This is a genomic window from Dyadobacter sp. (assembly GCF_039919315.1).
Taxonomy (GTDB): Bacteria; Bacteroidota; Bacteroidia; order Cytophagales; family Spirosomataceae; genus Dyadobacter.
On the sequence record NZ_JBDSFX010000035.1, the window covers coordinates 57,672 to 115,342 of the forward strand.

Here is a 57,671-nt window from a genome sequence, read left to right on the forward strand (position 1 = left end):
TAAGAACACCGGCCATTGCGGGCAAGATATTGGATTGACAATACAATTTTAAAACAAAATAGTGCTAAAAACTTTACGTCTTTTGATTAGTACTGACTGTATTTTGATGTATTTTTAGGCCATAAGGAGTTTTTAAGCAAAAAATGGATAGAAAAATACCTTTATTTAAACAAAAAAGTGATTCCATGATCAGAAAAGCTACTTCCGCAGATGGTAATGCAGTGGCACCATTACTTGTTCAGGCTTTGGGACACATTGCCGGGATCTTTGCCGGCTCGGAACATTACGAGGATGCTATTCCGCTGGTCAAGACATTTTTTGAAAGAAATGATAATCAGTACAGTTACGTCAACACATTGGTTTTTGAAGATGAAACCGGTGTTGTAGGTTCGGTTACGGGTTACGACGGAGCCCGGCTTCATGAATTACGGCAGCCAGTTGTAGACCGTTTGCGCGAAGTCCAGCCTGATTTCACGCCCGGAGACGAAACGGAAGCCGGAGAATATTATATAGATTGTGTGAGTGTCGATCCGGCGCATCAGGGCAAGGGTATTGGCAAAAAACTGATCGCTGCCTTTTGCGAGCACGCAGCCTCGCTAGGTTTCGAAAAAGTGGGACTGATCGTGGATAAAGTCAATCCCGATGCTAAAAGATTATACGAAGACCTGAGATTTAATGTTGCCGGTGAAAAGGATTTTCTGGGACACAGCTATTTTCATATGGTCAGGAAAGTATTGCATTAGTAGAAAAACTAAACTCTTAAATATAGTATGAAGCAACGGTTACTCTCGCTGGATGTCCTTCGCGGGCTCACCATTATCATGATGACCATCGTTAACAATCCCGGCGACTGGGGGCACGTGTATGCGCCGCTCCTGCACGCCGAGTGGCACGGCTGCACACCTACCGACCTGGTATTTCCCACTTTTCTTTTCATTGTCGGTATTTCAATTGTCCTCGCTACCCCTCAGAAATCCTGGAATGCAGCTGTTGTCCAAAAGATCGTGACGCGTACGCTGCGGATATTTTGTCTCGGCGTGTTTTACGGGTTTTTCAGCAGAATTCATATGTTTGGTCTGGAAGGATTACCATTGCTAGGTATCCGACTTGTTTTTACAGCCGTGGTAGTGGTAGTATTATTCGCCGACTACGACCGCAAATGGCAGTTTATCACCGCATTGTCAATATTTCTGATCATGATGATTCTGGCATTTGGCGGTTTCGAGCAATTCAAAAGCGTGCGGATTCCAGGTGTGTTGCAGCGGATAGCTGTTGTGTATCTGATCGCTTCATTACTATATCTGAGATCTGGCTGGGTGACGCAGACGGTAGTCGGGGTGGTTTTATTACTTGCTTACTGGGCGATTATGACATTGATTCCGGTTCCGGGAGTAGGCGAGGCTAATCTTGAAAAAGGCACAAACCTGGCTGCCTGGCTGGATAATTTTCTGCTGCCAGGGCATTTATGGGCAACTTCCAAAACCTGGGACCCGGAAGGAATTTTGAGTACCATACCGGCGATCGGTACCGGCATTGCAGGTTTGCTGGCAGGTACCTTATTAAAGTTAGACATTGATAAAAATAGAAAGGCCGGGTACCTTGTAACTGCCGCATTGGCCGGCATTGCGATCGGCTGGCTATGGAGTTTGGCTTTTCCGCTGAACAAAGCACTCTGGACCAGCTCGTTTGTATTGTACGCAGCAGGCTGGGCGTTGTTATGTCTGGCTCTGCTTTTTTATATTATTGATGTAAAAGGTTATGCAGGCTGGACGACATTCTTTGTGATTTTTGGGGTAAATCCAATGGTTGTTTTCTTCTTTTCTGGTTTGATCGTGAGGATTTTGAATGCGATCAAAGTGACCAATCCAACTGATCCGGCGGGTGGTGAAATGGATTTTGTACCTTATTTGTACAAGTATCAGATCTCGCCGCTTTTCTCAGATCCAATGAATGCGTCACTGGCTTATGCGTTGCTGTATCTCACGCTATGGTTTGTGATTTTGGTTATTCTTTACCGTAATAAGCTGGTATTTAAGGTTTGATTTCTTTTCAAGCGAAGCAGAAAAATTTACCTAAATTGCTTCTTTAAAATTTTTTAAGAATTCAAATTTTTCCTGAATCCAATGTTTCAACGCAGAACATTCATAAAGACCAGTGCCCTGGCCGTTGCAGGACTAGGCATTTCAAAATGGTCATTTGCCAAAAACGCAGCCGCAGATTTCCCGGTGGTACGCATTCCAGCCGATAAACGCAGCTTTACTAGCCCGGCGGTAGAGGCGACCATCGTCAGAATGAAAAAAGTCATTAAGGATCCTGAGCTCGCCTGGTTGTTTGAAAACTGTTTCCCCAATACCATCGATACCACCGTTCATTACAAGCCCATCGACGGCAAGCCGGATACATTCGTGATCACTGGCGACATTGATGCGATGTGGCTCCGCGACAGTACCGCACAGGTTTGGCCGTATCTGCCTTTATTGAAGGAAGATAATCAATTGAAAGAAATGGTGGCCGGTCTGATCAACCGTCAAACCAAATGCATTATCATTGATCCTTATGCCAATGCGTTTTACGACCGGCCGAAGGAAAGCGAATGGACCAAGGATGCAACTGCGATGAAGCCGATGCTCCACGAAAGGAAGTGGGAACTGGATTCGCTCTGCTACACGATTCGGTTGGCATATAATTACTGGAAAACTACGGGTGACGCTAAACCTTTCGATGCCGACTGGCGGGAAGCGATGCGGCTGATCCTGAAAACCTGCAAGGAACAGCAGCGCAAGACGGGACCGGGACCTTATAAGTTTGGGCGTGTTACGTCATGGTCTACTGATACCGTTCCAGGAAATGGCTTTGGTAATCCTGTTAAGCCGAATGGATTGATCGCGAGTACTTTCCGTCCTTCGGATGATGCGACGGTGTATCCATTCTTTATTCCGAGCAACTTCTTTGCAGTTGTTTCTTTCCGCGAAGTGGCTGAGCTTCTGGAAAAAACAGCAGGCTTAGAAGAAACCAAGTTGGCAGGTGAATTTAAGGCGCTGGCATTGGAAGTTGAAAATGCATTGAAGAAATACGCGGTTTATCCACACCCACAATTTGGCAAAATCTATGCTTTCGAAGTCGATGGTTTTGGAAACCACCTTTTAATGGACGACGCCGGCATCCCAGGTCTGATCAGTATGCCGTATCTGGGCGCAATGTCGGTGAAGGATCCGATTTATATCAACACCAGGAAATTTGTGTTGAGCGATTCGAATCCATATTTTTTCAAAGGAAAAGTAGGAGAGGGGCTAGGAAGTCCGCATACGTTGGTGGATCAGGTATGGCCGATGGGGATCATTGCCCGGGCGATTACCTCTACGGATGATAAAGAAATTGAGGCGCAATTGAAGCAGCTGAAATACACGCATAACCACACCGGTTTTATGCACGAATCATTCGACAAAGACGACGACTCGAAGTTTACACGTAAATGGTTTGCCTGGGTGAATACGCTTTTCGGGGAGCTGATATTGAAATTGGAAAAAGAACGCCCGCATTTGCTGGCGAAGGTGTATTAAGGTGTTTGTTTGTTGTCCATAAAAATGCCGTAGGTATGTAACAACCACCTACGGCATTTTTGATGATATACAATTCAATTTCAAATATGTTCCAAAATAAAATCGGCCGAAACATTCAATTTTTGATGCAGCGCCTTGATAAATGGAATGTCGGGCTTTTGTTTTCCGCTGAGAATCATCGATAATTTGACGGGAGAAACGCCTAACGTCTCGGCTAGGTCTTTTTGTTTAAGACGCATTTCGTACATGCGTAACTCGATCATACCTTCCAAAGTTTTCGGAGCTGAAATCGGATAGATTTCAAGCTCATATGCCTGCAAAGCAAGCCCCATCTGGCGAATTTCTTCTGACTCATCAGATGTCACATTTTCTTCGCCTTTTCGCATCAAGACATCGACCCGCGCCAGTAATTCCACGTGTTCCTGCTCGTTTGCTACCTTGTATTTAGAAGTTTCGTTTTTCATAAAGCTTTGACGTCGAGTTTGTCATATTCACTATGGCTCCCTATAAACTTGATATATACAGTTCTTACATTAAAGTGTATCCGGGCAATCAGACGATAATGGTTTCCTCTGATATTAAATACATACAGATCGTTGCCAACAGCATCCACAGAATTAAATAAATTTCTAATTTCTGAAAAGTTTGAAAAGCTTGCTTTTGTAACAACCGCTCTCCAGTTGTTGAGCGCATCTTCAATATCGGGATGCAATTCAATAAAAGCCCGAAGCGTACTCGTACTAAAAATGATCATAGTGTGTATTTTGCACGCAAGATATCAGAAAGTTAATAATTTCTTAAATTAATTAAGAAATTATTAATTAATTCAATATTTGAATATTTTCTGTTAACGCTAAATCTCTCTAACGCTCTACAACAATCTTGGACTTTGAGATCCGGCGTCTCGCACCAACCGCTCTAACCGGCACTTTCTTACTTTTCGTCTTCCTCCCAAGCCAAATTATAACCCCCGTCACAGGTAATGTGGCCGCGATCAGTGCTGACAAAAATGCGATGATTTTGGTGGGCCAGCCTAGCAAGCTTCCTGTGTGGATCGGATACACCAGTCGCCTGACCTTCATTCCCGTCGTTTCAGACGAATAAAGTCGCTTGCTGATCAGCTGACCTTCGTTTTTATCAAAATATAAAAAATTGACAATGTTGCTGATCGCGGCGTGATCATCGACTTTGGAAACGGTGATGGAAAGGCTGTCGGGTTCAGGAATGGTCATCAGAATTCTGCCGGGATTGGGGAGCTGGCGGTTGGTTTCTGTAAATATTTTTTCCAAAGTGCCTGCATTCGCCGGTACTAATGAAATGTTCGCGGGCGCTTCCCGCTTTTGCTGAGGCTTGCCGTCGAATGTGATGTAAATCATATTATTGACCCATTTGTAACTCCAAACCAGACCAGTTGCGGCGATAATAAACACAAAAGGCAGTGTATAAAAACCCAATATGGCATGCAGGTCCCAGTTCAACCTCTTGAATTTAGCATCCCATTTTACCGTGAAACGCTGCTTGCGGTTTTTTCTATTGGGCCACCAAAGTATTAGGCCGGTGACCATAATGACCAGGAACATGACACAGGAAATGCCCGTAATCACCTTCCCGGTCTCTTCCAGGCAGAGGTAACGGTGTAATTGCAGCACCACATGAAAAAAAGCATCATTCTCCTGTCTTGTTCCTGCGATCTGTCCATTGTAGGGATTGACTGCAACCGAAAAGACGTCCTTTTCTTTTTTGCCTGATTTTAAACCAAAAATAACTGTACGATCAGCATCCGGTTCCAATGAAACCCGGGTTATTTTTTTGCGGGGAAACTGCTGCGCGACATTGCGCTGCAGGATATCCAGCGGAAGTCTTCGCTGACCTTCGACGACATTGACGACGTGGAATTGTTTATTAATGACAGGTTCCAGCTCGTCTTCGAACACAAGTATGCAGCCGGTTAGGGCCACTACAAAAACCACAAGACCGGAGGAAATCCCCAGCCATAAATGCAGTTGCGATGCAATTTTCTTTAATGTTTTTTTCACAGTTGCTGGCTTATGAATGGATCACATTTTAAAAAGTGTAGGAAATGGTCGACATAAAGTTGCGTGGGGCACCTGGAAACAGTCTCAGATAATCATAACCGCCAACCCAATGTGTTTTATTGGTCAGATTGTTGAGATTGACCTGAAACTGAAATTTGTCGATCTTGTAATAAATGGCTCCATTTAGCAATGCATAGCTTGGCAAGGTTTGGGTGTTATTAATGGACACATTGCGCTCAGCTACAAAATTTCCTCCCAACGCCAGGCCGAAGCCGCTCAGTGCGTTGTTCACGAAGGTGTATTTGGTCCAGATGCTTCCCTGGTTTTTCGGTGAATTAGGTTTTTGCCTGTTAACCAGTACCTGATCAGTAGTTTTAGAACCTGCGTCGGTGATTTTTGCATCGTTGTAACTGTAAGTAAGGATCATGTTCCAGTTGGGCAGAATGTTCCCAGTCATGTCAAACTCAGCACCTTTTGCGGTTTCCTCGCCAATTTGTTGCATCAAATTAGGGTTGTCCGCTGCATTAGCCGAGTATAAAGTGTTGGTTTGCGTGATCTTGTACACCGACACGTTGGCTGTTAACCGGCCGTCGATCCATTCCGTTTTCAAACCTGCTTCCGACAAGCTGCTTCTGATCGGGTCAAATGGTCCGCCGGAGAGCGGGTCGCTTTGCACTGCAGCATCCTGAGGGTTGTAGCCCTTGGTATAGGTACCGTACACATTGATATTGTTGGTCAGCGTATACACAGCCCCAATACGCGGCAGCAAAGCGTGCTGGGTCACGTCGGTTTCGTTATTCGTTGTGTAGTTCTTTTTATCAATGTAAGTATCATAACGCAGGCCGAGCAAAATCTGCAAACGATTGATTTTAAGCTGTTCCTGCAAGTACAAACCGTGTAATTTGTAAAAAACGGGCATTGTGGCCGAATTGGTAATCACATTGAATGTGTACTTGGAAGGATCTTCCATGTTGTTGTTCTGCAATGTGAGATCGTAATGGGAAATATTGGGTTTAGGAATACTTCTCACGATACCATTTTCAGTGTAATTGTAGAACAGGTATTTCTCGGGCGTCTTCGCATTATAGGCCGCAGCGCCTCCCGCTTTCAACAAGTAGCCGTTCGCAGTTTGCTGACCCGAACCTTTTGGAGTCATCGATTGAATGTAGTCGTATCCCGCCACCAACTTATGCTCAACAATTCCTGTGTTGAAATTATGATTGAAAAACAGGGAGACATTGTCCATAAAAGACTTCGTTTTGCGGATAAAAACTTGTCTGGCTACCAGGTTTTCAATCGTTTTTCCTGCCGAATCCACACCATTCACATTGCTGCTGCGGTGTTCGAGCAGGTCTTCCGAGTAGCCGGTGCGCAGGTAGGCCACGTTGAAAGATGTATTTCGGGTAAACTGATGGTTCAGGGAAGTAGTGATCAGGTAAGTTTCCTCGTTCAGGTAATCATTCACCGCATTCAGTGATGTTTTGATAGAGCTCGAATAAAGGTCATTTCCTTTCACCGACTGCCCGCGATCGAGGCGGCTGTTGGATCTGTTGTAAACCAGGTCAAAGTTGATCCGGGTTTTTTCGGTAGGTAAGAATGATACCGATGGGGCAACAATGATGTTTTTATCAAATTGGAGGTTACGGAAACCTTGCGCATTCACGTACCCGAGGTTCAGCCGGTAGAGCAATGTTTTCTTTTCATTCATTGGCCCGGTGAAATCAGCCAGTGTGCGCAGGGTATTGAAACTACCGGTGGTAAACGTCAGCGATTTTTGGGGAGTTGTCAATGGTTTTTTGGTAACCCGGTTAATGGTCCCGCCAGGAGACGTATTGCCATACAATGCAGAGGCCGCACCTTTGATCACTTCCACTCTTTCCAGGTAGTTGACCGGCGGTTGTTTCCAGAAACCCGAGAATGTTCTCAGGCCATTCACAAGCTGGGTAGTACTGCCGCCATTCATGCGGAAGCCACGGATGGTGAGGTCATCATAAAAAGTAAACTGATTGACCCCGCTCATATTTTTCACTGCGTCGCCCATCAGAAAAGTGCCCTGGTCGCGCATTACTTCCTTCGTAATGTAGCTGATCGACTGAGGAACTTCCTTAATCGGAGTGGCTGTTTTGCTGGCTATGAATGACAGGTCATTTTTGTAAGTAGTTTCTCTGCGGCCGGTCACTTCCACTGTTTGCAGCTCGTGAGCATCTTCTGTCGCTGTCAATTGCAATGTTGCTGTTTCGTCTGCTTTCAGGGAAACATGCTTGTCAATGCGCTTGAAACCTACTCCGGTACCAATAACGACGTAATTTCCGGCAGGTAATGCAATGAATTCAAAATTACCGGAGGCAGTTGTGACGGTACCTTTGCCAGTGCCTTTCAATATCAGGTTAATGGACTCCACAGGCTGCCCTGAGCCATTGGTAACCTGACCCCTAATGACGCCCGTTTGAGCAAATGCAGTGAGGTTGAGGAATGTAAAAAGTAGTAGAATATATCTCTTCATGTTTTAGTATTAATAAGCTTTCTAAATAATGAAGCAAAAGTAATCTTATTTAGACTAATGCAAAATAAATAGAATGCGTATTCGAACTAAAACAGAGGTAGATCTGAAATTCGTTTTATTTGTTCAATTTTTTCTGGTAATATTTTAATTGTTAACCATTTCTGTTGAATGGTTACATCGGTACCGATATTACATCGCTAATGCGATTTTTTAGATTCGATGAAATGTCGCGACAATGCCATAGGCATGCCACCTCGGTCGGGAAAAAATGAATCCCCAAAACATTTAAATGCCGTAGGCATGCAACCTCGGTAGCTTAAGAAAGATTAGATTTGATAAATGCCAGTCCGTCCCGCATCAGTTGCTCTTCGGATTCAAACATTTTGCGCCAGATGTTAGCGACCGGAAGTTTGGGGCTGAATGCTTCGATACTGATCCAGCCGTCGTATTTAATGTCTTTAATGGCTTTGAAAACCCCTTCCCAATCTACATTGCCTTTTCCAGGCGTAGAGCGGTCATTTTCTGAAAGCTGGATAAATGAGATACGGTCACCGGCTTTACGGATCGTATCGCCAATGTTCTTTTCCTCAATGTTGGCATGAAAAGTATCGAACATGATCTTGCAATTCGGGTGATTAACCTCGTCCACAAACCGGATCAGCTCATCACCGCAGCTGGTGAGGTACAGTTCGAACCGGTTCAGATATTCAAGGCCGAGCGTAATGTCAAGCGATTCAGCGTAATCGGCTACTTCCCGGATGCCTTCTATTCCCCAGTTCCATTCTTCCTCAGTGGCCGGCTTGCCGGTGAAAACACCCAATGCTGAATGGTACGGGCCCATTAATTTGGTTGCGCCGAGAACGAGCGAACAGTCGAGCACGCTTTTGAGATGTTCAATGGTATGCCTTCTCATGGCGGGATCTGCACTGATCAGGTGCTCGGCCGGGCCGCAAATCGTGTCTGTTTCACATTCCAGACCAATGTCGTTCAATTTTTTGCGAAAATTAAACCAATGTTCGGGGTTAGTATTAAATATGGGTACCTCAACTCCGTCAAAACCGATTTTCTTGATAAGTTCAAGGGTAGGAAAAAGACTGTCATCAATTTGGTTTCCCCAAAGCAGGAGATTCATACTGTACTTCATCAAAATCGGATTGTAAGCGGCCCTTCTGTGGGGAAGTGGCGGAGTTGTTAAATAGGATACGTTATCAGTGTAAATGTCCTGATAATATTCGTACAATTTTAAAGAAAAATCATACGCATATATCCACATCATTTGACGACTATTGACTCTATATTGATTTGAGGGAAACGCTATGAACTCTTAATAGGGTAAAATAAAGCTATTACAGCCAAATGGCAATGAAAAAGCAGTCCTGATATTTAGTCAGAACTGCTTTTGAAATAAAAATAATGAGATCCTGCAATTATTGTATTCTGCTGAAAATTAGCTGATTGTTGTTTTCGTAGAATAAAATCAGGCGATTGGATTTGAGATCATATACATTCACGTTCGGCAGGGCATTCACGAAAAGATTGCCCCAGGAAGTTTCAGCGCGCTCCGTTCCTCCGCCACCCAATTGAATGGTATTTTGCTGCGCGGTTTCGTAAAATCCGGTGATATAGTTGGTTGACGAAGTTCCTTCCAGCTCTCCTTTATCTTTAAAATTAAGGCTCACGTCCAGCTGTCCTTTGGCCGGCCCGGGCTTTGGTATCGTGTCTTCTTCCTGTACTATACTTTCCAGCTGCCATTTGCCGGTAAGCTCCATGTTACTACTGATTGTGGTGGTTTTTCCACAGCTTGCAACCAGCAGGGAAAATAGTACCATGACTAAAGGAAGTACAAGGGTTTTCATAATGCTTTCATTTTTTCGGAACGTGATAAAGAGGACGGGATAACGGCCGAAAAGGTTGTAAAAAATCGGATAGTTCTTTAAATAAAAATAACTATGCCATTCTATAACAATCAGGAAGGGGCTCTGCAACCGCGTATACAAGATAACGCTACGAACGGGTTATTCGTTTGCCACTTAATAAGTGAATTTTACTTTTCTCATGGTGCGGGGTTTGGAAGATATATGTTGCAACTAATCATATTTTGATGTTAATATTGTAAAATAATGAGGTTTGTGGTAAAATTAAGATAGGTTACATGAAGGCACCCATTCATAAAAATATAGAGAGTCAGGTCCATACAGTGACTGTTCAGGAGCTGAAAGCGCCTCATTTTGATCCTAACTGGCATTTTCATCCGCATTACCAATTGTTCACCGTGATGGAGGGCACGGGCAAGCGGTTGATCGGGGATTCGGTGCAAACTTTCGAACCGGGCGACACTGTTTTCCTGGGGCCGGATGTACCCCATTTATGGAGAAGCGACCCGGGATATTTCGAACCCGGCTCCTCACTTTCCACCCATGGGATCGTATTATATTTTCAGGAAGATTTTTTAGGGAAAGACTTTCTGGAGAAACCTGAAATGCTGGCGTTGCGTCAACTTTTTCTCGATTCAAAAAGAGGCATCGAATACAAAGGAGCATTGCGGGAGCATATCCGTCAAGAACTGGTTTCGCTGAATCATGCGGAGGGTTTCAAAAGCATTATCCAGTTACTGACGCTGCTCGATAAATTGGCACACGAGCCGGGCGGCGCACCGATTTCGAGCTACGGATATGTGAATACCTACAAAATTTCAGAGACGGAACGCATGCAAAAAGTGCATAACTATGTTTTGCAGCATTTCTTTCAGGAGATCAGGCTGGGGGATGTAGCGTCGCTGGCCGGAATGACGGAAGCGGCTTTTTGCAGGTATTTCAAAGCAAGGTCTAATAAAACCTTCATTGATTTTGTCAACGAAATCAGGATTGGGCATGCGTGCAAGCTTCTCTTGGAAGACAAATGGACTATTGCCCAGATCGCCTATGACAGCGGTTTCGATTCACTATCCAATTTTAACCGGAATTTCAAACGGTACATTGGGCATACCCCGCGCGAGTACAAGGGGAATTATTAACAAGACTTGGCAAGCCTTCAAGGCTTACCAAGTCTCTTTTCCTTTCAACCTTTCACACGGGTTGTTCCGTACGGGCCGCGCTGAGGTCGCGAAAGTGTAGCACTGGCTTCTTTGTCACCAATGAAATCTTCTTTTTTCGGGTCCCATTTCAATTTACGTCCCAGTTTCATGGCAGTATGTGCCAGGAGGCAGGCTGTGCAGGAGCGCTGTGCAATTTCAGCATGACTGATCGTTTGCTTACCATTTTGAATGCTCTCGATCCAGTTTTGATGCTGTTCAGGGCTTTCGTACAAATGGATTTCATTTGCTCCGATCACAGATCCAAGAATTTTGGAATCACTCGCGTAAAATGCTTCGTTTTTCGCAGCCGAAGAAGCGGCAACCGGGTCAGAAGCGGTTACGCCTACATTCCCCCGTGAAACAAATATCCAGCCTTCGGTACCTTCAAATTTGATCCCGTTCGGGTTAGTACCACCAATTTCCATTTCAACACCATTGGCATATTTCGCATTCACCAGAAAATCACCATGAACGTCCCATAATCCTGATCCTTTGGCCGGAAATGTGGCTTTGCCTTCGATCTCAACTGGTCCGGTAAGCTCTGTATCCATTCCCCAATGTGCAATATCGATATGGTGCGAGCCCCAGCCGGTGATCATTCCCGCGCCGAATTGTTCCAAACGCAGCCAGCCCGGACGGTCATTAATATTGCTTTGGGAATGCACCCGATCCAGCGTGTAGAAAATTTCTGGTGTTGAACCCAGCCACATGTCGTAGTTCAGGTTGGAGGGAACAGGCATTTGCTCAGTACTTCCTCCTGCGGGATCACCGGGCAATCCTACATATACCTTTTTCAGTTTGCCAATTCTTCCATTGCGCACCAGCTCACAAGTCCTTTTAAACTGCGGCCAGGGATTGACTGAACGCTGCTGGCTACCCAATTGAAATATCACGCCTTTCTTTTTGATCATATCCGCCATCATCCGACCTTCCTTGATCGTCAGCGAAGTCGGTTTTTGCATGTAAATGTGCTTTCCAGCCACGGCAGCTTCCATAGCAGGCTGCGCATGCCAGTGATCCGGCGTACTGATGATCACCGCGTCAATGTCTTTTCTTGCTAATATCTCGTGGTAATCGTCGTAGGTTTTCACTTCCAGGTAATTTTCTTTACCTGTCCGGTCCGCATATTTTTTCTCAATCCATACTTTTCCTTTGGCCAGTCTGTTTTTATCCAAATCCGCAACAGCGATCACGTGGGCCGCTTCGTTTTTAATCACTTCCGGCAAGTCGTGCGACGAGCCGATGCGACCGAAACCGATCTGTCCAATATTGATCCGGTTACTGGGTGCGGTTTTTCCAAAAACAGTAGAAGGAACGATGGTCGGAAACATGGAAGCCGCAATGATGCCCGCAGTCCCGGTGGCGGCGGTTTTAAGAAATGCTCGCCTGTTGCCATTATTTGCCTGATTTATTTCATTCATGATATTTCAGATTAAGGATTAATAACTAATGTCTGACGATTACTTTTTACGCACCTCATCCTGCGGGCTGACGGCGTAGGCTTTGCTGTAATTTCTCGGTTTCTGCGGACCAATCGCCCACTCAATGGCACCAAGAATGTGTTTTCTTAAATCCTCTTTTTCATAATCGGTTTTTTCATGACCTAATGAAGTGTAGAAAGCCCGGCCCCCGTCGTATTCGTGCCACCATACGGACGGGAATACGGTACCAAAGGTATCCAATGCCTTTCCGGCAGGCTTTTCAATGGTAGTATGATCGTTTACCGCCAGTACATTCAGATTTACCGCCATTTCTTTCACAAAATAAAATTCATCCTTTTCACGCTTCCACTCTGTTGGCAGGTGGGCGAGTGAAGGATTTTTTGGGTCCAATATTTTGACAGAAAAGGCCTGTCCGGGTTCGTGCCAGAAGAAAGTGCCGCCCAGCATATCCTTAAACCATTTCCATTTCCGCTCGGTACCGGAAGCTGAATGCATGCCCACAAAATTTCCGCCTGCCTGTATGTAGCGCATCAACGCAACACGCTGCGCGTCTGTATCGAACACATCATTATTGGTATTGGAAAAAAACAAGGCATCGTATTGTTTCAGATTATCGTCGGTGAACTTGGTAGGATCCGAGGTAGTATCGACCGCGAAACCATGCTGTTTTCCCAGTGCCTGAATGGCTACGAGAGAAGCAGCGATATTGTCATGCACATAGCCTTTCCCGTTTTTGGTATAGACCATGATTTTGACTTTGTTCCATTTGATTTTTTGAGCGTAGCTACCTGTCGTCGCGGACATAGCAAGCATCAAGAGCATTAAAAAGACTGATTTCAGGAAATTGATTTTTCTCATTGGATTTAGGTATTGGTAAGAAAATGCATTAGTAAAATATCAGAAACCGATGGAATTTCCACCATCTACTGGCAGTGAAACTCCTGTGATAAATTTGGCAGCTTCCGAGGCAAGGAACACGGCCGCCCAGCCAATATCGTCAGGCTTACCCCAGGTTCCCATGGGAGTCCGATCCATTGCTTTGTCTCTTCGGGCAGGATCGCCATTCATGGCAGTAAGCATCATTGGTGTTTCAATAAATCCAGGCGCGATGGCATTGATCCGTACATTATACGGTGAGAATTCGGTGGCCAGCGCCTTCACCATCCCTCCGATCGCTGATTTGGAAGCTGTGTAAGCCACTACCCGGTCAATTCCATAGAGGGCGGCCATAGAAGTGATCATGATGATGGAGCCTTTTTTGCGCTCAATCATTCTTTTGCCACATTCTCTGGTAATCGAAAAAACCGCGTGCAGATTGGTTTGGATTATCCGGTCGAAATCGTCGTCAGTGACTTCCACGGCATATTTTTTCATGTTAATGCCCGCATTGTTGATCAGTATATCAATGTCACCGGCTTTGGATTCAATGTCAGCAATGAGTGCAGGGATCGATTTTAAATCCGTGATATCATTTACAAAATAGCTTGAATTGATCCCAAGCGCAGCCACTGCTTCCTGTAAAACGACTTCCCGTCTGCCGGTAATAACCACTTTTGCGCCAGATTTGATCATGCATTGTGCAATGTAAAAACCAATTCCGCTACCTCCGCCGGTAATTAACGCTACTTTACCTTCAAGCGAGAAAATGTTTTGAATAGACATATTTAAAAAACACTGATAGAATGTTACTACTATAATTCATTGAACGAACGGGAAATACTCATTTCCAGTCCTCTTATTTCTGCAAGTGCTTTGAGACGCCCGATGGCAGAGTAGCCCGGGTAAGTCTTCTTATGCAAATCGTCCAGCATTTGAAAACCGTGATCCGGGCGCATTGGAAGCGCACTGTCAGGGTAATGCGCCGCTTCACGCCGACGCTCTTCCTTTACCAATGCTTTCACCACTTCATACATATCAACATCGCCATGAAGATGCGGGGCTTCGTGGAAATTACGGGGATCGTCCGATTCTCTCTTGGTGGTTCGCAAATGCACGAAATGAATGCGGTCGCCCAGGCGATCAATAATTCCGGGCAAGTCGTTGTCAGCCCGCACACCCAATGACCCGGTGCAAAATGTAATTCCATTGGCCCGGATGTCACATGCATTCATCAATTGCTGTAAATCGCTTTCGGTACTCACTACTCGCGGCAGCCCCAGCAATGATTTCGGTGGATCGTCGGGGTGGATACAAAGGTTAATACCTGCCTCCTCGGCTACCGGTGCAATCTGATTAATGAAATAATATAGGTTCTCTCTCAGCTCTTTATCACCTATTTCGGCGTAAGCATTCAGGAGATTCTGAAAGTTGGTCAGTTGAAATGCCTCTTCCGAACCAGGTAGTCCCAGCAATACTGTGTTGGTGAGCACGCCAATTTCTTCCGGCGACATACCCTGCCATTTTTCCAATGCTGAACGCTGAATGTCAGTTTCGTAATCCGCATTGGATCCGGCTCTTTTCAAAATGTACATATCGAAAAGCGCAAAATCTTCCCAAACGAAACGGAGGGTTTTGTGTCCTTCGGGAAAAGTATAGTCGAGCGCAGTACGCGACCAGTCGAGCACAGGCATGAAGTTGTAGCAAACGGTTTTGATGCCGCAGGCAGCCAGATTTTTGAGCGACTCTTTGTAATTCTCAATATAAATATCGCGTGAAGGCAAACCTTTTTTAATGTCTTCATGTACCGGCAGGCTTTCTACTACCTGCCATTTTAATGTTATAAATCGGTCATTACCAGCTTCAATTAGCCTTTTTCTCTCTACAATTTCCTCAACCGTCCATATTTCACCAACTGCTATCTGGTGCAGCGCACTGACTACCCCGCTGCATCCCGCCTGGCGAATATCCATTAATGAAACCGGATCGTTAGGTCCGAACCAGCGCATTGTTTGTATCATTGTAAACTTTATTTTTTGATATAAATATCCTGATATTAATTTGCATTGCAACCGATTGCATTAAAAAACGAAATTTTTGCTGATCTGGCTGTTCAAAGAAATCTGGAAAATGATTGTGTACATAAGAGACGTAATTGCTTGATTTTTTCCCCTACAAGAACTGATAATTGATATGACCGAAAAAGAAATCACTATTTATGACATTGCCAAAATATTGGGGATTTCTCCGGCCACCGTCAGCAGGGCTTTGAATGATCATCCGGCGATCAATAGTCAAACAAAACTGGCAATTCTCAACAAAGCGCAGGAGTTGGGCTATCGTTCCAACACTTTCGCCAGTAATTTGAGAAGAAAGAAAACCAATACGCTGGGTGTCATTGTGCCACGTCTCAACAGTAATTTCATGTCGGCGGTACTGGCAGGCATGGAGGAAGTGGCGAATAGCGCAGGTTATAATTTGCTGATCAGTCAGTCGCTCGAATTGGAAAAAAAAGAAATAGCCAATGCCCGGACTATGTTCAACAGCCGGGTAGATGGTTTGCTGGCGTCCATTGCCTATGATACAGATTCGTTTGCCCATTTTGAAATGTTTCTTGGCAAAAAGGTACCTGTTCTCTTTTTTGACAGGGTAATGGAGCATCCCAAATGCACGAGCGTGATTATCGATAATGTAAATGCGGGATACCAGGCTACCTCGCATCTGATCAGCGAAGGTTGTCGTCGCATTATGCATGTGACGGGGGATCTCAGGCGGAACGTGTACGCGGGGAGACTGGAAGGGTACAAGCAGGCATTGCAGGAGAAAGGGCTGGCTATTGATGAATCATTAATGATGGTCACCGATCTCAGCCAGGAAGCAGGGCGGCTGGCGGCGGACAAGCTTGTAAGTATGGAGGTGCGACCGGACGGTATTTTCATCGCCAATGACCTTTGCGCCGTCACCTGCATGAAGGCATTAAAAGAAAAAGGCTATGAGATTCCAAACGATATAGCAGTCGTAGGCTTCAATAATGACCCGGTTTCACAAGTGATAGAACCCAACCTGACTACCGTTTTTTATCCGGGCTATCAAATGGGGAAAGTTGCCGTCAAAACGATGATCAACCAGCTGAACGGAACCCAGCAAAGGGAAATCAACGAACCGATTATCCTACGGTCAGAGCTGTTGATCAGAGGGTCGTCACTGAGAAATAAGGATCGATTAATTTAGCGAACTACAACGTACGAGTTCACATTTCAACCTTGCATACAAACACCTGCTGAGCCGCCGCGTCGCTATCATTCACTTTCACGAGTCGATTGAATGCTAATATATTTCCGTCAGGTGACCATACCATGTTGGTGGGTGCAGGATTGGTGGGTTTTGTCAGCGTTTTGATTCTTTCTGTAAAGGACTCGGTCCCGGTTTTGCATAATGTAATGCTCCCTTTCCACACATAGGTCACGTGTTGTCCATCCGGATGCCACCGTACATTCCCTGTTACATCAGAATCATGCTCTGTCAACTGCGTTGGCTTGCCACCAGTCGGTGAGATGACGAAAATCTGGCTGATACCCTTTTCATCTTTCGCGAAATAAGCAAGAGACTTTCCGTCCGGTGACGACCTTACGATGCCCGTGCATCCCGCGTGATGTGTATTGGCCGTGTAGGTAAGCCTTCTCTGATTAGTACCATTGGGCGGCATTGGGAAATCATCTTTTGTCCCTTCCAATGGTCCCAGTGATCCAGGCTGCGTAATGTCTTCGGGAATGTCGACAATAAAAACTTCCGATACCTCTTTGCCACTTTTGTCTTTAACAGTGCCCAAAAATGCTCTGGCGATCTGTTTTTGTCCATTTGCGGCTAGGTAACCATTCGTCCCCACCCAGCTGTCACCAGCTGCATGGCTGATTTCGTCGGTGCCCGGCATAGGTTCTGGTACTACCCTTACTACCAGCGCGCTAAACCATTCTCCCGAAACATTTTCTTCGTTTTTGTCGACATTAACAGACCTTATTTTTCTCGAAACCCCGATCGTGCGAAGGTTTCTTTTTTGTCCGGTCGCATCTTCGAGTGCTTTTAGTATCGCATCATTGTAAGTGTAGCCGATCCATGCCCCGTCGCCGCTCCATTCATGTCTGTGCGTTCCGCCCCGCAATGCACCCGGTGTAAAAGGGAAAGTGACATCTCTGGCGTCCATGTAAATGGGCTGATTCGGAAGGGAATCATGAATGATAACGCCCGTCCGACGCCATTGCTGATAGGGATTTTCCTCAGTACTATTCGTTAACCCGTGAATAAAAACGACTGCGTTTTCCTTTGGACTGTAACTCACAGCCCCCGCGCCGGGGCCCCACGCCTGATTATTTTTTATTTCGAAAAGAACCTGTTTTTCGCCTGTTTCAATGTTTACCCTTTCAATTCTGGCGGATGCTGCAATGCCGCCGTCGTCCGTTCTTGTGTCATAAACCAGCCATTTACCATCCGGCGAAAAATTATCATTGTTATCCAGGTCGTGATGATAAGTCAGATCATTTGTAATCTGTTTTTCTTCTGAAATAGAATCTGTTTGGCAGGACAACATGCAAAGTAAGGTTAATGACAAAAAAAGGTTAATTGCAGCTCGCATACTATTATTTTTGAGGTGCGCTGATAACGCCCAGGTACCGCCCCATCCAGTAAGGCAAAAGCCAGATATCGCCCGCGCTGTGTTCGGAAGCCCCATTTTTTCCATTTCTATCCAAATTGAACATGTTTCCATTATGGCGTTGAATAGGACGTTCATCGGGAGGCAGCACCTCTTTGGTAGTTTGCTTGCGAAAGTTAGGTTCCACCATTTCAATATCCTTGCGATGACTGTTTTTAATCACCCAGTCCACAAGGTCCACGGGATGTTCCTGAAGGTACCATACCGCTTCATTCAGATCAAACTCTTTCGTTCCGGTCAAAGCTGTGAAAATATTCCATGCACCTTCCTTTTCAGGTCTTTCCGCCTGCCAGTGATCGAGGATAGATTGTTTATATTTAGCTTTCAGCGTATCATTAAGGGCATATCTGTAAAGTCCCCAGTATCCTACAAAGTACATTTCATCGTCAGAATGGTTCCAGCCGTCGGACATATGCTTGCTATGTTCGTCCGCATCTTCCGGTGCCATCCCGATCACGCTCATTGGGCGCATCATGTTATCCAGGTAGCCGTGTTTGGTCATCAGCTCCATCGCTTTTTTCTTGTACTTTTCTTTTTTGGTAAAATGATACGCAGTTTGAAGCATCCCCACAATATTGGACGAGTTTAACTTGCGGTCTCCCACATTTTTAGGAAACGAATTGACATAATCCGGGTGCCATTTTCCCCACAACGTAGGTTTGCCGTCGAAATCAATCAGATACATGTTATTCTTGACAATGTGCGACATTACCGTGTCGATCAGCGCAATAGCCCTGCTTTTCATAGACGCATCATCGACCAGCTCAGCCATTGCGCTAAATGCGAAAATGTGACCAATCACTTCGTCGCTACTGGTAGTTGATTTCCAGTCCCATTCTTTTTCGGGTGAATGTTGCCAACGGTCAAGGTCATGAAGTTCTTTCATATGCCCCGATCTTTCAAACGACCTTGCAGGAAAGCCCGGGACCGGGTTTACGGTATATAATCTCTCCATCGCATCCAGTGACTCGCGGCAGTTTTGCAATGCTTCCGGATCTTTGGTAACCGCATATCTGAAAATTTCTCCACCGAGGTACATGGAGGTCCAAAGGCCGTCATTGTCCGAATCTTCCATGTGGCCCGTTGCCAGATTACCGTGATCGATCCCTACCAATGTGGCATTGAAACCATTCCTAATGTGTCTCGCTCTCACCTGATCTTCAAAAAGCAATGCCTTTTCTTCCAGTGTCATGTTTTTGAAAAGAATCTGCCCCAAGCCTTTTTTGGAAAGTATCAGTACTGAGTTTTTAGGGCCCGCGGCAATGTCAGTGACATGGTTCCCGGCTAGCCAGCGCTCTCCGTAATAATAATCGAATTTACCATCGCTACGAAGGGCGAATGCACCCTGATTTGACCCAAACCATATCTTTCCATTGACTTCCTTCACAGCCGTAATGTTGGTTACAGGAAGTTTTTTCTGAATGGCACCCGTCTGTTTTCCTGACGCAATGTTAAATGTAATGTAGCCGTCAGTGGTTCCGATCGTAATGTTGGTCTCTTTTTTGGTGATGTCAAAGCTGGTGAAATTTGCACCTTCCAATGATTTGGTCAGTTTCTTGCCAGCGATGGAGAACAGGTATAGTGACTTCTTCCCAAGTATCCAGAACTGATTTGCGTTTTTTTGATAAACCAGCCCTTGTACCTCATCATCAGGCAATTTGCCGCTCCACAGGTTTTGAGAATCTTTAATCAACTGAATGGACTTGCCATCTGAAACTAGAAACTCGAAATCCTTACCTCCTGCAAACAAACTGGCATTGGGAAGCGTGTGTTTGGAAAACAATGTCCCGGCCCATGCATTGCTCAAAACCTCCGATTCGGTGAGATAAACAAATTGTTGCTGATAGCTTGTAACGGCCACCACTTTTTTGTCTTTCATGAAACGGTAAGTATTGTCCGGCCTGATCGTACCTGGATATAGAAATTGCCCGTCGTAAACATGCTGTAAACCTTCTTTGGCAAGGATCTGAATGTTACCATTGCGGTCGGACGCTGCTTGCAAAAGTGTCGATTGGGTGGTATCCGTATAAAATTTGATGCTGAAATCCTGTGAAAAAGGTTTGTCTTTATATACAGATTGCCCGTTGGAGTTTTCAGTATATGCTAAAAAGATAATCAGCAGAAATAGGAAGGAAATTGGGTGTGGCTTTTGCATTAAAATACAGGTTTTAGATAGAATAGGCTTGATGCCTCTTATTTATGTAGCGCGAAACAATGCTTCGTACCGGTTTTAGTTATTTGGAAATATTAGCGTGTCAAAACTTTCGGGTCAACAACCACGTACTTGATCGATTTTTTTCCTTTTTCAGGATGATGAGAGTAAGTCATATGTAAAAGTCCGTCGGTGGTCTGGATCGGGGAAGGGTAGGAATAACCCCCTTTTTTGCTCTGATCGTTTTCAATCAACGTTTTCCATTTCCAGGTTTTACCTTCATCATCAGAAATTCGAAGGCTTAGTTCGTAGCGTCCATCGTCAATATCATTACCCAGGAACGCCCATTTGCCATCTTTGAGAACCAAAAGTTCAACGCTTGCTGTATTAGGAATGTCAGTCTTAACAGTGGCCTTCCAGCTTTCACCATTGTCGGCGGACTCGCTCATGTGAACACGGGTAGGCCCATCGCCGCTGTCGCGCATGTAGGCAACCAGATCACCGTTTTTCTTCCTGACAATGGCAGGCTGGATCGGGCCACGTCCTACGATGGGGAGACCCGGTTTCCAGGAAGTACCGTTGTCATCCGAAATAGCGGTTAGCGAAAAATTGTAGCCATCAGAGTAAAGAGGGAGCACAATTCTGCCATTTTCCATCAGTAACGGCTTAATTCTTGTCATCCAGCCAATGCTTCTTTTAGTGGCATCTTTGCTGGCTTCTACGATCATTTTATCGTATTTCGGCGCATATTCCGCCCAGCCAATGGTACTTTCCGGTAAATCCTTGAATTTTTTCTCCACCTCTTCCGCGAAACGGTTATCAGGTTTTAGCAGTATGTTGTCCTGCCAATTCCAGACCGGTGCGCCTGTTTTGTTATAATCCGTCGAAGTTTTAAATCTCAGAATAGACTGTTCCCAGAGATTAGCCTGCACAGCGATCCATACCAAAAACAATTTTCCCTCAGCATTCAGGAACAGTACCGGGTTACAGTCGGGTAGGTGTGGCGTATCGGCCATCAGAAAGGGCTCACTCCATTTCGTTTCACCCTTTTTTAACCTTGCACCCATAATCCGCACATCATCAGCGGTACGTTCTCCGCTTCCCTGAAACCATGCCACCAGAAAATCTCCGTTTGGCAGGCTTACAATGCTGCTGCCGTGCACGTGTTTCTCCTGAGGAGGAAATATCAGCGTTTGTTGAACAATAGGGGTTGTTTGCGCTATTAGTAATACTCTGACAAGCAGGGTTATGGCTAAGGTTATGACCAGCTTCTTCATTAAATTATCTCTTATTTTACTTTTTTTCTTCTTTCCAACATTTCCTTCCAGGTCGTGAGGATAATACCTTCTGATTTGATAAACGCCTTCAAGTCAGGATCCAGCATGGAGAGCATATCCGCATAGCGGGAGCCACCCGAGGCGCTGATATGTTTGAATTCATCAGTAATGTCGCTGCTGTGAACGATCATCATCGCTACCCCAGGCTGCATTTTCGTTAGTGTTTCTTTGAATTTTTGCGCTTTATATTTGCCCCATTGTGCCGGGCTAATGTCGGTACCTTCCGGTTTCCAGTCGCCGCTGATGGTGTGCAGGTCGTCCAGTACAGGTAACCCCGCTGCCCATATTTTTTGTCCAACCGGTCCGGTTTGTTGGGTGATTTCGGGATCGGGAAGCTTCATACCTTCCTTCCATTTTCCTTCGGATTTCAGCTTTCTGATCACTGGATTATTAAGCGATTCGATAAGCAGCTTGTTATTTCCACCGGGAAACATCACCGGGATACCATATTCTACGCCAACCTTAATGTATCTTTCCAAGTATGGAATGTGCGCAAAGAGGGTTCCCATGTGAGAATCCATGTGCGTCGGTTTCAGGCCAAGTTTCAATGCCCGATCTAACTGTGCACGAATTTCCTGTTCTATCACATCAGGACTGGCATTCTTTATGACCTGCTCTACCTCATGCCACATGCATCCTTCCTCGTCCACCAGCCCGTGTGAATGTTGTATACCACCTAGCGGAGGCCAGCGATAGTCTTGCCATTCGGAAGTCAATGTAAGATGAAGGCCAGCGTCCATTTTTGGATTAACCACTGCAAACTTTGTGAAACTAGCCGCCCAGGGGCAGGGCATCATGATGCTGCAGGAGGTAGCGATACCATTTTCAATGGACCGTTTGGCACCTTCATTGGATGAATAGGACATGCCGGCATCGTCCACATGGAAAATCACAACTTTCGAGCCTTTGGGCCAGCCCAGTTTCTCAGCGTATGTTTCACCCGTTTGGGCAATGGTCTGGTTCATGATGAGCGACAGCATGGTGATTGCAAAAGGTACTATTAATCGCTTCATATCTCCTGTTTTGATAAGGGTTTAATTATTATTCGGAAATCATGCCCAAGTAGCGGCCCATCCAGTAAGGAAGCAGCCAGAAAACCGGTTCTCTTTCTACCTGCGGGTTTCCTCCTGCCAATGTCCACGGGTTTTTATCCCATCGCACCGTCATCCTGATACTCGCAGGCTGTAGCTGGTCCACCTGATCGTCTTCCAATACCGGGGCATGCACAATGCGAATGTCTTCTCTTTTGCTATGGTCAATAGGCCAGTCAACGAGGTCGAGCGGGGTATCTATCAGAAAATCAACTGAGTTGTTAAGCTCTGCTTTTTGATCCAAAGAATAATTGTAGATAAAATTGATCAACGGGTTATGGTCTCCTTTGCGATGCGTGAACCATTCTTCGAGGTGATTTTTATAAAATTTCCGTCGCTCAGGATCGTTCTCGCAATGGATCAGAATGGGGTAGAGGTATGCTTGTAATACGACATCAAAATAGATCAGCCAGGCAGGGTTTTGCTTGGTTACCTCTGCCATATTATCAAGGAAATGCTCTTTTTCGATCAATCTTAGATATTCATTCTGGTATTTCTGGTCACCGGTCATGTGGTGCGCCAGTTTGACAAATGCCAGTAGCTCCATGGAATTCTGGTTGCGGTCGGGCAGCCATTCCGGGTCTTTATTCAACCTGTCGGGCGACCATACTGACCATCGGGTGTGCGTACCGTCCACATCCACCAGATTGAAACTGTTTTTCATCAAATGGTCGACAATGTTACTGACATGCTTTGCAATGACTTTTTTCTCAGCATCATCGGCTACCAAAGTGTAGTAGAAATAGTAACCAAACATATGGCCACACATTTCGTCGCTGCTGGTATCGCCTTTCCAAAGCCATTTTCCGTCCTTAGATAAATGCCAGCGTACTTCCACCGGCTTGAACCTGGGTTCTTTTACCAGTTCATCTGCTTTTTCCCGTTCCGTAAAAATCCGGTTGCCGTCATGCATTTGCTTCCATTCCGACGGGATAATGGTACGGGCAAAAAAGCCGTCGGTGCCGGTCACTTCCTGTAATAATTTTAGAAAACCAAATGCCTTTTTAGCATTCTCTTTGGCCTCCGGACTTTTGGTAGCAGCATACCTGAAACTTTCCATAGCCAGGTAGTTACCGGTATATTCTCCATCATTGTCGTCGTCCTCAGGCGCCCAGGTCGTGGTATCACCCGGAACTTTCAAATGTGCCTGTCCGGCAATCCAAGGAGCTCGAATGTGCCGCTTCATGAGCTGGTCGAAGAAGAAATCATTTTTCTGCGCCAGTGTCATTTTGCGTTTTTCAATCGCGCTTACACCTTGTGCAGTAGCTATCCAGGCCGTACCATTTTGGTCAAAAGTAATGTCGCGAACCTGGTCATCGAGGAGCCAGCGCCTTGAAAATAACAGAGAATGGCTGCCATCGTAGCGGTAGCGCACGATGCCTGCCTGTGTGCCTACCCACATGGAGCTGTCAGGAGCATATTTGAGTGCGCTCACGTATCTTGAAGGGATACCGTTTTCGGCACGTAATTCTTTGGAAATCCCCTCGGAATGACGAATGGTGACACCACCCAGTCCGCCGACCCATAGTTTTCGGTCAACGTCAAGTGCGAGACCTTTTGTGTAGCCGCTGATCAACGCATCGGTTTTGTAGTAATGCTTTAATTCTTTTTCTGTCCAATGATATAAACCCACGTCCGTGGCGATCCATAAACCGTTGTTCTCGTCCGAAATGACGTCTCTTACAGATTTGGATAGGTTAGCATTCAGTTTTTCAAAACCCTTACCACGGTCGAACCAGAAACCTTTGGGACCCAATGCATAAGTACCTTCCTTCGCGACGCATACTGCTGATACCGGACCATCAGGGCCTGCAACTTTCTCCAAAGCATTGTTTTTGAAACGATACAACCCATTCCACGTACCTAACCATACGCTGGCGTCGGGCGCGGCTTCCGCAACAAATGCAGGACCTTTATCATCTCCAATAATTACATTGATCCATTCCGATGTGTCCTTCTTTTTTTGAAAAATACCTGCGGCAGAAGCAATCCATACATTGGAATCATGGTCAATGGTGATACTCCTGACATCCCCGGCCGTCGGTTCATTGGTTACCGGAAATGCATGATGTACTTCTTGCGCGAACGCCTGGTCCTGATAAATTTCATTCTCCGAATCAACAACCTTGTCCTTGTTACATGAAATCAGGAATGTTAATCCAAAGCAAAAAAAATACAGGCGTAAGGACTTTTGAAAAAGGTCCGTCATACGTCGGCGTAATTTACACTTTCCTGAAATAGAAGGCTCACGAGCTTTTTGTATTGAGAAAAATCAGGGATCAGCAATTGCGCTCCGGCTTTTACGAGACGTGGACGTTTGGCCGGGTTATGCCCGAAACGCTGCACTTCATTACTGGTAATACCCACAGAAACACCTCCTGCGCGTCGTCCTTCCCTTATTTCGTCAGGCCCGTCTCCAAAAACAGCCAGTTCATTACCACGCAGGTTGTTATCCCGGATGATCTTTTCAATGATCATTTTTTTGGAAAACTTGGTGTAGTCTTTCAATGCGCCGTAAATGCCGCCGTCAAACAAATCGGCGTATCCAAGCATTTCAGCCTCATTCCTGACATCATCTACGTCAGTCCCGCTCGCGAGGTACATCGTTACGCCGCGTTCTTTGAGCTGATGCAGAAAAGCAACGGCGCCTTTCAATGTATAATCTTCCTGGCCAAGTTCTCCTGCCGCCAGCTTGGCCATCCGTACGTTGACCATTTCCATCAGGCCATCATTATAAAGCTCTTTATATTGAAACTTGTCAAGAATCTTATCCTCAGGTACATATCCAAATTCTCTGACCAGGTTTACCAATCCTTCCATCTGGTAAATAGTTTGAATACCGGTGGTTTTTTGGATGAATTCCTTGCAATGCGCCAATACTTTATGGAAAGTCGCGGAATCGACCGTTTCATAATGATCACCCAAGATGGATTTCATCATAACCGGCTCCATAATTTCCTCCCAGCCCTGCCGCAGCGAGCTGATCGTTCCGTCATGGTCGAAAACGGCATAGCGTATATGTCCTAATTTTTCCAGCACTTCCGGCGCGCAAATCTCGAACTCGGTGTCGGGTACAAACACAGCAGTACGTTCGTTCTCTGCCAGGTCCGCATTGTATATGTAATCAGGTTCATGGCTGATGTTCAAAATCTCTTCTGCGTTGGCTGTGCCGGTTGTGTACAGTTTTTGAACCGTAACACCTGCCGCAAAATTGGCAAAAGCTGCGGCTTCCGCTGGACTAATACCGGCAGCAAGGCACAATGTGATGGCACTGATAGCAGTATCTCCGGCACCTACCGTGTCTAGTTTGCTTTTAAGCTGTAATCCCTGAACTTCATGATAACCGTGGTCGTCGAATGCGATAATGCCGCGTTCGCCACAAGTCACAAAAACCGGTTTTTTAGATTTATCAAAAACCTCCTGACCATATTTTTTCACATCGGTTACAGGCACATTTTCATCCGGACTCACCTGCAATCCGGTCAATGATGCAATTTCCCTGTCATTAGCTTTGAGGAAAGTGTTTGTAAACCGATCATTGAAATGCCGGGAATCCAGCATGACGATCTTATCCGGGTATTTGGCAAAAAGCAGGTTGGCCTTTTCAATAAAACTTTCATTGTTAATGCTACCTGTCACCTGCTGGTTGAAAATCAATGCGTCATATTGTTGCAATGCCGATTCCAGCGCTTCTAATATATGCTGGTCGGTATCAACGCTCCTTTCATTATATACCCCAAAATCAATACGAGGCTCCTCTTTACCGTCCACCAATCGTTTCAGGTAACTATATGTATTGAAATTTTCTTTTTGAATAAAAAGCGCCGAAGTATCTGCTCCCAGGCCGTTCAGCTGGGCCGTGAGTTCTCTTCCCTGCATATCGTCACCCACAGTCCCGATCACTTTGATAGCAGCAGGTTTCAGTGCCGAAAGATTGGCGACCACATTGGCTGCACCACCGGGCGTATAATAATGTTTGGCGACGGCCTGTGCCTGTAAGCCTGTTTCAATGGATACTTCCGAACCCCGTTCGTCCATGACCCAATAGGAATCAAGACAGAAATCGCCATAAACGGCAATTTTAGTACGGGAAATTTTTTCAAGAATGTGTTTGATGCGGCTCTGGTCCATGAAGTTTCGGACTGGTTTAGGAAATGGAAATGGATGCTTTTTTTGCTTTATATACTCCGGGTCTAATCCGGCAGGCTATCGTACGCCCCGGCATTTGTACTAAATATTATAAAATTGTTAAATAATGGCTTTTTTTCGATGGTTACAAAGGTGTAAGCTGTTGCCTGCCCTGCACCTGGGAAATAGCTGGTAATGAGGCAACATGTCCAAAATAATAAGGTATCGTTACCATATGATTAAAAGAAATGCATTTGCGCAAAATGAAGATAATTTTACGCAAGTTGCGATTTGAAATTAAAATCAATCCCGTAGTTTTATCGAAGAATTACAGACACGCCGCTCAAAAGAAAACATCGCCTAACATTTTAATTGCAAAATTTTTAGTTGCAAAGGCTGAGTTTGAAACAATTTTATTTTAAGAATACAATTGATTGTCAATAACATGCAGGTTGTTTAAACGTATTTTTTAGCCAACCTGTTAAATAGGATCTTATCAAGAATAAAGATCCTTTTAATGATACAGTAATTGAGTAAGACTAGTAACCCTTTTCTATAAGATAAACTTTTACTACCGTGGCCTACCCCGACGAAAACACGCTCAGAAAAGTAACGCAAGGCGATGAAGCAGCCTTTGCAGAACTGTACAATTATTACAAGTCGCCTGCCCTGCGCTTTACCAATTCATTGTTAAAAGATGAAGAGGAGGCGGAGAATATGGTGCAGGATGTGTTCATCAAGATCTGGGTGAAGCGGGCACATATCAAGCCGGACTACAATTTCAACTCCTATTTGTTCACATGCCTGAGAAATATGGCATTCGATCATTTCAAAAAGATCGAAAAAAGTGAGCAGCTACGTAAGCACTACATGGAGGCGATCCGGGCAGCTGGTGAGGAAGAAAAAGAAGAAAGCGAAAGAAGGATCGGGCTCGTTCAGGCTGCGGTGGACTCTTTGTCGATCAAGCGTAAACTGATCTTGAAACTCAATATAGAAGAGGGCAAATCGTACCAGGAAATTGCAGAATTTTTAAGGATATCCAAAAATACCGTGAAGAACCAACTCGTTAAAGCGAAGCAGATTTTAAGAGAAAAAGTGGATTTCGCTACCGTTTAAGCGAGTTTAAGAGCAATACAATATTTCTAAAACCTAAAAAACAGAAGCTTTTCAGCCTCTGTTTTTTCTTTTTATATAATAATCCCTTATTTCAGGCCTGCCAGTTTCGACAGGTCAATGTCTTTCAGAACATCTTTCAATTGGTCTATCGTCACATTGTTCCCATCCACATTCACCAGGTAGCGGTCGGCAACTAATATATTCAGTTCGCCTGACTTGTTCTGGTTGTCGTATTTTTCAAAGGATTTATAACCGTCGATCTTCGTCGTTTTTTCGTAACCTGTTGCGGTTTCCTTATCTATTTCCGCAATGGACCAGGCAGCGAGCGTCATGGTTGAAACGCCGGCAATTCCTCCGGTATCTATTATTTCAATGTCGATGGATTCGCCGCCGTCGCCACCTGAATATTTACCTTCTGCCGTGGAAACTGTAAATCCCATCGCTCCGGATTTCTCACCGGTAGCTTCTGTACGGGACAGGCCAGCGACTTTTTCGGGTAACAATTCTTTTAGTTTACGGAAGTCAATAGGGTCTACGGCTTCACGGTTGCCCATTTCTTTGGCTTTGTCGGCAAATGCCTGCAAGGCGTCGACCGGGCTTTTGGCTTCGTCCGCTTTTTCCTCCTCCTGTTCTTTTTCTTCCTGCTTGCTACCGCAACTACTGAAGAGCAGGCCCGATGAAAGAACAAATGCTAAAATAAACGATGTTTTCATCTTCCAATGGTTTGGTTATTTCGTAATAAGCTTCAATTTAATGAAAAACAAACCATTGATACATACCTACTGCGCGAGCAGCCGAACATTATTTTATCGTACCTCCCGTACCGGATTATTTCTCGAATTGATAATGAAATAAATCCCCAAAAGCACGGCGGGAATACTCAGGATCTGGCCCATGTTGAGGACATAATTGGCTTCAAAAGCCTCCTGGTTTTCTTTGAAATATTCGTAGATAAAGCGCAGCGTAAATACCCAAATAAAGAACACGCCCACCATTAATCCACGCGGAGTGGCTGCCTTGTATTTGTTCCATATCCAAAGCAGGACGAAGAACAGGATGAAGCAGGAAATCGATTCGTAAAGCTGCGCCGGGTGGCGTGGTATTTGTTTGAACTCCGTATTATGTACGAAAATGAAGCCCCAGGATACATCGGTAGGGCGACCTACGATCTCGGAATTCATCAAATTTCCAAATCGGATGAATGCGCCTGCCAGGGCAACGAGGATCACTATGCGGTCGGCTACCCATAAAAACGTTTGCCCAGAAGCCTTTCGCGACCTGGAATAAAGCCAAAGCCCGGTAATGATCCCGATAATGGCTCCGTGACTTGCCAAACCGGCATAGGGCGGGAGTATCACTTCCATCGGATTTTTGAAGAGTACTTCGGGTTCATAAAAAAGAAAATGACCCACGCGCGCACCGATTACAGTCGATAAAACCATGTAAAGCGTTAATGCATCTATATCTTCGAGCGATTTTCCTTCTTTTTTGAAGATATGGATCATAATTTGCTGTCCGACCAGAAAAGCCGACGCGAAGAGAAGTCCGTACCAACGAACAGGGAAGGGGCCAAAGCCAAGAAATTCGGGAATAGTAAATATTTCAGGACTAGCGTCCCAGAGAATATACGAAATCATGCGTTTGTGATGTTAATTGTCAAATATACTACTTTGAGACAAGAAGAGAAATGAAATTTTTACTCATAGGGCTGGTCCGGATTTACCAGGGAGTGCTGTCGCCTTACCTGCCTAATTCCTGCCGTTATACGCCTACTTGTTCGCAGTATATGGTTCAGGCGGTGCAGAAGCACGGAGCCATAAAAGGAGGCTGGATGGGATTGAAAAGGATAGCCAGATGCCATCCGTGGGGAGGCCACGGCCACGATCCGGTACCTTGAATTAACCGATCGCGACCTTTCTCAAAATAGAATCAATGATCGTCATCGTGCGAACACCGTCCGCTTCCGCCTCGTAATTCAGCAGGATGCGGTGGTTCATAATGTCAGGTGCGAGTTCTTTAATGTCCTCTGGCAATACATAATCCCTGCCTTCCAGGTAAGCTAGCGCTTTGGCAGCGCGGTTCAGATAAATGGTGGCACGGGGAGATACTCCGAATTGAATGTAACGTGCCTCGTCGCGCAGGCCGTAGTCGAGTGGACGGCGGGTGGCGAAAACGAGTTCGATGATATACCTTTCAAGTGTATCGGAAATGTTCACTTTATTGACATTGTCACGGATGGCGAAAATATCCTCCTTGTTAAGGATCGGCCTGATCTTGTACTCATAGTTAATGTCGGACATGCGCCGCATGACTTCCAATTCCTTGGCTTTGTCAAGATAATCGACGTAGACTTTCATCATAAAACGGTCGATCTGCGCCTCTGGAAGGGGATACGTTCCTTCCTGCTCCACCGGGTTTTGGGTGGCCAGTACAACGAAAGGACGATCGAGCAGATAGGTTTCATCACCAATCGTCACCTGCTTTTCCTGCATAGCTTCCAATAAAGCTGACTGCACTTTGGCTGGCGAGCGGTTGACCTCATCCGCCAAAATGATATTGGAGAAAATAGGCCCTTTTTTAACTTCATAATCCCCGATCTTCGGTTTGTAGATCATGGTACCGATCAAATCCGCCGGTAGCAGGTCGGGTGTGAACTGGATACGCTTGAAATCAAGGTGAAGTACTTTGGCCATCACATTGATCGTCAAAGTTTTGGCTAGTCCCGGTACACCTTCAAGGAGAATGTGTCCTCCTGTGAAAAGTCCGATCAGGAGTCTGTTGAGCAATTTGTCCTGCCCCACAACCACCTTGCCCATTTCGTCCAGTACCTCTTTTATTTTTTCTATATACATTGATTCAGGTTTCTAACAGCGTTCCGGCCGCATTCGGTGGGATTTACTTCCAGATCGCTCTCACAAACCGGTCTTTACCATGAATGTCGCGCAGGATCTCCACATTCTTGTAATTTCTTTCTTCAAAAACCTGCTTGGTCTCGGCGCCGAAATGTTCGTTAATCTCCACGTAGCATTTACCGTCCTGTTTCAAATGGTGGATCCCGAAATCGGCAATGGCTTTATAAAAAAGCAATGGATCATTATCTTCCACAAATAATGCTTCGTGTGGCTCAAAACGCAGCACATTCGGCCGCATATTCTCGGCTTCCGAGTAAGTAACGTAGGGCGGGTTGCTCACGAGGCAATCGAATTGAACGATGTTTCCGGGTAACGGGAAAGTGACATTGAGCATGTCCTGTTTCGCAAAAGTTACATCTGCGATCAGCTGACGGGCATTTTCTTTGGCTACTTCCAATGCCTCATCCGACACATCCCAGGCGTGAACCGATACGTGTGGTAAAAAACGGGCTAGTACAATCGCAATGCAGCCACTACCGGTGCCGATGTCGAGGATTGAAATGTTTTTGTCAGGCTCGGCATAATCGCGCGTCACCATTCTGACCAGTTCTTCGGTTTCGGGACGGGGGATTAATACGGAGGAAGAAACCCGGAATTCCAGGCCGCAGAATTCGGTTGAACCAATGATATGCTGAACAGGCTCATTGTTGTTCAATCGGTCAATAATACCGGTCCAATCGGGCTGAGCAGTGGTTTCAGGGACAGGCCGGTCCACCAGAACATCAATATTGCGAAGTCTCATGAAATGCTCAAGCAACATGAATGTGATTGCCTGTGCCTCTTTTTCCGGATATACGTTAATGCCTTTTAATATGTATTGATATAGCTGGCGTGCCGAAGTCATTTTCAGTGTTTTTTATTCCAATGTCGGAAAGTTAGCAAATAATAGGAACTCACGAAAGTTGAGTTTAAAAGGAGGTTTGTATTTTTACCCCATGGAGGCAGATATTCAATGGATGAAACGGGCATTGCAGCTGGCCGGATACGGTCGCGGAAACGTGAGCCCGAATCCTATGGTGGGCTGTGTGATCGTTTATGACGGATCGATTATTGGTGAAGGCTGGCATCGTCATTACGGCGGACCTCATGCAGAGGTACGTGCGGTGGAGGACGCGGAAGAAAAAGGCAACGGACATTTATTGGAACATGCCACAGCCTATGTCACACTCGAACCTTGCTCTCATACGAGCAAGACGCCTCCATGCGCGGATCTGATGATCCGTAAAAAATTAAAAAAAGTTTTGATATGCAATGCGGATCCTAATCCATTGGTTTCAGGCCGGGGCGTGCAGCGCATGAGAGATGCAGGAATTGAGGTACAAACGGGCCTGCTGGAAACAGAAGGTTTGCAGCTCAATAAGCGATTTTTTACTTCCATGGTGGAGAAAAGGCCTTATGTGATCCTGAAATGGGCGGAAACAGCGGATGGTTTTTTGGGTAGCAGCATAGGCGCTCCCGTCCGGATCAGCGGCGCATTGTCCAACATGCGGGTACACCAGTGGCGGACGGAAGAAGACGCTATTCTGGTGGGGTATAAAACGGCTTTGGTGGACAATCCAAAGCTGAATGTCAGACATTGGTCCGGCAGAAACCCGGTCAGGATAGTGCTGGACAGGCATTTACAGCTACCGGATCACCTTCATCTGTTTGACGGCTCGCAGCATACGGTCGTAGTGAATTACGAAAAGCAGAGTGGCAGCGCCGGAGAACCAGTGCGTTACATAGAAACCCCCGTTGTGCGTTATATGCAGATTCAGCAGGGTGACAACGAAATCGTTCAATTATTAGAAGGACTGCGCAGCCACGGCATTCAATCGGTGTTTGTGGAAGGGGGGGGCGCTGTGATCAATGCTTTTCTGAAAAACGGTGCCTGGGATGAGATCCGAAGGTGTCAGGGTGCTCAGAAGCTGGGGGAAGGAGTAGCCGCTCCACAGGCAAAAGGCACACTTACTGGCTCTGAAAAAGTACAGGATGACTTGTGGACTTATTATTCCAGAATTTAAACACTCCAGAGGTTATCTTCATTGATCCAGATCTCCCAGGCCTTTTCAGCCTGCAATTCGAGCATTTTTAATCCGTTTTGCGTGGTGGCACCATTTGCTGCGCCATTTTTCAAGAACAATGTTTCTGCGGGGTTGTAAACCAGGTCGTACAGGTAATGCCTTTTTGTGACCCATTGATAAGGTAATAAGGGACATTCTTCAATATTCGGAAAAGTACCCAGCGGGGTGGTATTAATGATCATGAGGTGTGAAGCCATGATCTCCTCCGTCAATTCTTCATACGACAGCGAGTCGTCACTTTTTTGCCTCGAGACCAGAGTATACTCCATTTCCAGGTCCTGTAACGCAACCTGTACAGCTTTGGCAGCTCCGCCATTACCCAGTACCAGCGCCTTAAAGCTACTACAAGCTTCGCCGCGACGGTCCAGCCATTCCACCAGCGACTGCCGGAAACCATAGTAATCTGTATTGAAACCTTTGGTACTACCGTCAGCGTAAATTTTGATGGTATTGACGGCTCCAATGCGTTCGGCAGAGGCATCGTCCAGGTCGTCGAGGTAGGCGATCACGTCTTTTTTATGCGGAATAGTCACATTTAGTCCTCTCAAATCGGTCTTATTCTTCAATAATTCCGGCAGTTCTTCCAGTGATTTCATTTCAAAAAGCTCATAGCTGCTCTCTTTGATTTTCTCTCTGGTAAACTTATCTGTAAAATATCGCTTGGAAAAAGAGTGGGTAAGGGGGTATCCGATTAAACCGTATAAATCCATGTTCGCTGTCAGCAGGTACGACTTGAAAAAATGCTAAGTTAAGGCAGGGCATAAGTAATTACAAGAATTAAATGTGACCATAGTGCATTCCTGCGTATAAGACGTATAGTTAAGTGTTGCTTCCAAGCTGTTGGCGTAACTAATTGTCAAAGATTTTTAATTAGTTATATTTCAATAATAAATTGTATTAAACAAAACAGAAAATTCTTTGTATAATAGCTACAAATAAAGTAGAATTACTACCTCGTATTTGTCCCTAATCATTATGAAATGGAAAAACCTCTATCAGTCCATATTCTTGCTTCTACTTTGCGACGCGGTCGTTACAGCACAGGTAGGAGATTACAAATTATTGCTGCGAAGTGGTTCTTTTACGCCGGATAAGAATATTTCAGGCAATGGGAAGGGAGCTACCCTGAGAACTTCCGGGATAGGCAAGACATTTGTGGTCATTCAATTTGAAGCCATACCTACACAAGAGGAGAGAAGCCAGTTGAAAAAAGAGGGTATAGAACTGCTGGACTACATTCCTAACTACGCTTACACGGCGACGATCGCCAATCAGAATAGTCAGAACATTTTGGCGAGAATGAAGGGCAGGTCCATCATAGAGCTGTCGCCTGAGCAAAAAATGGAGCCCGGACTGGCCAATGGCCGCATACCGGTGCATGCAGTCAAAAGCCCGGGTACTGTCAATGTCTGGATCAATTATCCGCGAACATTCTCATTCGAAGAGATCAGGGACGGGCTCAGGGCGCTGAATTTTGAAATGATATCGGAGCAATACAAAGATTACCAGGTAGTTGCACTTAGGGTTCCGACGGAAAGGCTTAAAGAATTGGCGGCTCAGCCATTTGTTCAGTATGTACAGGCAGTACCTCAGGACGACAAGGGGTTGAATAATAAAAGTACGTCCAACGCCCGCGCTAATATTTTGCATTCATCTCTTCCGGGAGGACGCAATCTGACTGGTCAGGGCGTCGTGGTCGGAGTAGGTGACGATGCCAATCCTTTACAACATATTGATATCAACGGTCGCATCATTAACAGGAACTCAACTGAAATTGGCACGCACGGTGTGCATGTGATGGGGACGCTGGGCGGTGCGGGAATTATGAATGAAAGATTTTCCGGGTATGCGCCCAAAGCGACCATTGTTGCCCAGAGCTTTTCGAACATACTGGCATATTCGCCTCAGTATGTACAGGATTTTGGAATGGTGATCACCAATAACTCGTATGGCGGCGATGTCAATAACTGTGAAACTTTCGGGGTTTATGATCTTTATTCTCAAATTTTGGATCAGCAAGCTTTTCAGTTAACCAGCCTGCAGCACGTTTTTGCGGCGGGAAATAGCGGAACTTCTAATTGCGGCCCTTACCCGGCGGGATTTGCAAATGTACTGAGTGGCTATCAGACAGCCAAGAATGTGATCAGCGTGGGCAGTGGGTCGGAAACATCGGTCATTGCCACGGCTTCCAGTAAGGGGCCGGCCAGGGATGGTCGGATTAAACCAGAAATTACGGCTCAGGGTGTTAGTGTGATGTCGACCATTCCCGTCAACCTGTACGGGGGAGGAACCGGCACCAGTATGTCGTCTCCGGCGGTTGCAGGGGGGCTCGCACTGCTATATGAGCGCTACCGTCAGCTGCATGGAAATGGGAACCCTAAAAGCGGGTTGATGAAAGCATTGATCTGCAACGGGGCCACTGATAAGGGTAATGATGGGCCGGATTACAAATATGGTTTCGGATGGATGAACCTGCTGCGCTCCGTTAAAATGCTGGAAACCCAAAGCTACATAAGTGACGTAGTTTCGAATCAGGGGCAAAAGGACCATACCATTGCCATACCTGCCAATACAGCCCAATTGAAGGTCATGCTGTACTGGAATGACCCGGCTGGCGGGATTTTATCCAGCCAGAATCTGGTGCATAATCTTGATCTGCAGGTCAGGAATCCATCATCGGCCAAGATACTGCCAAGACTGCTAGACCCCACGCCTTCCAAAGTCAATGATATCGCGACGACCGGTGTGGATAATGTTAATAACATTGAACAGGTGGTGATCAACAACCCTGTTGAGGGCAATTATAAGATTTCGGTACTGGGCACACTGATCGCCCAGAATCCTGACCAGGAATATTTTATTGTATATGACATTATTCCAAATTCGCTGACATTGACCTATCCCATAGGAAATGAACATCTTAAAGATAGTGACGTGATCAATATCAACTGGGATGCTTTCGGGAATACTACCAGCACGTTTACAGTGCAATACCGCCTCAAAAACAATAACCCCTGGACGACTATTGGCAATAACCTGGCTGCCGGAACCAGCCAGCTGGCATGGACGATACCGGCTGGTACTACCTCCGATAGCGTAAAGGTCAAAGTGATGCAGAATAGTACGGGGGTGGAAAGCGTCAGCGAGATATTTACTGTCGCCGGAATACCCACAGTTACTTTATCAAGCCTGCAATGTGAGGGATATATTTCTGTGGACTGGACGGCTGTGGCCGGGGCGACGGATTACGAAGTGATGATTTTGAAAGGAAATGAAATGGTGTCTGCGGGCATCACTGCCGGTAACAATTTTGTGATGGGAGGGCTCAGTAAGGACTCGACATACCTGCTTTCGGTGCGGGCAAGGCTGAACGGGCACCCCGGCAGGCGCGCGCTCGCGATTTCCAGAAAACCTGACAGCGGAACCTGTGCGGGCACTATTTCGGATAAAGACCTTAAAATAGAATCCATTCTGACGCCGACCGGTACCGGGAGAACCAATACTTCCTCTCAGCTCAGTAATGCAATTTTTGTCAAGATCAGGATTAAAAACCTGGATGATGTGGATTCCAATGAGCCATTAGACGTGGGCTTTGAACTGAACGGCAACCCGATACCGATTGAAACGATTACGCCATTCATTGAAAAAGGGAAAACCTACGATCATACATTCAGTGTTGGTGCCGATATGCTCAATGTCGGAGACTATAAGCTGAAAGTTTACATTCACAAAAGCAACGATCCGGTCACCAAGAACGATACGATTGTCAAAACATTCAGGCAACTGCCGAATGCACCGATTTCGTTGCCATTTCTGGATGACATGGAGTACCTGCCCGTTCAGACGGTCATATCCAATCAGATTGGCTTGCAGGGTGACGGACGTTATGATTTTTCCGCGAATACCGATGCGGGCCGTATCAGGACTTTCGTGAACACCGGTTTGGCCAATTCAGGACAAAGAGCGCTCACATTGGATGCAAACCGGTATTTCTCGGGTGGCAATACCAACTTTCTGGACGCTACTTTCAATCTTTCTGGCTACAATATCGATGATTCTGACATTCGGTTGAATTTCAGTTATAAAAACCACGGGCAAAAATCCAATGCGAATAATAAGGTGTGGGTAAGAGGAAAGGACACGGATCCGTGGATAGAAGCTTATGACCTTTTTGCCAATCAGAAAATTGCCCAGGAAGGTTATAAAACACCCTCCGGAATAGAGATCAGCAGTTTGTTATCGGCGAATAATAAGAATTTTTCGTCCAGCTTTCAGGTACGGATGGGGCAATGGGGCAGAATGATCACCGCTGATTACACCGCCGGAGCAGGTTATAGTTTCGATGACATTAAACTCTTCACAGTGACTGACGACATTCAGATGCTGAGTCTTTTGCAGCCTGCCGCCGCCAATTGCGGACTTGGAAATTCAGAATCCATCGTCGTGCAGATCCGCAACAGTTCGGCAAGGGACATTACCAATGTACCTGTGAATTACCAGATAGGGAATGGCCCGGTCATTCAGGAGACCATTGCCGCTATTTCCAAACGAACTACGATATCCTACACGTTTGTCAATAAAGCTGATCTTTCAGCATTGGGTTCGCGGGAAATCAAGGTTTGGGCGGCTTTGGTGACGGATAGTTACCACGATAATGACAGCGTTTACTTAGAGCTGTACAATGCGCCTGTCATCAGCACCTTTCCTTATCTTGAGAATTTCGAAACCAACAATGGCTTTTGGTACGCCAAAGGAACAAACAGCTCCTGGCAATACGGTACACCTGTTTCAGCCGTGATCAAAACAGCTGCGAGCGGCAATAAGATATGGAAAACCAATCTGGCTGGCACTCACAATGACAAGGAAGAGTCGTATTTGTACTCGCCATGCTTCGAAGTGGCAGGGCTTGCAGCTCCTACTTTAAGTTTCAGCGTGGTGCTGGACCTGGAAGTATGCGACCCTACACCTTGCGATATTGTGTACGTCGAATATTCCGGAAACGGTGGTGCCTGGACACGACTGGGCGCTGCTGGGCAAGGCACTAACTGGTACAATAAAACCTATTCAGGCTCAGGTGCATGGAGCATACAGGATTATGTGCGGTGGCACGTGGCGAGCATCCCATTACCGACTGGCTTTGCAAATCTTAAAGTCCGGTTTGTCATGATCTCGGACGCATTCACCCGCCGGGAGGGCGTCGCGCTGGACGACATTCACATTTATGACAAAGCCAGTATCATTTATGATGAGTCGACAATGGCGCTGCCGGTTACCCAAAATGTAAATGGAGGTACTAATTGGGTGCATTTTACGCAAAATGGAAAGCTGGTAGCATCCATTTACCCGAATAACCAGAACCTGGGCAACACCGCTGTGCAGACTTACATTAACACGTCGGGCAGCCGAAATGTCAATAGCGAGTATTATCTCAACAGGAATTTTACGATCAAACCCACCAACATTAACCTCGCCGACTCAGCGACAGTAAGGCTATATTTCCTGGAAACAGAAAGCGAGGCATTGATTGCCGCCGTCGGTTGCGCGAATTGCGGGAAACCCGAAACTGCTTACGAACTTGGAGTTTCCAAGTACCGGCATAGTGACGTAAATAAAGAAGACGGTTCCATTTCAAACAGCACGGAAGGGGGTTGGAGCTTTCATCCTGCCTCGCAAATCCACATTGTCCCTTACGATAAAGGGTACTTTACCGAATTTAAAGTCAAAAATTTCTCAGAATTCTGGCTGTCAGAAAAATTTGTTGGTAATAGCGGAGCGCTGCCTGTGGAGCTGGTAAGTTTCAATGCAAGGAAAAAACCTGGTGAAGACGCGGGTAAAGATGTACTGCTTGAATGGGAAACGACGTCAGAAGAGAACTTTGACCATTTCGATATTGAGGTGGCTGCTGGCAATGAGGCTTATCGGCTAACTGATTTTGCGAAAATCGGAGCGGTTGATGGGAATGGAGGCTTGAAGACAGGTAGTAATTATGCTTTCACGGATCATGACAATTTGAAATCCGGAGCACGTTACTACCGCTTAAAAATGATCGACATCGACAGTACCTATGCCTATTCAAGAGTAAGACCCGTCGTTTTTGAAGAACAAAAAGAATGGAACGTTTACCCTAATCCGTCTACGGGAGTCTTTTACATTACGTATCAGGCTAACATTGGCGGGGAAATTTCGCTCAATGTTTACGACCTCAATGGACGTGTTTTTCAGTCCACAAAATCAATGGCGACCGGATTTTTGCAGAAACAAAAAATTGATTTGTCCGGCTCACAGTTCGTTCAGGGGAAATACGTGCTGGAAGTTGTAAATGGAAAAGACAAGCAGGTATTTCAGATGTTGAAAGATTGAGTATACGTTTAATCGAGAAATTTTAGAAAAATATTGACTGAAATTGCAGCAGAACGAATGGAATGGGCGAATATATCGTTAGTCTTGCTGAGTAATTATTGTCAACGATCATGATCTATAGAGTTTTATTTACCCTCTTTCTATTTGCATTTTCCCAGGTATCAGCCCAAATCGGAGGTCGGGTTGCCAATTCGATGATCCTGGACACAGATATCGGTCCCGATTATGATGATGTCGGCGCGATGGCCGTCATGCACGCGCTCGCCGACAAAGGTGAGATTAAGCCCCTGGCAGTCATTTCGTCCAATCAAAATGAACTGGTGGTACCGGCCATTGAAATCCTGAATACTTATTTCGGAAGGCCGGATTTGCCCACAGGCGCCCCAAAAGGAAAAGGAGCAAGCTTTGGTGCATTCCAGAAATGGCCGGAAATGCTGGCAGCCAAGTATCCGCACAAAATCGCCAAGACGTCTGACGCGCCAGATGCGGTTGAAACATATCGCAAAATCCTGGCCAAGCAACCAGATCAAAGCGTAACCATTGTAACGGTCGGTTTCCTGACCAATTTGGCTGACTTGCTGGACTCCAAACCCGATGCGAACTCGCAGCTTTCAGGCGCTAGTCTAGTCAAGAAAAAGGTGAAACAGCTCGTGTCAATGGCGGGATGGTTTCCCCAGGGCCGCGAATATAATGTGCGGGTAGACTCGGTTGCGTCTGCGAAAGTTTTCGCTGAGTGGCCTAGTGAGATCATTTTCAGCGGATTTGAGATCGGAAACGAAATCAGAACCGGTTTGCGGGTAATAGCCAATGAAAAACTGACGGGCCCGGTAAAGGATGTGTACGCTATGGCTATCCCGCTTGACAAAAATGATGCAAAGGGACGTATGAGCTGGGACCAGACGGCTGTGCTGGTTGGCGTGCGGGGCGTTCAGCCCTATTTTGGATTGAAGCGCGGAAAAATCATTTTAGAAGGTGGTAACAACAAATGGCAGGACGACCCCATGGGGCCGCACGCCTACCTGACACCCAATATGCCTACGGAACAGCTAACCGCCCTCATCGAAGGACTGATGATGTGGGAAGGCAAAAAGTGAGTTATACAACCATGGATGATCCGTCTTTTTTCAGAATATCGTCACCTGCTGCTGTCCGGATTTTGTTGAGGTCTTCATTCAGTTTTTGAGTAAAAAGGGCAATATCAAAACTATGGACAACGATATTCGCCCCTTCCTTCATCCATCGAATCTGTCGTTCGGGTTCCAGTGAAAAGTGAATGCCGATCGAAAGACCTTGGGCACGCGCCGTTTGAATGATGTAGGTAACAGCCTTTTCAAAATCCGGATGGTCGTATTGTTCGGGAAGCCCCATGCTTACCGACAGATCGTGTGGACCAATAAACACAGCGTCCAGCCCGGGAACAGATAATAGTTCTTCGAGCTTGTCCATGGCCGGAACACTTTCAATGTTGGCGATGCAAATGTTGGCTGCATTGTAATTTTCAACATACTTTCGGAGATGGTCGGGCATTGCTACTTTGCCAGTCAGATAGCTATCCAGCAGCTCTCCTTTCAATGGCCTGTATTTGGTAGCACCCACCAATTCCTGAATTTGATCAACAGATTCGAGATAGGGCGCAACCACACCAAGTGCTCCACCATCAATCACCTGACATGCCAGAAAAGGGTCGGGACATGGAATCCTGACAATGGGTGTGATGCCCAGATGCCGGAATTGCTGACACAAAACGGCCAGCTCCGGCCGTCCCAAAGGCACATGCTCAGTATCCAGAAACACAAAATCTACACCGGTCTTTTTGATGGCAGCAGGCCACATTGGACCGGTAGAGGTAATGCAGGTACCGTAAACATTCCGGCCGCTTCTCAGTTTTTTAAGTAATGTCAGTGGGGATTCCATAGTTAATTTTGCATTTATTGTTTCATCAGCCATATCTCAGTCACCTGCGAGCCGCGCTCCCCTTCTCCACAATTCCAGATAAAAGTCGCCTGGCCATCGGTGGTGGCAGGTTTAGGTACATTGAATTCAAAACTTGGCTGATTGCCGGTTTGAATAAATTCGTGTATCGTCTGGCCATCGTCGGTCGTCATTTTCATTCTGGAACGGAAACGGCCGGTGTAGGAAATCTTAATGCGGTAGGTCGCGGTCGGGTCCAGGTTGTCGTACCGTATTTTTAATGGCTCGTCATAAAGGGTTTTGGCTTGCTTCATCCAGGCTCTGGGTGTTACCTGGCCTTTAAATCCCGTCGCCTGGATCTCATCGACCCATTCTTCGCCAACGAGCCCTACTCCAAATCCAATTCGGGGCGATTGCAGACTGCCGGGATCTTCTTCCCACGTCATGCCGGGAACAATGCGATACCAGCTTTCCGGATCACCGAAATGGTCATAAAACCCACCCGGCCCCGGATCAGTACGATGCAGTAAATGATCGATTTCTTTCAGTTTCTCAGCCTCATCATTCAATTTTTCAATCCGTTCCAATTGATCCAGCAGGTAGGGCGAGTCATTCAAAGGCATATTGATGAGGTCAATGAAATTCCCTCTGCCTGACATCGCGCCATGTTTTTTCATGGTCAATTGTGCGCCAATGCTTTTGTATAAGGAATCCGCCAGGCTTTGACATTTGGCCTGATAATCCGCAAGAATGGGTTCCGTCCATGCTTTTTCCAGCTGCTCACGCGCCTTGCTGATCGCCTCTGCCGAACCTATTTTCGGCGTGGCTTCTAATATCCGGCGGGATTTTTGTTCCAATTCTGTTTCGTAAATCAATCTTTGGCGGGTATAAGCATCAAAATAGGCCCGTATCAACCCCATTTGGAACCGTGGATTCTGTTGTAGCTTCAAGGACGCGCCTTTTTCCAGTGCCCTCCATTGCATTAGTGTAACATCCACACCTTCATTCGCAATGAGCTCGCCTTTCCAGTTTCGTTCTAAAGCCACTATTCCCTGCGCTCCGGATTCCCTGTAATCAGGCCCAAAGAAAAGAGACGCATAGTCGCGCAATGTTTCCATGACCGGGGTTTCCGGGTTCCAGTCCTGATCGCTCCATACGAATTTGTTAACATCATCATTGGTACCTTCAGAATAGCTCACGCTGCCGATCCCATACTGATCCAATGCATTATGGATGGCTTTTTCATCAAATGGTCGTGGATTAATGCTCTCCCGACCCTCGGTCATGGCGTAGGCAAGGTCCCAATGTGGTACGGGATATTGCGAACTGTAATTGTGGGTAATGTCGGGATAATGGCGGATGGGAATGGATGGTTTCAGCAACTCGCGGATCTGCTTCACCGGGATTTTGACCCAGGGTCCAAACACGACGCCTCCAAACCAGGGGTACTCTTTATTGGCATGACTGAAAAAACTGTCGAACCATTTTTGAGTCGGCCTGAAAACCTGGGGCGATACCCAGATCTTAGCTTTCGGATGGTATTTTTGAAGCAATATGGCCTCTTTTTCCAGCCATTGAAACAGGACATCAGGTTCCAGTTCACCAGGATCTCCGGCCGGAACGAAAACTGCATTCAACTTCGGGAGACTTGCAAAAACGATTTCTCTCTCCTTTAATTCCTTTTGTATGGAATCAGGATGGACGTAATTCTTGCCCATATTAGGATACCAGATCGATACATCCAGACCGTATTCTTTGCAGATCCGGGATTGCTCGACGATCATTCTGGCCGCCGGAACTTTCATGTGACGGCTGGTCGAATCATCGTCAGTGCGGGGAGGGAGGATTTCAATGGTATTGGCCCCAAACAATGCCAGCTCGCGGATGTACTGGTCAAAACGTGCAACTGTAAACGCATCGTAGGCGTTGGTCTTTGGTCGGTAACCGAGTTGGTGCCCTCTTACCGGATACGTAGGGCTGGTTGAAAGTGAGAGATCTTCGGGCAATGTGACACTACCTGGCTTTATCTGCATTTTCCGCAACAGCCTTCCGACGCCAAACAGGATTCCTCTCGGATCATTGCCGATCACCAGTACAGTATTTGTTTTTTTAATGACAAATATTTTAAATCCCTCAGCCTTCGTGGCAGGAAGTGCCGCCAGGGCAGTACGATAGCTTTCGGGAAGCCTGGTCATGTCTTTTTCGAGTGAAATAATGATGCTACTGCCGCTTTTTGGCAGTTTTTTAGCGACCAGTAATTTGATTCCGCTCCTCTTTTCTACTTCCGATTGCAGCACTTCAATGCTCCTCAGCAGCACATTTTTGTCTGCGGTAGTGACAAATATTTGTGATTTGGAAAAATCAATGGGCTGCGCGGAAACAGGACTGTTTTTGACTGACAAAAACAGCAGTAACACTAAGATTCTCAATCTACTGGCGGCCATTGATTTTGGGTTAAAGCTTGATGAATATTTTCCTCTTGTAAAGCACATAGGCCGGAATGAAGTTGAGGGCGACAAAAAACCAGGCATATAGCATACTCGCCAGCCGCGGATCAAGGCCAGCTTCGGACATGGCGGTAACAGCATGTTGATTGAGTGTTTGTCCGTCGATTGGAAGAAGGTAAAAAACCAGCGCGAAAATGTCGGCCAGTACATATGCGGTAATTGCATTGGCCCCGAAAATCACACCTGGCGCGGTACCTTTTGTTCTGCCCAAAATATCAACCAGAAAATACAAGGAGCCAAGCAGCATTGAAGCGAAACCCGAGGTGACTAGTACAAAGGAGCTGGTCCAAAGGTTTTCGTTCACCGGAAAAGCCAACCCCCAGAAGTAGCCCGCCGCTGCCGAAAACAGCCCTGCCACCATCAGGTAGTTGCTTTTCTCATTGGGACTGAAACGGCTGATCATCAGTTTTCCCGCCAGCATACCTGTTATGCCGGTCACTATGGAAGGGAATGTGCTGAGTATGCCTTCGGGATCCCAGTTGCCCTGCCACATCTTGCCAGGCAGAAATTGCTGATCGATCCAGGCAGCAATGTTTCTTCCCGGTTCGAGCATTACCTGGCCTTCGCCCGGGGTAGGAATGAGCGTTAGCGCGAGCCAATATAGCACGAGAATGGTGATACCCAGGTATGCTTGCTGTTTCCAGCTGGTATTGAGATATAGGAATGCGCAAACCAAGAAAACAATGGCAATGCGGTGCAATGTGCCGGTATAGCGCAAATCTGAAAAATCAAAGTTCGGCATCATGTTCAGGAACATTCCGACTGCAAATATCTTGACGGAGCGAATGATGATCTTCTTGTAAAGATCACCTTTGGAGCCTGGTAACCCTATTTTTCTGGAATAGGCCAATGCAATGGAAACTCCTACAATGAATAGGAATACAGGAGCGATGAGGTCTGTAAATGTCAATCCGTTCCATTTGGTGTGGTGCAGGGTAGGGAACACGTGTTCCTCACTGCCCGGAAAGTTGACCATGATCATCGCCGCTATAGTGAAACCACGCATGGCATCCAATGAAAGCAATCTTGAAGAAGTGCCGGAGGGCTTGTCCATATAGTACCGTTTAAGGGTTTAATACGGGCTAATGCATTGGAAAGGCTATTGGTCACTATTTATAATCGGCGCGAACAGCATTCAGGAAGAAATGGCCATGGCTATGCTGGTAGTGAAATGCATTTTGTGTGATCGAACTAGTATATTTTTATGATTTATCAGTATTAAAGATAACATTGTGAAAAACTTCGATTTCTCTCAAAACCAGCCTTTTTCCTGTCTTATTCTATGCGCAAAATAATCCCTTACTCACTGATCTTATTTGGTTTACTGATTTTTATTGGTTGCAAAAAATCAGGTGAAATTTCCAAAGAGCAAGCTGAGAAGATCAGTGTTTCGTGGAAGCTGGTCAGCAATTTTATAGAGCCGGAAGGCAGTTTTGAAGCAAAATTTACGATTAAAAATGGCAGTAACTTCGCATTGGACGGCAGTAACTGGAAACTGTTCTTCAACATGTCGCCCCGCCCGATCCATTCCAATAAAGTTGCCCAGCCTGCTGTGATTGAGCATATCAATGGCGATTGGTATAAAATGGTTGCTGCGAAAGATTTTAAATTGGCCGCAGGCGACTCGGTTACCATTACCTACACTGGTACCGAAGGCATTATCAAGGAAACAGACGCGCCTATGGGCCTGTACTTTGTTTTTTATGATCAAGAAGGAAAAGAAAAAGACATTGTTCAGGTTGCCGATTTTACCGTTGAGCCATTTTTAACCAAGGAACAAATATTAAGAGGTACCAGGGATTTAAAGCAGGTTCCAACTTCTGAGACTCGTTACAAGGATAACCTGGCATATACCACTTTGGGTGCTGACCAATTATTGAAAATTATCCCTAGCCCTGTGAAAATGACTTCCGGTGCAGGAACATTTACATTGACCAGCAAGGCAAATGTATTTTATCAGGAAGGCCTGGAAACGGAAGCGAAGTTGCTGATCGAGAAGTTGAAAGCCGTAACAGGTACCGACTTCCCCATTCAAAAAGGATTGCCTCAACCCGCGTCTGGGCCTGCTATTGTATTAAAAACCGGCGCGGTGAATGTGAATGGTATTGCAAAAGAAGCTTATAAGCTGAATGTGGATCAGAATGGCGTGGTGATCGTCGGTAGCGATGCAGCAGGCGTTTTCTATGGCGTGCAAAGTCTATTACAATTAATACCAACAGCATCGTATATCAAAAAGGCCGATTCGGCGATCCTGGGATATGTTCAGGTAGAGGATGCACCCCGGTTTTATTTCAGGAGCATGCACCTGGATGTGGGCCGGAATTTCCAGACGAAAGAGTCCATCAAACGGGTTCTGGATTTGCTGGCTTCTTACAAGATCAATCATTTTCTTTTTTATACCACAGAAGACGAAGGTTGGAGACTTGAAATCGATGGCCTTCCCGAGCTAACCCAAGTCGGTGCGCAACGTCAGCACACGTCGGGCATCAATGCACCTGCATTGCACCCAGGCTACGGATCAGGTCCGGTAGCATACGATAAGGATAAGTATGGCAGCGGATTTTACACCAAGGCCGATTTCATTGAAATTTTGAAATACGCACATGAACGCCACATTAAGGTAATTCCGGAAGTGAATTTCCCGGGACACGCATTGGCGGCGATCAAATCCATGGAGGCGCGTTATGAAAGGTTGATGAAAGAAGGGAAGGAAAAAGAGGCCAATGAATATCGTTTGATCGACCCGGATGATAAGTCAGTTTATCTGTCTGCTCAGGCCTATAAGAACAATGTGGTGTGCGTGGCCAGGGAATCGGTTTACCATTTTTACGAAAAGGTCGTAGATGAGATTGGCAAAATGTACAAGGATGCGGGATTGACGATGGACACGTTCCACACAGGGGGCGATGAGGTAGCAGAGGGTACTTGGACTAAATCGCCTATGATCGACAAGCTTTTGAAAGAACATCCGGAATTGAAAGGCCCGAAAAGCCTGCAGACGTACTTTTTCAGAGAGCTTTTACCAAGATTGGAAAAAAGAAACCTGAAAGTGCATGGCTGGGAGGAAGTAGCATTGACCAAAACTCCGGCCGGGGCTTACCTCTCCAATCCTGAATTCGTAGGCCACGCTGTTTATCCGTATATCTGGAACAATGTATTCGATGTGGACCTGGGCAACCGGATGGCGAATGACGGATACCAGGTGATCCTGTGCAATGTGACGAATTTTTATTTCGATATGTCCTACGACAATGATCCCAAAGAACCGGGACTGTATTGGGCAGGATTCGTAGGCGCACGGGACATGTGGACTTTCTCGCCTTACAATATGTTCACAACCACCGAGGAAACGGCTATGGGCAAACCGATGAAAGAGGAATTTGTTGGTAAGCAATTATTGAAACCGGCGGCCAGGAAGAATGTGTACGGTGTGGAATCACAACTTTGGAGCGAGACGATCAAAGGTAGGGATATGATGGAATATTCGATTCTGCCGAAGCTGCTGGGCTTTGCAGAAAGTGCCTGGACAGAGCGTAAATGGGAAAATGTGGCTGACGATGCTACCCGCAAAAAAATGATTCAGGATGGCTGGAACCAGTTTGCCAATTCAATGGCCCAAAGACACTTACCAAGATTGAAGTACTTAAATGGCGGCTATAACTACCGCATTCCAATGCCGGGGGCGGTAATTGAAAATGGAGAACTGAAAGCCAATACTGAACTTCCGGGGCTGGCGATCAGGTACACGACCGACGGCTCTGAACCTACCGAACAATCGCAATTGTATAATGCTCCGGTGAAGATATCAGGAATTGTTAAACTGAAAAGCTTTGACCTTGCGGGGAAATCAAGCCGGACCAGCGTAGTAGCATCCAAATAGAATTTACAGCGTTCAAAAGCGCAAAGCAATACTCAACCTCACACAATAGATGAACATAGGTGTAGATATCGGCGGCACGAACCTTCGTGCCGGGATAGAATCTGGCGGCGCAATTACACGGCAGAACAGAACTTTACTAAAAAATAAGGATTCACTTTCCTCGACGCTGGACCAGTTGATGGAACTGATCAGGCCGCTCACGAAGTATCCGGTCAAAGGCATTGGAATTGGCGTTCCGTCGGTCGTGGACGTCAGTAAGGGAATTGTATATAATGTGATGAACATTCCTTCCTGGGAGGAAGTAGCATTGCGCGACATCATACAGAACGAATTTAATCTGCCGGTTTCTATTAATAATGACGTCAATTGCTTTGTATTGGGCGAGCATCGTTTTGGGGTGGCCAGAAAGTTCACATCGGTGATCGGCATGGCTATTGGTACCGGACTGGGATCGGGGATTATTATTGATAACCATTTGTACTCGGGTAAAAACTGTGGTGCGGGGGAAATCGGAATGTTACCTTACAAAGATTCGGTGCTGGAAAATTATGTGTGCAACCGCTTTTTTGAGGATTCACTCGGTATAGATGCTTTTGCAGCTCACGAAGCAGCATTGAAAGGTAGCAAGCGGGCGATTGAGGTGTGGGAGGAGTTTGGGGTACACCTGGGAGCTGTGATCAAGGCGATTATGTATACCTATGACCCTGAGGCGATCGTACTGGGCGGTTCTGTTGCCAAGGCAAATCAATTTTATCATGATAGCATGATCGATAGCATTCAGGATTTTGCCTATCCCGAATCGCTTAAAAAACTAACATTATTGCTCTCAGAAGACGAAAATATTGCACTGCTGGGTGCCGCGGCTTTATTGGATAATAATTGAAGTAGTATTGAATAAACCTTAAATTAGGTTCCTGAACCCAATATGTGCCCTCATGCAAAGAAATATTTTTATCGTCGTTCTGATCCTGCTGATCTTCTTCGTCATCTCTTTCCTTACTAATATCCTTGGCCCCATTATCCCGGACATTGTTAAAAGTTTCAATCTGAGCATTGGTCTGGCGGGGTTTTTACCTTTTGCTTTTTTTGTTGCTTACGGGGTTATGTCGATTCCTGCCGGGCTAATGGTGGAGAAATATGGAGAGAAGAAAATGTTGATCCTGGCGTTTTTACTGGCATTCGCTGGCGCATTGTTATTTGCATTCATACCTAGTTTTTCCATTGCGTTATCTTCGCTTTTCCTTATTGGCATTGGCATGGCCATTTTGCAGGTCGTGATCAATCCATTGCTGAGGGTAGCGGGAGGCGAGGAGAAATTTGCATTTTTCTCGGTATTAGCCCAGCTGTTTTTCGGCGCAGCATCCTTTCTCAGCCCCTTGCTTTATAGCTACCTGGTACTCAATGTGCATTCGGAGCAATCGGGTTTTTTGTTGGATATTTTAAATGATCTTGTTCCTGAAAACTTGAAATGGGTATCGCTTTACTGGGTTTTTGCGGTGATCGCGTTGGCCATGGTAGTGGTCATTTCCGCGGTGAAGTTTCCAAAAGTGGAGCTGCTGGAAGAGGAGCGGATTGATGTCGGTAAATCCTTCAAGGAGCTGGCAGCTAACCGGTATGTCTGGCTGTTTTTCCTGGGAATATTCGCTTACGTAGGTACTGAACAGGGAATCGCTAACTGGATCTCTCAGTTTTTGCAAACTTATCACAATGTCGACCCGGCCACAACCGGAGCGTCTGTGATCTCTTATTTTTGGGGATTATTGACCATTGGCTGCTTTTTAGGGTTAATACTTTTGAAATTGATTGATAGTCGTAAAGTGCTGATTTTCTTCACTGCCGGCGCGGTAATATCGTTACTTGCTGCCTTGTTTGGTTCCAAAGACATTGCATTGCAGGCATTCCCTATTACCGGTTTCTTTGCATCGGTCATGTATTCGGTAATTTTTTCTCTGGCGCTAAACTCTGTACCTCGGCATCACGGCACATTCTCGGGTATCTTGTGCGCAGGGATTGCGGGAGGCGCGGTGGTACCATTGATCGTGGGCGGGTTAGGTGAATTGGTAGGATTGCAATTCGCGATGCTATTTTTGTTGATTCCGCTGGCCTATATTTTAAGCATTGGAATCTGGGCGAAGCCGTTGATTACCAACGATACGATCACCAGCCTAAAAGACATATTTTAAGAGGAGTCAGCTGTTAACTTTTAGCTAAATTTGCTAACAGCCAACAGCTAAAAGCTAATCGCCAAAGCCAAAGCCAACCATGTACAAAATCATCCTGCTTCTTGACTTCGCGGAGGAATACAGCAAGAGCCTCATGAAAGGGATCAATGCGTATTCGAAGGAGTTTGGGCCATGGATTTTTTGTAGAATGCCCCTATTTCATCGCGAGACGGTCGGGATAGACGGAATTCTGAAATGGGCACTCGAATGGGGCGCCGACGGGATCGTCGGGCAGCTTTACAATAAGGAAATTGAAAAAATAGTCCGCGCCAAAATTCCTGTCATCGCGCAGGATTTTAAAGAACGCTTCACTGAAATCCCCAACATTACCGGTGCTTATCACGAAGCGGGGCAGCTGGGCGCTGATTATTTCCTCAAAAAAGGGTTCACCAATTTTGCATTCTACGGGTTCAACGACATTGTGTGGTCGCGAGAACGGGCGGAGGGATTTGAAGAAAGACTTCGGATGCGCGGCCATAAGGTACATTACTTCGAACACAAAAAGGCCCGGTCGACTGAACTGTGGTACTATAAACCCAGCTCGCTAAGCCGTTGGCTCAAATCACTTCCCAAGCCCATCGGGCTCATGACCTGCGACGATAACCAGGGGCAGCACATTACCGAGGCCTGCCGGCACGTCGGTATCCGAATCCCGGAAGAAGTGGCGGTATTAGGCGTCGATAATGACGAAATGATCTGCGACCTGTCCGATCCGCCGTTGTCGAGCATTGCGCTGGACGTGGAAAAGGGAGGTTATGATGCTGCGAAGCTGCTGGATCACATGATCAAACACGGTACTTCCGAGTACTATGATATCATTGTGAAGCCCATGCAGGTTATTACCCGGCATTCCACGGATATATATGCGACGAATGATGACCACATTGCATCATCATTGAAATACATTCACCAAAACATTGATAAAAACCTGCACGTGGACGAAGTCGTAAAGCAGGTACCATTATCCCGTCGGGCGTTGGAAAAGCGGTTTCTGGAAATCACGGGGTACCCGATCTACAAATACATTTTCAACCTGCGTATTGAGAAGTTTACCCAAAAACTGCTGGATACCGATATGTCTGTTTTCGAAATAGCCCTTGATATGGGGCTGAATGACAGCAAAAATATAGCCCGCCAATTCAGGCAGGCTAAGGGTTGTAGTCCAAGTGTTTACAGAAATAAGTACGTGGCAGGCAAGTAATTACCAGATCACGACTCTTGACGAGTCCGGGATTACCATTTTGCTTCCGGGCTCACAGCTCCAAGCAGCCTGAAACTCTTTCAAATGCGGTAATGGGCCATTGATCCTGTCTTTGGCGGGCGAGTGCGGGTCGGTTTGAACCTGGTTTCTCAATGCTTCGTCGGTGGTATTCATGTGCCATACCTGCGCCCAACCCAGGAAGAAGCGTTGCTTCCAGTTGAAACCGTCGATAGGGGCAGGTTCTGCTTTTCCTTTTAATGATTTTTCCAAAGCATAATAAGCCAATGTTAGTCCACCCAGATCCGCAACATTTTCACCGATCGTCAGTGCGCCATTGATCTTGAAGCCTGGCAGTGCCTCGATACCGCTGAAATAGTCAATGTATTTCTTAGTCAATTTATCAAAATTGGCACGATCTGATGCTGTCCACCAGTTTTTCAAATTGCCTTCGTCGTCAAACTGAGATCCCTGATCGTCGAACCCGTGGGTGAATTCGTGGCCGATTACCGCTATAATTCCCCCATAGTTAACGGCATCATCGGCATTGCGGTTATAAAATGGCGGCTGCAAAATCCCGGCAGGGAAAACCACCTCGTTATTCAATGGATTGTAATAAGCATTGACAGTCTGTGGCGTCATCAGCCATTCTTTCTTGTCGACCTCTTTTCCGATCTTCTCGATCTCCTCTTTGTGGCCGTATAACGCCGCCGCTATGCCATTTTCAAAAAGCTTATCGGCTTCGATATCAATGGATGAATAATCCTTCCATTTGTCAGGATAACCGATTTTGTAGGTAAATGCTTTCAGCTTTTTGTGTGCTTTGGCCTTGGTCGAATCGCTCATCCATGTGAGTTTTTCCATCCGTTCTGAATAAACCGAACGCACATTTTCAATCATATCGGAGACTTTCTTTTTGTCTTCTTCAGGGAAATATTTCTTCGCGAACAATTTACCCAAAGGCATTCCCAGCAAAGCATCGGTAGAGCGGATAGCCCTTTCAACCCTCGCTTTTTGCTGTTTCGTACCCCGCATCACCGTGTTGAAAAAACGGAAATCTTCCTGGTCGAAGCTTTTAGGAAGGAAACCGGCGAACCGGGATAGTACCTGCCATTTGGTGTAAAGTTTCAATGTTGCCAGGGGAGTGGCTTTCAATAATGCATTCAGTTTTTGCAGATAAGGTTTGTTCTCGACAATGACGGTATCTGTTTTAATGTCCTGTTTGGCTGCAAATGTCTTTTGATCAAAATCGGGGATAAGCTTCTCAAATTCTGCAAAAGCCATTTTGTTGTAGGTTTTCACAGGATCCCGAAGCTCTACATTGCTCAGTTGTAATTTGGCAATTTTCGTTTCGAAGTCCAGGATCGTTTTGCCAGGATTCGGTTCAGGAAATGCCGCCATAGAGAACATTTTGTCGACATGCTTCACGAATTCGGCCCGGACTTTTAATGTGCTGGAATCGGTGCGCTCGTAGTAGCTTTTCTCACCAAGGCTAAGGCCTCCCTGCGCCTGATAAAGAACGTTTACCTTGCTATTTTTCAAATCTCCGTCAACTCCGAATCCTATTACTGACGGGACGCCGACTTTCTGCATTTCGCCAGCAACCGAAGCCAGGTCTTTCAGGGACGTAATGCCATTGATCTTATCAAAATAAGGTTTCAGAGGAGTTAGGCCACGTTTTTCAATGGTAGTCGTATCCAGAAATGACTGGTAGTAATCTGCAATTTGCTGTTCCTCGCTTCCTTTTTTTCTGTCTTTCAGCTGGGTAATCTCTTCAATGATCCCTCTCAGCCGAACTTCCTTATTTTCTTTGTCCAAAATACCAAAAGCGCCCCAGCGGCTCTCAGTACCCGGTATCGGATTTTTCTTTTTCCAACCTCCATTGACATAGCTGTCAAAATCGTCGCAGGCTTTGGCAGCTGAATCGAGTGAGCTAATGTCGAAACCTGGTACTTTTTCAGTGGGAGATTCTTCTTCTTTTTCTTTTTTACATCCCGTCATGACCATTGATATGGCCAGAACGGCAGAACAGAATGCGGCTGTTTTCATCTTAGATAATTTGTTTATGAAGTCGGGATAATGAAAATGCTTATTTAATGCCCCCCATCCAACCCTTGATAGGTTTCCAGAAAACGAGCAACAAGAGGCCGAAGCCGGTAGTAATGATAGCAACCTGATTGAACAATGCAGGCATTTGCATGATGTTTTCTTCATCAAATCCACCCGCAAATATACCAGCGATCAGATTACCGAGAGAAGCACCGACAAACCAGATACCCATTAACTGGCTGACATATCGCTTAGGAGCAAGCTTGGTATAGGAACTTAAACCCACAGGACTTACGCACAATTCTCCGATTGTATGAAGAAAATAAGTAAATGTCAGGAAGAAAGGAGAAGCGAGCTGGCCTGTGACAGCAATGTTAGAAGCTCCAACCATTACAAAAAAGCTAAGCCCAAGTAATATCAGCCCGGCAGCAAATTTGACGGGAATGGACGGATTGAGATTTCTTGATGAAAGATAAATCCATAGACTAGCCAAAACCGGGGCAAAAAGTAACACAAATGTAGGCTGGAAGTTCTGGAACCAGCTGGATGGGACTTCCCAGCCTCCGATCATTCTTTGGGTATGCCTTTCTGCGAAGATCTGCAGTGAAGTACCTGCTTGCTCGTATCCTGCCCAGAATAGGGCGATAGCTAAAAACAAAATGATCAATACCAATACGCGGTACTGCTCCACGCGCGTGAGCCCACCCGCTACCAATATGAATAAGAAATAGGAGGCAGAAATAGTCACAATGATCACACCTGCACCTTTGGCCAGGCCTTGTGCGGTTGTCATATCGATGGTACCGGTCGTTTGCAGTACTATTAAAAACAGGACTAACAATGCAACCAGCCCGTATCCAAGCTTTTTATTACTGCTCGACTGCGCCACTGATTCGGGTGTTGAAATGCTGGCTGGTGGAACATCTCCCAGCCCTTGTAAATGGCGGGCGCTTCCAATCCGGAAAACAATAAGGCCAAGGAGCATTCCAATGGCGGCAGCGCCAAAGCCCAGGTGCCAACTGACTTTCTCTCCCAGGTAACCTACAATAGCGATTCCCAAAAACGAGCCGAGGTTGATCCCCATATAGAAGATGGAGAATGCAGCGTCACGCCTTGCCCCGCCTTCAGGATATAATTCACCCACAATTGAACTGATATTAGGCTTTAATAACCCAGTACCTACCGCGACTGTGGTGAGCCCTAAAAAGAAAATCCCTGAACCGGCAGGGATAGCAAGGATAATATGGCCAATCATGATCACGATACCGCCGTACCAAATCGCCTTTTTCTGGCCGAGAATGTTATCCGCCAGCCAGCCGCCGGGTAATGTTAACAAATAAACCGAAGCCGTGTATATTCCGTAGATCGCGGCACCTTCTGCCGCGCCCATCGACATCCCACCCCGCATTTTATCCAATAAAAAAAGGAGCAGGATTGCCCGCATTCCATAGTAGCTAAAGCGTTCCCACATTTCAGCAAAGAACAAGACGTACAGGCCTTTGGGATGTTTTTGGGATATCGGTGAAGACATAGAAGAGAAGTGTTTTATTTGGTTTTTGGGCTGATTATCGATACGATTTGCTAGTGCAAGATAGGAATTATGGGTAAATATAAATAAACGAAGAAAAATAAAAGCGGCAGCGGGATGTTACTCCTGCTGCCGCTTCATCAAGCAGACTATTGAAAAATTATTTCACGGAGAATGATCCTTCTCCCACTGAAAAGCCTTCGGAATATAGCTCGATCGTGTATTTTCCGGACGGGAATGCAGCGTCTCTGTCATAGAGAATGCTCACGTCCTGATTGTTATTAGAATAGGCGACATCCTTGCTAACCGTGTAACCCTGCTCCTGGCCATTGTATTGAAAAACACCTGAGCCGGTTTTGGTATCAGAAATGGTGGCTCCGGATGGGTCAATGATGCGTAGATAGATGGTTTTGTTATCAGCAAGTGTCAACGGATTTTTTTCCAATATGAAATCTACCCTCACTTTGTCGATCCTTTTGGACTTCACATTCTCGCCCTCACGAACTTTTCCTTTGGACGATACCGCGTATACTTTCACATTACGTGCCCGCAGCGCAGCGGCCATCGTTACTTTGGATTCGAGTTCGGTGTTTTTTGAAATGACACCGGTCAGCGAGTCACTAATCGCTTGTTTACTGGTTTCAAGCTCTGTTTTTACCTGAACCAATGTTTCGTTCTGACTGATCAGCTGCTGATTTTCTTCTCTCAGCTGCGCAATTTCTGTGTCCTTTTTGGTTAAAAACTCTTCGTATTCTTTAATTTTTTTGCCCATTGTTGCAGAGCCTTTGCGCAGTGCAATCCGGTCATTTTCAAGTGATGCTTTTACTTTTTGCAATTCTTCAATGTCTCCGCCCAGTCCCTGAACTTCCAGGATACGCGCATCGAGCTGTTTTGAAATAGAATCCAGCTTGATCTCGGATGTTGCCAGTTCGTTTACACGGGCTTGAATGTCCGTTTCCTGTTTTTGAGTGACTGCGTGCTCGTTGTAATATAAGTAGCCAAATACAGCAGCCAGAATTGTCATTAGTATTAATCCGACTAATAGACCGGTGTTGTTCTTCCTTTCCATAAATGAATGTTTAGGTTAATTAATATCATTTATGGGATATGTTCAAAAACTGTGCCATTACTATACGTAGTCAATGGGCGGGAGCGGATAAAATGAAAAACCCGTTACAAGAATGAACCTGCAACGGGTTTGATATAAATCGTAATTTTTCCCTAAAATGTGCCTTGTGCGCTCTAATCCTAATAATCCCCACCAGCACCGCCGCCGCCGAAACTTCCTCCGCCAAAGCCTCCGAACCCGCCACCGTCGCCTCCTCCAAAACCACCGCCCCAGTTGCCCGAAGAGCTTCCTCTCCCGGAATGGGTAGTATATGGCCATATAATTGGGCCGCCGAAGTTGCCAAAGCCCCCTCCTCCGCCACCTTTGCGGTTACGGAACATTATGATCATAATTACTACAAATATGATCAGGAATATTAGAGTAGGAGGGAAGGAGCCGTCCCCACTGTCTTCTTTCGGATCTGCTTTGTACTCTCCGGTAGCATATTTAAAAATGGCATCAACGCCATCATTCAGCCCTTGAGAAAACTGACCATTCTTAAATTGTGGGGTAATGACCTGCGAAATGATCCTTTTGGCAATTGCATCAGGAACAGCGCCTTCCAGGCCGCCACCGGTCGCGATAAAAATCTTCCGGTCGGTCGGTGCCCAGAGCAAAACAATGCCATTATCCTTTCCTTTTTGCCCTACTCCCCATTCGCGGCCTACCTTAAATGCATAGTCCGCAATGGGGTAATCACCGGTAGTAGGAACGATCACAATCACGATCTGAGAAGAGGTGGAATCGTTATAAGCCACCAGCTTTTGTTCCAGCTGCGCCTTTTCGCCCTCACTCAGCTGATTTGCAAAATCATTGACTAGCTTGGGTGGATTAGGCTTGGGTGGAACATCCTGCGCCTTCACGCCCAGGAGCGAAAAGATAGTCAGGAGTATAAAAACGAGGAATTTCTTCATAGGTTATTGCCCGAAAGAGATGTCATCGGGAAGTTCGTTGATGTCTCCGGACTGGTAAGGGAAGTGTTTTTTCAATTGGAGCCCGGCTTCCTCGATTCCCTTGCGCAGTCCTTCTAAATATTGGGCACTAGCGAAATGGGTCCGAAGAAGATCCTTGGTACTATTCCAAAAATCAGCAGGAACCTTATCATCAATTCCCTTATCACCCAGGACAGCAAATTTGCGGTCCTCATAAGCCAGGTAAAACAACACGCCGTTGCGCTCTGCCGTCTGATGTAAGTGAAGGAAGAGGAAAACCTCTTTTGCCCTTTCCATTACATCAGCGGTTTGACATTTTTTCTCAATATGTACCTTCACTTCCCCCGAAGTTAGCTTTTCAGCTTCTTGAATGGCTTCAATAAGGTATTTCTGCTCTTCTTCGGAGAAAAAAAGTGAGTCGGTAGGCATAGGATGTGAATGCTAGAACTTAACGGTTGGTGCTTTTTCTGAACCGGCTGTTGCGGTGAAATAACCTTTTTGGGCAAAGCCAAACACACCGGCGAAAAGATTGGTAGGGAATGTCCGTACTTCCTGGTTATAGTCTTTCACGACGGTGTTGAAATCGTTTCTTGCTACACCAATTCGGTTTTCAGTACCCTCCAATTGCGCCTGTAGCTCCAAGAAGTTTTGGTTGGCCTTCAACTGTGGATATTGCTCAACTGTTACCAATAAACGGGAAAGAGCGCCACTCAGCTGATCTTGTGCGCCCTGGAATTTGGCGATATTTTCAGGAGTAAGATCACCTGCATTGATGGTGGTTTGAGTCGCTTTGCTACGTGCTTCAATGACAGCAGTCAATGTGCTTTTTTCAAAATCGGCTGCTCCTTTTACAGTACTTACCAGGTTTGGAATCAGGTCAGCGCGTCTTTGATACTGGCTTTCCACTTTTGCCCATGATTCTTTTACAGCCTCGTCTTTTTGTACAAGGCCATTATATTTACCGCAGCCAACGAATCCA

The 57,671-nt window shown here is 45.9% G+C and carries 44 protein-coding genes (1 of these 44 only partly in view); 14 read left to right on the plus strand and 30 right to left on the minus strand.

Annotation, left to right across the window (positions count from 1 at the left end; translation table 11 throughout):
• The first annotated feature begins 185 nt into the window (after positions 1-185).
• The 3 genes from ABIO93_RS10145 to ABIO93_RS10155 all read left to right on the plus strand — a co-directional run bounded on the left by ABIO93_RS10145 (position 186) and on the right by ABIO93_RS10155 (position 3,560).
• Complete coding sequence (locus ABIO93_RS10145) at positions 186-743, plus strand: N-acetyltransferase (RefSeq protein WP_348067148.1); 558 nt, start codon at positions 186-188, stop codon at positions 741-743.
• A gap of 27 nt (positions 744-770) precedes the next feature.
• Positions 771-2,042, plus strand: coding sequence for a DUF5009 domain-containing protein (locus ABIO93_RS10150; protein ID WP_348067150.1), 1,272 nt, complete (start codon positions 771-773; stop codon positions 2,040-2,042).
• An 81-nt stretch (positions 2,043-2,123) separates the two neighbouring features.
• Complete coding sequence (locus ABIO93_RS10155) at positions 2,124-3,560, plus strand: glycoside hydrolase family 125 protein (protein ID WP_348067151.1); 1,437 nt, start codon at positions 2,124-2,126, stop codon at positions 3,558-3,560.
• Positions 3,561-3,640: 80 nt separating this feature from the next.
• On the opposite strand, the gene ABIO93_RS10160 is transcribed toward ABIO93_RS10155, so the two are convergent.
• The 6 genes from ABIO93_RS10160 to ABIO93_RS10185 form a co-directional block, all read right to left on the minus strand.
• The gene (locus ABIO93_RS10160) at positions 3,641-4,024 is read right to left on the minus strand and encodes a helix-turn-helix domain-containing protein (protein ID WP_348067153.1); all 384 of its coding nucleotides are present in this window, start codon (positions 4,022-4,024) and stop codon (positions 3,641-3,643) included.
• Positions 4,021-4,314 carry a type II toxin-antitoxin system HigB family toxin gene (locus ABIO93_RS10165; protein WP_348067155.1) on the minus strand — a complete coding sequence of 98 codons (294 nt, stop codon included), beginning with the start codon at positions 4,312-4,314 and terminating at the stop codon, positions 4,021-4,023. Before ABIO93_RS10165 ends, ABIO93_RS10160 begins: the two co-directional genes overlap by 4 nt.
• A 109-nt stretch (positions 4,315-4,423) precedes the next feature.
• A complete protein-coding gene (locus ABIO93_RS10170) occupies positions 4,424-5,596 on the minus strand; it encodes a PepSY-associated TM helix domain-containing protein (protein ID WP_348067157.1) in 1,173 nt (390 codons plus the stop codon).
• Positions 5,597-5,624: 28 nt separating this feature from the next.
• The gene (locus ABIO93_RS10175) at positions 5,625-8,099 is read right to left on the minus strand and encodes a TonB-dependent receptor (protein ID WP_348067159.1); all 2,475 of its coding nucleotides are present in this window, start codon (positions 8,097-8,099) and stop codon (positions 5,625-5,627) included.
• Positions 8,100-8,415: 316 nt separating this feature from the next.
• Entirely contained in the window at positions 8,416-9,243 is an 828-nt protein-coding gene (locus ABIO93_RS10180) for a sugar phosphate isomerase/epimerase (protein ID WP_348067272.1), read from the minus strand.
• Positions 9,244-9,526: 283 nt separating this feature from the next.
• Entirely contained in the window at positions 9,527-9,955 is a 429-nt protein-coding gene (locus ABIO93_RS10185) for an META domain-containing protein (RefSeq protein WP_348067161.1), read from the minus strand.
• A gap of 296 nt (positions 9,956-10,251) precedes the next feature.
• Here ABIO93_RS10185 and ABIO93_RS10190 point away from each other — a divergent pair, with 296 nt between their 5' ends.
• Positions 10,252-11,112 carry an AraC family transcriptional regulator gene (locus ABIO93_RS10190; protein ID WP_348067163.1) on the plus strand — a complete coding sequence of 287 codons (861 nt, stop codon included), beginning with the start codon at positions 10,252-10,254 and terminating at the stop codon, positions 11,110-11,112.
• Between the two features lie 44 nt (positions 11,113-11,156).
• Here ABIO93_RS10190 and ABIO93_RS10195 read toward each other — a convergent pair whose 3' ends face one another.
• Genes ABIO93_RS10195 through uxuA form a run of 4 tightly spaced genes read right to left on the minus strand, consistent with a single transcriptional unit; the run spans position 11,157 to position 15,511 of the window.
• On the minus strand, positions 11,157-12,593 hold the full coding sequence (locus ABIO93_RS10195) for a Gfo/Idh/MocA family oxidoreductase (protein WP_348067165.1): 1,437 nt from the start codon (positions 12,591-12,593) through the stop codon (positions 11,157-11,159).
• A 39-nt stretch (positions 12,594-12,632) separates the two neighbouring features.
• Positions 12,633-13,472 carry a ThuA domain-containing protein gene (locus ABIO93_RS10200; RefSeq protein ID WP_348067167.1) on the minus strand — a complete coding sequence of 280 codons (840 nt, stop codon included), beginning with the start codon at positions 13,470-13,472 and terminating at the stop codon, positions 12,633-12,635.
• Between the two features lie 39 nt (positions 13,473-13,511).
• Positions 13,512-14,276 carry a glucose 1-dehydrogenase gene (locus ABIO93_RS10205; protein WP_348067169.1) on the minus strand — a complete coding sequence of 255 codons (765 nt, stop codon included), beginning with the start codon at positions 14,274-14,276 and terminating at the stop codon, positions 13,512-13,514.
• Positions 14,277-14,305: 29 nt separating this feature from the next.
• On the minus strand, positions 14,306-15,511 hold the full coding sequence (uxuA, locus tag ABIO93_RS10210) for a mannonate dehydratase (protein WP_348067171.1): 1,206 nt from the start codon (positions 15,509-15,511) through the stop codon (positions 14,306-14,308).
• Positions 15,512-15,683: 172 nt separating this feature from the next.
• Between uxuA and ABIO93_RS10215 the strand changes: the two genes are divergently transcribed.
• Positions 15,684-16,721 (plus strand): LacI family DNA-binding transcriptional regulator, encoded by a 1,038-nt coding sequence (locus tag ABIO93_RS10215; protein WP_348067173.1) that lies wholly within the window; start codon positions 15,684-15,686, stop codon positions 16,719-16,721.
• A 19-nt stretch (positions 16,722-16,740) separates the two neighbouring features.
• Here ABIO93_RS10215 and ABIO93_RS10220 read toward each other — a convergent pair whose 3' ends face one another.
• The 6 genes from ABIO93_RS10220 to ABIO93_RS10245 form a co-directional block, all read right to left on the minus strand.
• Complete coding sequence (locus ABIO93_RS10220) at positions 16,741-18,075, minus strand: DUF3748 domain-containing protein (protein WP_348067175.1); 1,335 nt, start codon at positions 18,073-18,075, stop codon at positions 16,741-16,743.
• Between the two features lie 49 nt (positions 18,076-18,124).
• Positions 18,125-20,353, minus strand: coding sequence for a hypothetical protein (locus ABIO93_RS10225; protein WP_348067177.1), 2,229 nt, complete (start codon positions 20,351-20,353; stop codon positions 18,125-18,127).
• A gap of 92 nt (positions 20,354-20,445) precedes the next feature.
• Entirely contained in the window at positions 20,446-21,627 is a 1,182-nt protein-coding gene (locus ABIO93_RS10230; RefSeq protein ID WP_348067179.1) for a sialidase family protein, read from the minus strand.
• 11 nt (positions 21,628-21,638) lie between these two features.
• Positions 21,639-22,700, minus strand: coding sequence for a polysaccharide deacetylase family protein (locus tag ABIO93_RS10235; RefSeq protein ID WP_348067181.1), 1,062 nt, complete (start codon positions 22,698-22,700; stop codon positions 21,639-21,641).
• A gap of 28 nt (positions 22,701-22,728) precedes the next feature.
• Positions 22,729-24,987, minus strand: coding sequence for a regulator (locus ABIO93_RS10240; protein ID WP_348067183.1), 2,259 nt, complete (start codon positions 24,985-24,987; stop codon positions 22,729-22,731).
• Positions 24,984-26,909 (minus strand): PfkB family carbohydrate kinase, encoded by a 1,926-nt coding sequence (locus ABIO93_RS10245; RefSeq protein WP_348067185.1) that lies wholly within the window; start codon positions 26,907-26,909, stop codon positions 24,984-24,986. The genes ABIO93_RS10240 and ABIO93_RS10245 overlap by 4 nt, the downstream gene beginning before the upstream one ends.
• A gap of 573 nt (positions 26,910-27,482) precedes the next feature.
• On the opposite strand from ABIO93_RS10245, the gene ABIO93_RS10250 reads away from it, so the two are divergent.
• Positions 27,483-28,022: a sigma-70 family RNA polymerase sigma factor gene (locus ABIO93_RS10250; RefSeq protein WP_348067187.1), complete on the plus strand. Its 540-nt coding sequence runs from the start codon at positions 27,483-27,485 to the stop codon at positions 28,020-28,022.
• Between the two features lie 86 nt (positions 28,023-28,108).
• Here the strand turns inward: ABIO93_RS10250 and ABIO93_RS10255 are convergent, their stop codons facing one another.
• Both ABIO93_RS10255 and lgt read right to left on the minus strand, forming a co-directional pair.
• Positions 28,109-28,735, minus strand: a complete 627-nt coding sequence (locus ABIO93_RS10255) for a hypothetical protein (protein ID WP_348067189.1) — start codon at positions 28,733-28,735, stop codon at positions 28,109-28,111.
• 93 nt (positions 28,736-28,828) lie between these two features.
• Positions 28,829-29,659, minus strand: a complete 831-nt coding sequence (lgt, locus tag ABIO93_RS10260) for a prolipoprotein diacylglyceryl transferase (protein WP_348067191.1) — start codon at positions 29,657-29,659, stop codon at positions 28,829-28,831.
• 50 nt (positions 29,660-29,709) lie between these two features.
• On the opposite strand from lgt, the gene yidD reads away from it, so the two are divergent.
• A complete protein-coding gene (gene yidD / locus ABIO93_RS10265; RefSeq protein ID WP_244821539.1) occupies positions 29,710-29,919 on the plus strand; it encodes a membrane protein insertion efficiency factor YidD in 210 nt (69 codons plus the stop codon).
• A gap of 1 nt (position 29,920) precedes the next feature.
• Here the strand turns inward: yidD and ABIO93_RS10270 are convergent, their stop codons facing one another.
• Both ABIO93_RS10270 and prmC read right to left on the minus strand, forming a co-directional pair.
• Positions 29,921-30,874 (minus strand): AAA family ATPase, encoded by a 954-nt coding sequence (locus ABIO93_RS10270; protein WP_348067193.1) that lies wholly within the window; start codon positions 30,872-30,874, stop codon positions 29,921-29,923.
• A 43-nt stretch (positions 30,875-30,917) separates the two neighbouring features.
• Complete coding sequence (gene prmC / locus ABIO93_RS10275) at positions 30,918-31,778, minus strand: peptide chain release factor N(5)-glutamine methyltransferase (RefSeq protein ID WP_348067195.1); 861 nt, start codon at positions 31,776-31,778, stop codon at positions 30,918-30,920.
• Between the two features lie 91 nt (positions 31,779-31,869).
• Between prmC and ribD the strand changes: the two genes are divergently transcribed.
• Positions 31,870-32,937, plus strand: a complete 1,068-nt coding sequence (gene ribD / locus ABIO93_RS10280; protein WP_348067197.1) for a bifunctional diaminohydroxyphosphoribosylaminopyrimidine deaminase/5-amino-6-(5-phosphoribosylamino)uracil reductase RibD — start codon at positions 31,870-31,872, stop codon at positions 32,935-32,937.
• Here ribD and ABIO93_RS10285 read toward each other — a convergent pair.
• A complete protein-coding gene (locus ABIO93_RS10285) occupies positions 32,934-33,707 on the minus strand; it encodes a shikimate dehydrogenase (RefSeq protein ID WP_348067199.1) in 774 nt (257 codons plus the stop codon). The genes ribD and ABIO93_RS10285 overlap by 4 nt on opposite strands.
• Before the next feature lie 265 nt (positions 33,708-33,972).
• Between ABIO93_RS10285 and ABIO93_RS10290 the strand changes: the two genes are divergently transcribed.
• Together ABIO93_RS10290 and ABIO93_RS10295 are read left to right on the plus strand one after the other, a co-directional pair.
• Positions 33,973-39,357, plus strand: a complete 5,385-nt coding sequence (locus ABIO93_RS10290) for a S8 family serine peptidase (protein ID WP_348067201.1) — start codon at positions 33,973-33,975, stop codon at positions 39,355-39,357.
• 110 nt (positions 39,358-39,467) lie between these two features.
• The gene (locus tag ABIO93_RS10295; protein ID WP_348067203.1) at positions 39,468-40,451 is read left to right on the plus strand and encodes a nucleoside hydrolase; all 984 of its coding nucleotides are present in this window, start codon (positions 39,468-39,470) and stop codon (positions 40,449-40,451) included.
• A gap of 1 nt (position 40,452) precedes the next feature.
• Here the strand turns inward: ABIO93_RS10295 and ABIO93_RS10300 are convergent, their stop codons facing one another.
• From ABIO93_RS10300 to ABIO93_RS10310, 3 genes are read right to left on the minus strand one after another with little or no spacing between them, the layout of a single operon-like run.
• A complete protein-coding gene (locus ABIO93_RS10300; RefSeq protein ID WP_348067205.1) occupies positions 40,453-41,271 on the minus strand; it encodes an aldolase/citrate lyase family protein in 819 nt (272 codons plus the stop codon).
• A gap of 14 nt (positions 41,272-41,285) precedes the next feature.
• A complete protein-coding gene (locus ABIO93_RS10305; RefSeq protein ID WP_348067207.1) occupies positions 41,286-43,712 on the minus strand; it encodes a hypothetical protein in 2,427 nt (808 codons plus the stop codon).
• A gap of 10 nt (positions 43,713-43,722) precedes the next feature.
• On the minus strand, positions 43,723-44,829 hold the full coding sequence (locus ABIO93_RS10310) for a heparan-alpha-glucosaminide N-acetyltransferase domain-containing protein (protein ID WP_348067209.1): 1,107 nt from the start codon (positions 44,827-44,829) through the stop codon (positions 43,723-43,725).
• 228 nt (positions 44,830-45,057) lie between these two features.
• Between ABIO93_RS10310 and ABIO93_RS10315 the strand changes: the two genes are divergently transcribed.
• From ABIO93_RS10315 to ABIO93_RS10330, 4 genes are all read left to right on the plus strand, one after another.
• A complete protein-coding gene (locus ABIO93_RS10315) occupies positions 45,058-47,655 on the plus strand; it encodes a family 20 glycosylhydrolase (RefSeq protein WP_348067211.1) in 2,598 nt (865 codons plus the stop codon).
• Positions 47,656-47,704: 49 nt separating this feature from the next.
• Positions 47,705-48,538 carry an ROK family protein gene (locus ABIO93_RS10320; RefSeq protein WP_348067213.1) on the plus strand — a complete coding sequence of 278 codons (834 nt, stop codon included), beginning with the start codon at positions 47,705-47,707 and terminating at the stop codon, positions 48,536-48,538.
• A 52-nt stretch (positions 48,539-48,590) separates the two neighbouring features.
• Positions 48,591-49,838 (plus strand): sugar MFS transporter, encoded by a 1,248-nt coding sequence (locus tag ABIO93_RS10325; protein ID WP_348067215.1) that lies wholly within the window; start codon positions 48,591-48,593, stop codon positions 49,836-49,838.
• Between the two features lie 79 nt (positions 49,839-49,917).
• The gene (locus ABIO93_RS10330) at positions 49,918-51,078 is read left to right on the plus strand and encodes a DNA-binding transcriptional regulator (protein WP_348067217.1); all 1,161 of its coding nucleotides are present in this window, start codon (positions 49,918-49,920) and stop codon (positions 51,076-51,078) included.
• Here the strand turns inward: ABIO93_RS10330 and ABIO93_RS10335 are convergent, their stop codons facing one another.
• The 6 genes from ABIO93_RS10335 to ABIO93_RS10360 all read right to left on the minus strand — a co-directional run.
• Positions 51,079-53,124 (minus strand): M13 family metallopeptidase, encoded by a 2,046-nt coding sequence (locus tag ABIO93_RS10335; RefSeq protein ID WP_348067219.1) that lies wholly within the window; start codon positions 53,122-53,124, stop codon positions 51,079-51,081.
• A gap of 40 nt (positions 53,125-53,164) precedes the next feature.
• Positions 53,165-54,655 carry a peptide MFS transporter gene (locus ABIO93_RS10340; protein ID WP_348067221.1) on the minus strand — a complete coding sequence of 497 codons (1,491 nt, stop codon included), beginning with the start codon at positions 54,653-54,655 and terminating at the stop codon, positions 53,165-53,167.
• A gap of 157 nt (positions 54,656-54,812) precedes the next feature.
• Entirely contained in the window at positions 54,813-55,721 is a 909-nt protein-coding gene (locus ABIO93_RS10345) for a hypothetical protein (protein WP_348067223.1), read from the minus strand.
• Positions 55,722-55,900: 179 nt separating this feature from the next.
• On the minus strand, positions 55,901-56,674 hold the full coding sequence (locus tag ABIO93_RS10350; RefSeq protein WP_348067225.1) for a TPM domain-containing protein: 774 nt from the start codon (positions 56,672-56,674) through the stop codon (positions 55,901-55,903).
• A gap of 3 nt (positions 56,675-56,677) precedes the next feature.
• Entirely contained in the window at positions 56,678-57,121 is a 444-nt protein-coding gene (locus ABIO93_RS10355; RefSeq protein WP_348067227.1) for a TPM domain-containing protein, read from the minus strand.
• A gap of 12 nt (positions 57,122-57,133) precedes the next feature.
• A protein-coding gene (locus ABIO93_RS10360) for a LemA family protein (RefSeq protein WP_348067228.1) crosses the window boundary here: on the minus strand, positions 57,134-57,671 show its 3' portion. The gene runs 44 nt beyond the window's last position; only the last 538 of its 582 coding nucleotides appear in the window; its start codon lies beyond the right edge, outside the window; the stop codon is at positions 57,134-57,136.

What these genes read in the sequence shown, in the direction of transcription:
- ABIO93_RS10145 (WP_348067148.1), top strand. Translation starts at nt 186, where the DNA reads ATGATCAGAAAAGCTACTTCCGCAGATGGTAATGCAGTGGCACCATTA.
- ABIO93_RS10150 (WP_348067150.1), top strand. Translation starts at nt 771, where the DNA reads ATGAAGCAACGGTTACTCTCGCTGGATGTCCTTCGCGGGCTCACCATT.
- ABIO93_RS10155 (WP_348067151.1), top strand. Translation starts at nt 2,124, where the DNA reads ATGTTTCAACGCAGAACATTCATAAAGACCAGTGCCCTGGCCGTTGCA.
- ABIO93_RS10160 (WP_348067153.1), bottom strand. Translation starts at nt 4,024, where the DNA reads ATGAAAAACGAAACTTCTAAATACAAGGTAGCAAACGAGCAGGAACAC.
- ABIO93_RS10165 (WP_348067155.1), bottom strand. Translation starts at nt 4,314, where the DNA reads ATGATCATTTTTAGTACGAGTACGCTTCGGGCTTTTATTGAATTGCAT.
- ABIO93_RS10175 (WP_348067159.1), bottom strand. Translation starts at nt 8,099, where the DNA reads ATGAAGAGATATATTCTACTACTTTTTACATTCCTCAACCTCACTGCA.
- ABIO93_RS10180 (WP_348067272.1), bottom strand. Translation starts at nt 9,243, where the DNA reads ATGAAGTACAGTATGAATCTCCTGCTTTGGGGAAACCAAATTGATGAC.
- ABIO93_RS10185 (WP_348067161.1), bottom strand. Translation starts at nt 9,955, where the DNA reads ATGAAAACCCTTGTACTTCCTTTAGTCATGGTACTATTTTCCCTGCTG.
- ABIO93_RS10190 (WP_348067163.1), top strand. Translation starts at nt 10,252, where the DNA reads ATGAAGGCACCCATTCATAAAAATATAGAGAGTCAGGTCCATACAGTG.
- ABIO93_RS10195 (WP_348067165.1), bottom strand. Translation starts at nt 12,593, where the DNA reads ATGAATGAAATAAATCAGGCAAATAATGGCAACAGGCGAGCATTTCTT.
- ABIO93_RS10200 (WP_348067167.1), bottom strand. Translation starts at nt 13,472, where the DNA reads ATGAGAAAAATCAATTTCCTGAAATCAGTCTTTTTAATGCTCTTGATG.
- ABIO93_RS10205 (WP_348067169.1), bottom strand. Translation starts at nt 14,276, where the DNA reads ATGTCTATTCAAAACATTTTCTCGCTTGAAGGTAAAGTAGCGTTAATT.
- uxuA (WP_348067171.1), bottom strand. Translation starts at nt 15,511, where the DNA reads ATGATACAAACAATGCGCTGGTTCGGACCTAACGATCCGGTTTCATTA.
- ABIO93_RS10215 (WP_348067173.1), top strand. Translation starts at nt 15,684, where the DNA reads ATGACCGAAAAAGAAATCACTATTTATGACATTGCCAAAATATTGGGG.
- ABIO93_RS10220 (WP_348067175.1), bottom strand. Translation starts at nt 18,075, where the DNA reads ATGTTGTCCTGCCAAACAGATTCTATTTCAGAAGAAAAACAGATTACA.
- ABIO93_RS10225 (WP_348067177.1), bottom strand. Translation starts at nt 20,353, where the DNA reads ATGCAAAAGCCACACCCAATTTCCTTCCTATTTCTGCTGATTATCTTT.
- ABIO93_RS10230 (WP_348067179.1), bottom strand. Translation starts at nt 21,627, where the DNA reads ATGAAGAAGCTGGTCATAACCTTAGCCATAACCCTGCTTGTCAGAGTA.
- ABIO93_RS10235 (WP_348067181.1), bottom strand. Translation starts at nt 22,700, where the DNA reads ATGAAGCGATTAATAGTACCTTTTGCAATCACCATGCTGTCGCTCATC.
- ABIO93_RS10240 (WP_348067183.1), bottom strand. Translation starts at nt 24,987, where the DNA reads ATGACGGACCTTTTTCAAAAGTCCTTACGCCTGTATTTTTTTTGCTTT.
- ABIO93_RS10245 (WP_348067185.1), bottom strand. Translation starts at nt 26,909, where the DNA reads ATGGACCAGAGCCGCATCAAACACATTCTTGAAAAAATTTCCCGTACT.
- ABIO93_RS10255 (WP_348067189.1), bottom strand. Translation starts at nt 28,735, where the DNA reads ATGAAAACATCGTTTATTTTAGCATTTGTTCTTTCATCGGGCCTGCTC.
- lgt (WP_348067191.1), bottom strand. Translation starts at nt 29,659, where the DNA reads ATGATTTCGTATATTCTCTGGGACGCTAGTCCTGAAATATTTACTATT.
- yidD (WP_244821539.1), top strand. Translation starts at nt 29,710, where the DNA reads ATGAAATTTTTACTCATAGGGCTGGTCCGGATTTACCAGGGAGTGCTG.
- ABIO93_RS10270 (WP_348067193.1), bottom strand. Translation starts at nt 30,874, where the DNA reads ATGTATATAGAAAAAATAAAAGAGGTACTGGACGAAATGGGCAAGGTG.
- prmC (WP_348067195.1), bottom strand. Translation starts at nt 31,778, where the DNA reads ATGACTTCGGCACGCCAGCTATATCAATACATATTAAAAGGCATTAAC.
- ribD (WP_348067197.1), top strand. Translation starts at nt 31,870, where the DNA reads ATGGAGGCAGATATTCAATGGATGAAACGGGCATTGCAGCTGGCCGGA.
- ABIO93_RS10285 (WP_348067199.1), bottom strand. Translation starts at nt 33,707, where the DNA reads ATGGATTTATACGGTTTAATCGGATACCCCCTTACCCACTCTTTTTCC.
- ABIO93_RS10290 (WP_348067201.1), top strand. Translation starts at nt 33,973, where the DNA reads ATGAAATGGAAAAACCTCTATCAGTCCATATTCTTGCTTCTACTTTGC.
- ABIO93_RS10295 (WP_348067203.1), top strand. Translation starts at nt 39,468, where the DNA reads ATGATCTATAGAGTTTTATTTACCCTCTTTCTATTTGCATTTTCCCAG.
- ABIO93_RS10300 (WP_348067205.1), bottom strand. Translation starts at nt 41,271, where the DNA reads ATGGAATCCCCACTGACATTACTTAAAAAACTGAGAAGCGGCCGGAAT.
- ABIO93_RS10305 (WP_348067207.1), bottom strand. Translation starts at nt 43,712, where the DNA reads ATGGCCGCCAGTAGATTGAGAATCTTAGTGTTACTGCTGTTTTTGTCA.
- ABIO93_RS10310 (WP_348067209.1), bottom strand. Translation starts at nt 44,829, where the DNA reads ATGGACAAGCCCTCCGGCACTTCTTCAAGATTGCTTTCATTGGATGCC.
- ABIO93_RS10315 (WP_348067211.1), top strand. Translation starts at nt 45,058, where the DNA reads ATGCGCAAAATAATCCCTTACTCACTGATCTTATTTGGTTTACTGATT.
- ABIO93_RS10320 (WP_348067213.1), top strand. Translation starts at nt 47,705, where the DNA reads ATGAACATAGGTGTAGATATCGGCGGCACGAACCTTCGTGCCGGGATA.
- ABIO93_RS10325 (WP_348067215.1), top strand. Translation starts at nt 48,591, where the DNA reads ATGCAAAGAAATATTTTTATCGTCGTTCTGATCCTGCTGATCTTCTTC.
- ABIO93_RS10330 (WP_348067217.1), top strand. Translation starts at nt 49,918, where the DNA reads ATGTACAAAATCATCCTGCTTCTTGACTTCGCGGAGGAATACAGCAAG.
- ABIO93_RS10335 (WP_348067219.1), bottom strand. Translation starts at nt 53,124, where the DNA reads ATGAAAACAGCCGCATTCTGTTCTGCCGTTCTGGCCATATCAATGGTC.
- ABIO93_RS10340 (WP_348067221.1), bottom strand. Translation starts at nt 54,655, where the DNA reads ATGTCTTCACCGATATCCCAAAAACATCCCAAAGGCCTGTACGTCTTG.
- ABIO93_RS10345 (WP_348067223.1), bottom strand. Translation starts at nt 55,721, where the DNA reads ATGGAAAGGAAGAACAACACCGGTCTATTAGTCGGATTAATACTAATG.
- ABIO93_RS10350 (WP_348067225.1), bottom strand. Translation starts at nt 56,674, where the DNA reads ATGAAGAAATTCCTCGTTTTTATACTCCTGACTATCTTTTCGCTCCTG.
- ABIO93_RS10355 (WP_348067227.1), bottom strand. Translation starts at nt 57,121, where the DNA reads ATGCCTACCGACTCACTTTTTTTCTCCGAAGAAGAGCAGAAATACCTT.